The organism is Sphaerisporangium dianthi (assembly GCF_042654065.1).
GTDB lineage: Bacteria > Actinomycetota > Actinomycetes > Streptosporangiales > Streptosporangiaceae > Sphaerisporangium > Sphaerisporangium dianthi.
On the sequence record NZ_JBHSFP010000015.1, the window covers coordinates 113091 to 169990 of the forward strand.

Genomic DNA, 56900 nt, shown 5'->3' on the forward strand with positions numbered 1-56900 from the left:
GGGCCAGCAGGGCGCCGCAGCCGGCGGCGGCGAGCCCGGCCGCGACGCCGGCGGCGACGTTGACGGCGGCGAGCAGCCGGGCGCCGTTCTGGATCAGGCGGAGCGTCTCGTAGCCGAAGGTCGAGTACGTGCTCAGCGCGCCGCAGAACCCGCTGCCGAGAAAGGCCATCGCCCCGTCGCCCGCGGGCAGCGCGACGAGGAAGCCCAGCAGCGCCGACCCGGCGACGTTCACGACGAACGTCCCGAAGGGGAAGGCCGCGTCGTGCATGCCCTGCACGGCGCGGTCGGTCAGGTAGCGCAGCGGCGCGCCCAGCGCCGCGCCCGCGGCCACGAGCAGCACGTTCACGGTGCGGCCTCACCGCGCGGGGCGCCGTAGCGGATCACCTCGACCGGGTCCAGCACCACCAGCCCCTCGGTGACCAGCTCGTCGAGCTGGGGGAGGAAGGCACGGATCGGCTCCTCCGCGTCCACGATGACGATCACGACGGGGAGGTCCTCGGACAGCGACAGGATGCGGGAGGTGTGGATGCGCGAGGCGGCCCCGAAGCCCTCGATGCCGCGGACGACGCTGGCCCCGGCCAGCCCAGCCTCGCGGGCGCGGCGCACGATCTCGTGGTACAGCGGCCGATGGCGCCACTGGTCGGACTCACCGACGAAGATCGACAACCGGACGGCGGGACCCTCGATCTTCATCATGACCGCCTCGTGCGGATCAGGCGCAGCGCCGCGCGCGTGAGCACGGCTCCGGCGTACACCGCGGGCACGGCGCACAGCACCGTCCCGGCCAGGTAGGCGAGCGCGACGCCGGGCGCGCCGGCGGCGGCCGCGCCGCCGATGTCCACGATGTACCCGGAGAAGGTGGTGTACCCGCCGAGTACCCCGACGCCGAGGAAGGGGCGCAGCAGCCGGTGCACCTGGCCGGCCTCGCTGATCGTGGTCATCAGGACCCCGATCAGCAGGCAGCCGGTGACGTTGATGGCGAAGGTCGCCCACGGGAAGCCGCCCGGCGGGTGCGGGAAGGCCGCGCCGATCCCGTATCGGGCCAGGGTGCCGGCCACCCCGCCCGCGGAGATCACGCCGAGCGTGGCCCACGGAGCCGGCGACGCTTTCATGAACCGACCTTATCGGCGGGCGCCGGACGGACCGGTCGCCGGGTCGCCGAGGTGGCGCGCGGGACGCCGGGGCGTCAGTCGACCTCGGCGCTGCCGCTGACCCGCAGCTTGCGCCGGGCCCGCTCGTAGAAGGTGGTGGTGCCGAGCCGGACCACGCGGCCGGCGGAGCGCACGGCCGTCACGGTGAGCCGGTCGCCCGGCGCCAGGTGCCCGCCGACCGAGCCGTCCACCTCGACGGCGAGCTGCCCGCTGCTCGGCAGCAGCTCCAGCATGACCTCCTCGTCGGCCGACAGCACAAGGGCCCGGTTGAACGACGAGTGGGCCGCCGCCGGGACCACGAGGAACCCTTCGACCAGCGGGGAGACCAGCGGGCCGCCGGCCGAGAAGTTGTAGGCGGTCGAACCGGTGGCCGTGGCCACGATGACCGCGTCGGAGGCGTAGCGGACGAAAGGGTGGCCGGCCACCGAGATCGACACCGCCGACAGCCCTTCGCCGGGGATGCGCACCAGCGCGATGTCGTTGAAGGCGGTGATCACCTCGCCGTCCGGCATGTGGGCGCGCACCGCCATGCGGGGCTCGACGGTGAAACGGTGGTCGTCGATGGCCGAGAGCGCGGGCGGCAGCTCGTCGACGTCGATCTCGGCGAGGAAGCCGAGCTTGCCGAGGTTGACGCCGAGGACGGGGGTGGAGCGCCCGGAGGCCAGCCGCATGGTGCGCAGCATCGTGCCGTCGCCGCCCAGGCTCACCAGCAGGTCGGCGCGTTCGGCCAGGGTCGCGGCGTCCACGCGCACGGCGCTGCAGTCGATGCGGTCGACCTCCTCCGGCAGGCCGAGTACGGTGACGGCTCTGGTGCGGGCCCACTCGACGATCGTGTCGATGGCCTCCTTGGAGTCACGCTGAGGGTGCAGCACCAGCCCTACGGTCTTGACCATGCCCATGCGCGCAACTGTACGGGGACCCGCGGACCGCCGGACGCCGGTGTCCCGCGTCCGTGCGCGGGCCGCCGGTCCGAGAAAACGCGCCGGGTGAACGAGACCGGCGCGTTGTGCGGCGAGAAGGCGGCCGTCACATCGATTGTGTAGTCGACACCATCCGCGATCGCCTATTTAAGTGGTGCTGACACCAGTTTGGTCGTCGACGGACCACCGTTCGGCGCAGGTGACGCGCTGGTCGGCGCGGATAAACGGCGGTCGCGCCGAAACCTCGCTAACTTAGCCAAGAGGCGGCCAATGCGCAGCCCTGTTCCGCGCGTGGGAGGCCGCGGAAATCGGGTATATTCTTGAGGTGTTGAACTAAGCCCTGTGAAAGGAGTGGAAGATGGCGACACAGATCCAGACGCTTCTCATCGACGACCTGGAAGGCGGCGAAGCAAAAGAGACCGTGGTCTTCGCGATTGACGGCACCAGCTACGAGATCGATCTGAACGACAAAAACGCCAGGAATCTCCGCGAGGCTCTTTCGCCTTTCGTCTCCAGCGCTCGCCGGGCCGAGAGCGCCCCCGCGAGGGGGCGCAAGCGTGGCGGCTCCCAGCGTCCCTCTCGCGACAAAAGCTCCGAGATCCGCGCATGGGCCAAGGCGCATGGCCTGAACGTCAGCGAGCGGGGCCGCATCGCCTCGCACATCGTGGCACAGTACGAAGCGGCTCAGTGAATGATTAACCCGTACCGCCCGGTTTAGTCGCCCGGCGAGCGTGTGATCCGGCGTCTGGATCACCGCACGGGGACCGCTTTTGCGGCCGCCGTGCTCGCAGCGGGCCGAGGCCGTCCGAGTGGGGAGGACGGCCCCGCCCGACCTCCGCCGTCCATGGACGGTGGGGCTGACCTGCGGCTATCCAGCGTCCATGCGCGTCCGCGGGGCCGGCTGCTCCGCGCGGCCGCGGGCCGTCATTCGCCAGAGAGTAGTGCTGACTTCAGCGATTTTGTCACTATGAGCACTATTCCTTACCGTCGTTACGTGTTACCCGTGCCGCCGCCCGGCTCTGGAGGAGTTCCCGGAAATCAGGGCAGGCCGCACGCCGCCGGCAGGGCGGCTTTCCGCGCTTAACGGATGCCAGAGGACGTCGATCACCGCACAACAAGCGCTCCCGCGCCTTGGCGCCCCCGTGACGGCCGGGTATGCCGGTGCCGGCACCCATGCCAATCCGAACTCATCCGGCCGGCGCATGACGCTTGACGCGCCGGCCTTACCCCGGTCACCATCTTGTGATAGCGCTTCCGCCTCGGCCCTCTCGTGCGCGCCCGCCCGCCGGAGGCCGCCGAACCGGTCCGGCGAGGGCCGGCGCCGAACCCGCCCTGACCTCGCGGCCCCGTAATGGAATGACCGCGGCGGGCGAGAGATTGTCCCGGCATTTCCCTGGTCCGGTCAATCGGACCCGGCGTGGCGAGGAGGCCCGGCTGTCCGCTTCCGGACATTCGCCGTCACGGCCCCTGCCCAATCCGCCGTGTTACACGCCAGTGCGATAACGCAATGTCGCCCCACGGGTCTATTGACCGCCCGCCGCGCACGCGAATGCCCTCCCGTACCTTTGCGGCCGTGTGGTCCTGCGTATGGCGGTATGTCGCACCTTTCCACTCCTATAAGTCATAGGAGCATGCCCCCCGCGCCCGGGGGGCCGCGGCCGCCAGGGCCGGACGAGGGCATCACGCGGCCTGTGGTGGCCACGACGCGATCAGTGCGGCGTCAACTCCTCCTCAAGTGACCAGGGCATTGACGTAGCCCCGGGTCGGAACGGGTAGCCATCGAGCAGTTGTCCATCAAGGGGGAGAGGGCAATGAAACATGCTGTTCTGGGGGCGATGTCGCTTGGGGGCATCGGCCTGGGCGTGATGCGGTGGCTCTCGTCGCGCCGTACCAAGGCAAGGGCGCACCAGGCGGCGGGCCGCTGGCTGATGGTCACGGTCAACCGCCGTCCGGAGGAAGTGGTGGCCGAAGGGCGGCTCCCCGAGCCGTTGGCACGGCTGGGCGACACCATCGAGGTGCGGATCCGCGAGGCACCCGGCGGGCGCGGCACCGAACTCGGCGCCCGCCCGCTGGCGTCGACGCCCACGGGCGTCACGGAGGTGCTCGCCCGCCTCGGCGGCGAAGACCCGCGTCAGGCGGTGCGAAGGGCTCTGAGGGAGTCCAAGTGCATGATCGAGACCGGGGAGGTGCTGCGGCCGGAGGCGCCGGCGACCACGCGGCACACTCCCGCCGGTCGGATACTGGATCTCGCGGCGCAGCGCGCGGGCGGGGAGGGACGGCTGTGAGGGCACTGTGCTGGCAGGGTGTGAACGATCTGTCGGTGGAGCGCGTCCCCGATCCGCGGATCGTCAACGCCCAGGACGCCATCGTCAAGGTCGACCTCACCACGACCTGCGGATCCGACCTGCACCTGCTGGGAGGCTACATCCCGGCCATGAGGGCGGGCGACGTCATCGGGCACGAGTTCCTCGGCGAGATCGTCGAGGTCGGCACGGAGGTGCGCAGGCACAAGATCGGCGACCGCGTGGTCGTGGCCTCGATCATCGGCTGCGGACGCTGCTGGTACTGCGAGAACGACATGTGGTCCGCGTGCGACAACTCCAACACCGAGCCGGCGTTCACCGACATGATCTACGGGCAGACGATCAGCGGCATCTACGGCTACTCCCACATCACGGGCGGCTACAGGGGCAGCCACGCGCAGTACGTGCGGGTCCCGTTCGCGGACTTCGGCGCCTTCTCCGTGCCCGACGGGGTGAGCGACATGGACGCGCTGTTCTGCTCGGACGCGGCGCCGACCGGCTGGATGGGCGCCGACCTCGGCGGGGTCAAGCCCGGCGACGTGGTCGCGGTGTGGGGGTGCGGCGGGGTGGGCCAGATGGCGGCGCGCGCGGCGATGCTCCTCGGCGCCGAGCGCGTGATCGCCATCGACCGCTACCCCGAGCGCATGATGATGACCGAGCGCCACGTGGGAGCCGAGACGCTCGACTACACCCGCACCGACGTGGTGGCCGAGCTCAAGGAGCGCTCGGGCGGCCGGGGGCCGGACGTCTGCATCGAGGCGGTCGGGCTGGAGGCGCACAGCACCGGGCCGCAGCGCCTGTACGACAGGGCCAAGCAGCGGATGGGCCTGCAGCTCGACCGCCCGGCCGCGGTGCGCGAGGCCATCTACGCCTGCCGCAAGGGCGGATCGGTCTTCGTGCTGGGCGTCTTCGCCGGGCTGGTCGACAAGTTCCCGCTCGGCGCGATGATGAACAAGGGGCTGACCGTCAGGGGGGCACAGCAGCACGGGCAGCGCTACATACCGAAGCTGCTCGACCTGGTGCGCAAGGGAGAACTGCGCACGGCGCACATGGCGACGCACACGATGCCCCTGGAGCAGGCGCCGCGGGGCTACGACATGTTCAAGAACAAGAAGGACGGCTGCGTGCGCGCGGTCTTCCGGCCCTGGGCCTAACCGGCCCGCCTCGGACGGGCCGGTGCGCCGGGGCGGGCCGCCTCGCCCGGGCGCACCGGCCGCACGGCCGGGCCCGAGCGGGCGCGCACGCGGCCGACGGCGTCGTCGAGGCCGGCGACCGGCTCGGCTTCACGACCGGCGACGTGATCGGCGTGCCCCGCCGGGCCTCATGAGCCGCCCACCGCCGTCCTGCGGGGAGGGCGCGCGACACCGCGCCGCTTCGCCATGTGATGGTGGAGGTCCGAGGGAGGTGCGGTATGAGCGGACAGATCGTCGTCGGCGTCGACGGCTCCTCGTCGGCCGCGGCCGCGGTGGAGTGGGCGGCCGACGACGCGGTACGCAGGGGAGCGCGGCTCCGCATCGTGCACGTCCGCGAGCCGTGGACGCCGGACTACCCCTACAGGGCGGCGCCATGGTTCCGCGACGCCCTGCCGGCGTACTGGCGGGCGGTGCTCGCGGCCACCGTCGAATGGGTGCGCGGCTACGCGCCCGGCCTGGAGGTGAGCACGGCCGTGGTCACCGGCGCCGCCGCCGAGAGGCTGCGCACCGAGGCCGAGGACGCCGACGAGCTGATCCTCGGCAGCCGGGGGCTCGGCGGCTTCGCCGGGGTCGTGCTCGGCTCGGTCGGCCGTTCGGTCGCCTGGCACGCCGCCGCGCCGGTGGTCGTGGTCCGTCGTTCGCCGGCGGTCCGCCACGGTGAGATCGTCGTCGGCTACGACGGGTCCGCGGTGTCGGAGGCCGCCATGGACTACGCCCTGAGGCAGGCCTCACTGCGGGAGGCGCGCGTGCGCGTGCTGTACGCCTGGCGCACGCCGCCGTTCTCGCCGTACGCGACCGCCTGCGCCGGCGGCCTGGCCGAGGCCATGGGGGAGGTGACGAGGGAGGTGCGGCTGCGCCTTGAGATGTGGCGGCGGAGGTACCCCGGCGTCGAGGCCGGACTCCGTGCCGTGCGCGGGCATCCGGTCCCGATGCTGGCGGACGCCTCCAGGGAGGCCGATCTGGTGGTCGTCGGTTCCAGCCGGCACGGGGACGCGTCCGAGGCGGGCATCAGCGGGTCGGTCGGGTACGGGGTGCTGCTGCACGCCCGCTGCCCGGTCGCGGTCGTCCGTCCCCGGGAGGCGCCCGGTCCGGCCGTTTCCGATTACTAGGCAAATATCCCGAATATCCCATTTGGTCCGGATTCGTGAGAGTGGTTCGGTGGGGACACTCCCGTTATGGCGGATGTCCAACCGCGGTCGCTCATGCCGCACATGCGGCTGGACGAGGTGCTGTCGGAGCTGCGGGCCCGGCTGGACACCGTGCTCGCCACCCGGTACCGGGTCCACGCCCTGCTCGACGCGGTCGTCTCGGTCGGCGGCGACCTCGACCTGCAGACCGTCCTGCACCGCATCGTGGAGTCGGCCACCACCCTGGTGGGCGCCACCTACGGCGCGCTCGGCGTGATCGGCGAGGAGAACACGCTGGTGCAGTTCATCCCGGTGGGCCTGACCGAGGAGGAGATCGCCCGCATCGAGCACTGGCCGCACGGGGTGGGCCTGATCGGCCTGCTCATCAAGGAGCCCCGCACCCTGCGGCTGCACCGCATCGCCGGCCATCCCGATTCCTCCGGCTTCCCTCCCGGCCATCCGCCCATGGGCGGCTTCCTCGGCGTGCCGATCCGGGTGCGCGAGGAGGTCTTCGGCAACCTCTACCTGACCGAGAAGCGCGGCGGCGGCGACTTCGGCGAGGAGGACGAGGCCATGGTCGTCACCCTCGCCGCGGCCGCCGGCGTCGCCATCGAGAACGCCCGCATGTACGAGGAGGCCCGCAGGCGCGAGATCTGGCTCCAGGCGTCCTCCGAGGTCACCACCACGCTGCTGTCGGGCGCCGGCTCGCGGGAGGTGCTCGCGCTGGTCGCCCGCCGGGCGCGCGAGATGACCGGAGCCGACGTGGCGGTGGTGCTCCTGCCCTGCGCCGGCGGTGAGCGCCTGCGCGTCACGGTCGCCGACGGAGTGCCGGCCGAGCACGTCAGCCCGGCGGAGATCATGGTCGCCGGCTCGCTGCCCGGCCGGGCGTTCAGCGGCGGAGAGCCGGTCGTGGTGGCCGACCTGGCCAAGACGCCGATCCCCGCCCTGGTGTGCGAGCGCTCGCGCGCCGGGCCGGCCGTGGCGGTGCCGCTGGGCGCCGCCGGAGCGGTGCGCGGGGTGCTGTCGCTCGGCAAACGCCCCGGCCGGCCTCCCTTCGGCCGGCCGCACGTGCGGATGCTGCACTCCTTCGCGGGGCAGGCGTCGCTGGCGCTGGAACTGGCCGAGGCCCGCGCCGACGCCGAGCGGCTGCTCCTGCTGGAGGACCGCGACCGCATCGCCAAGGACCTGCACGACGTCGTCATCCAGCGGCTGTTCGGAGTGGCCATGACGCTGATGGGCGCGGTGCGGCTCGTCGACCGGCCCGAGGCCTCGGACCGGGTGCGGCACGCCATCGAGGAGCTGGACGGCACCATCAGGCGGATCCGCTCGACCATCTTCGCGCTCCAGAGCCCGCCCGCCCCGGGCATGGCCCCGCCGGGCGCCCGCCTGGCGTGGCGCCACGCCTGTCCGCCGCGGGCCCCCGAGACCGGGAGCGGCGGAGTCAGTCGCGGTGGCCGGCCTTGAGCTGGGCCGCCAGCGCCGCCGCCTGCGTGCGGCGCTGCATGTCCAGCTTGGCCAGCAGGTTGGAGACGTAGTTCTTGACGGTCTTCTCCGCCAGGAAGAGGCGTTCGCCGATCTGCCGGTTGGTCATCCCCTCGCCGATCAGCTCGAGGATGTGGCGCTCCTGGCCGGTGAGCGCCGCCAGCGGGTTCTTCTTGACGGCCTGGTCGCGCAGGCGCCGCAGCATCGACGCGGTGGTCTCAGGGTCCAGCAGCGACTGGCCGCCCGCCACCGTCCGCACCGCGCCGACCAGATCGGACCCGTGGATCTGCTTGAGCACGTAACCGGCGGCGCCGGCCATGACGGCGTCGAACAGGGCGTCGTCGTCGGCGAAGGAGGTCAGCATCAGGCAGGCCAGGCCGGGGGTCCTGGACCGGACCTCGCGGCACACCTCGACGCCGTTGCCGTCGGGCAGCCGCACGTCCAGCACCGCGACGTCGGGTTTGAGCGCGGGAATGCGCGCCACGGCCTGCTCGGCCGTGCCGGCCTCGCCGACGATCTCCATGTCGCCCTCGGACGACAGCAGGGCGGCCACGCCGCGGCGGACCACCTCGTGATCGTCCAGAAGGAACACGCGAATCATAAGGCGACCCTAACGACCGTTCTCGCGGATCTGGAAGGGACGAAGGTCCCAGGTCCCCGGCGGATGCCGGGAGCACGGCCGCGGGCCTCGAACAGGGCACGACGTTCGCCCCTCGGGGCGGCGGCCGCCGCCCCGCCGCCCCGCGGGCGGGCGGTCACACTCGCCTGGACTGGCCGGCCATCTGGGCGACGTCCTCGGCGGCGTCCTCGGTCAGCTTGGCGGCCAGGTCGGCGAGGGCCCGTCCCGCGGCCAGCTCGTCGCCGATCGCGGGGACGGGCCGGTCGATCGGATTGCGCCGGGCGTACCCGGCGCTCTCGTGGAGCGTGCCCGCGCGGTTGAGCAGGACGGCCCGTGCGACGGTGCGGTCGTCCTCGTCGTCCTCGGTTATGTAGATCTCCACGGTCCACTGCTTGACCTGCATGGGGGCCTCCTTCCGGTGTCCTCCCTCCACCATCTCTCACCGCCCGGCGGGCCCGGACGCCGCCCCGGGCGTGTCGGGCGACCCCCGGGGCGGCGCCGTTGTCTAAAATCCCCCGGGGGCGAGTTCGGGGGAGTGTGGGAACGCTTCATGCTGCACGGCATCGATGTGTCCAACTGGCAGGGCGCCGTCAACTGGGCCGGCCACGCCGGCGACGGCGTCGACTTCGGCTTCGCCAAGGCGACCGAGGGCACGCGCTTCACCGACAAGTGGTTCGCGCGCAACTGGGCGGCCATGCGCGAGAACTGGCTGGTCTGCGGCGCCTACCACTTCGCCCACCCCAAGGGCGATCCCGACGACCAGGTGCGCCACTTCCTGGACGTGGTCGACGCGGCGGGCGGGCTGCGGCGCGGCGACCTGATCGCCCTCGATCTGGAGCACTCCGGGCACCTGCCGCCCCACCGGGTGGCGGCGTTCGCCCGGCGCTGGTGCCACGTGGTCAACGTGGTCACCGGCGTGCGGCCGCTGGTCTACACCTTCCTGTCGTTCGCGAAGAAGGGCTACTGCGCGGGCCTCGACGACTATCCGCTGTGGATCGCCGCGCCCAGCCACCCCAAGGGCCACCCGGCGGTGCCGCCGCCCTGGGACCGCTGGGCGATCCACCAGTACGCGCACGGCCCCATCGACCGAAACGTCTTCAAGGGCACCCGCGCCCAGCTCACCGCGCTCGGGGCGCAGCCGGTCGAGGACCGCCGCAGCAAGGCGTAGGCGGCGCGATAAGACGAGGCGGTTTCCCGGTAGCATCGGGCACGACAAGCGGAGTGCCCGCGCCCACCCATTTCTTTTGGAGCAACCGTGTCTGCCGCCCTAGAGATACGCGTCACCCTCGCCGGAGCCGAGCGTGTGGTAGCGGGCGGTACGACGGCGGGCGAGGCGCTTTCCGCCGACGGCCGCTCGGTCGTCGCCGCGAAGATCAACGGGGAGCCGCGCGACCTGGCCGCCGTGGTGGCCGACGGCGACGTCGTCGAGCCCATCGCCATCGACAGCGATGAGGGCCGGGCCATCCTGCGCCACTCCACCGCGCACGTGATGGCCCAGGCCGTCCAGGAGATCTTCCCCGGCGCCCGGCTCGGCATCGGCCCGCCCGTCGAGAACGGCTTCTACTACGACTTCGACGTCGAGCAGCCGTTCACCCCCGAGGACCTCAAGCGCATCGAGAAGCGCATGCGCGAGATCGTCAAGCAGGGGCAGACCTTCGCCAGGCGGGCCGTCAGCGACGAGGCCGCGCGCGAAGAGCTCGCCGCCGAGCCCTACAAGCTCGAGCTCATCGGGCTCAAGGGCGGCGGCGCGGGCGAGGAGGAGAGCGTCGAGGTCGGCGGCGGCCAGCTCACCATCTACGACAACCTCGACCCCAAGACCGGCCGGCTGTGCTGGAAAGACCTGTGCCGCGGCCCGCACCTGCCCTCGACCCGGGCCGTCCCGGCGTTCAAGCTCATGCGGTCCGGCGGCGCCTACTGGCGGGGCAGTGAGAAGAACCCGCAGCTCCAGCGCATCTACGGCACCGCGTGGGAGTCGCGCGACAAGCAGGACGAATACCTCCACCTGCTGGAGGAGGCAGAGAAGCGCGACCACCGCAAGCTCGGCGCCGAGCTCGACCTGTTCTCCTTCCCCGGCGAGCTGGGCTCGGGCCTGCCGGTGTTCCATCCCAAGGGCGGGGTGATCCGCAAGATCATGGAGGACTACTCCCGCAAGCGGCACGAGGAGGCGGGCTACTCCTTCGTCAACACCCCGCACATCACCAAGGAGCACCTCTACCAGGTCTCCGGCCACCTCGACTGGTACGCCGACGGCATGTTCCCCCCCATGGAGCTCGAGGGGGCGCGCTACTACCTCAAGCCGATGAACTGCCCGATGCACAACCTGATCTTCAGGGCGCGCGGGCGGTCCTACCGTGAGCTGCCGCTGCGGCTGTTCGAGTTCGGCACGGTCTACCGCTACGAGAAGTCCGGCGTGGTGCACGGCCTCACCCGCGTGCGCGGCCTCACCCAGGACGACGCGCACATCTACTGCACCCGCGAGCAGATGCGCGACGAGCTGACCTCGCTGCTGCGCTTCGTGCTCGACCTGCTGCGCGACTACGGGCTCGACGACTTCTACCTCGAGCTGTCCACCAAGGACCCGGTCAAGTTCGTCGGCACCGACGAAGACTGGGAGGAGGCCACCGAGACGCTGCGCGAGGTCGCCGAGTCCGAGAAGCTCGAGCTCGTGCTCGACCCGGGCGGCGCCGCCTTCTACGGCCCCAAGATCTCGGTCCAGGCGCGGGACGCCATCGGCCGCACCTGGCAGATGTCCACCATCCAGCTCGACTTCAACCTGCCCGAGCGCTTCGAGCTGGAGTTCCAGGCGGCCGACGGGGCGCGTCAGCGCCCGGTCATGATCCACCGGGCGCTGTTCGGGTCGATCGAGCGGTTCTTCGGCGTCCTGGTGGAGCACTACGCCGGCGCGTTCCCTCCCTGGCTCGCGCCGGTGCAGGTGATCGGCATCCCGATCTCCGAGGCGCACGCGGACTACCTGTCGGAGGTCGCCGCGCGGCTGCGCGAGCGCGGCATCCGGGTCGAGGTCGACGCCTCGGCCGACCGCATGCAGAAGAAGATCCGCAACGCGCAGAAGTCCAAGGTGCCGTTCATGCTGCTGGCCGGCGACGACGACGTCGCGGCCGGCGCGGTGTCCTTCCGCTACCGCAGCGGCGAGCAGAACAACGGCGTCCCGGTGGACGACGCGATCGCCGAGATCGTCGACGCCGTGGAGCGCCGCGTCCAGGTCTGAGATTCGAGCACGGGGCGGCGGCGGTGCCCGGGAGGCGGAGCCGCCGCCCCGCGTCCTATGCTGCAAGGCATGCAGGAGCCGATTGAGCAGCCCGGTGCCGGAGATCCGGACAACTTCCAGCGTCTGTGGACCCCGCACCGCATGGCCTACATCAAGGGAGAGAACAAGCCGAGCGGCTCGGGCCCGGGTGACGGCTGCCCGTTCTGCGAGATCCCCAAGATGAGCGACCAGGACGGGCTCATCGTGGCCCGCGGCTCCTCGGTCTTCGCGGTGCTCAACCTCTACCCTTACAACTCCGGGCACATGATGGTGGTCCCCTACCGCCACGTGCCCGACTACGTCGACCTCGACGAGGGCGAGACCTCCGAAATGGGGGAGTTCACCAAGCGCGCGATGCTGTCGCTGAGGAAGGCGAGCGGCGCGCAGGGGTTCAACGTCGGCATGAACCTCGGCCACGTCGCCGGGGCGGGCATCGCCGCCCACCTGCACCAGCACGTCGTGCCGCGCTGGGGCGGCGACACCAACTTCATGCCGGTGGTCGGCCACACCAAGGTGCTGCCGCAGCTCCTCCAGGACACCCGCGACCTGCTCGCCGACGCCTGGCCCACCTGACTCCGCCACGGCGCCGCCTGACTCCGCCGCGGCTGCCGGAGATCGCCCGGCTGCGCCGTCCGGCTGTGGCGCGGCGCCGTCCGGCTCAGGTCGGCAGCGGGCTCAGCACCGGGGCGGGGCGGGGCGGCGCCCCGGGGGTCAGCGCCTGGATGCCCGCCGACAGCACCAGCGGCACGGCCAGCGCCAGCGCCATGGACAGCACGGCGGCGCCCGAGTCGTTGACCAGCATGCCGACCACGCCGCTGACCAGGGCGCCGATCAGCCCCGCGCGCAGCATCGGCGCCCGCTCGAAGGCCACCGGCAGCACCCCGGCGCTGGCGGTGCCCGGGCGCAGCAGCGCGAAGACCAGGAACGCGAAGGCCGCGATGACGATCGGCATCAGGTTCGGCGACAGCAGCGTGCTCAGCATGGCCCCGAGCTTGCGCCCGATCACCGGCAGGAACGTGCCGTCGATCACCTGGCCGGCGAACCGCCCGAGGTGGGTCTGCGCGGCGGGCGGCCGCAGGTGGTCCAGGTAGGCGATGCCCATCACGATGACCCCGCCCGCCGCGCAGAACGCGCCCAGCTTGACGATCGAGACCCGCTTGCCCGCCACCAGCAGGGCGGTGACCGCGATGCCCGGCACGAAGGCGATGACGCCGCCGAAGTCGCTGCCCACCCCGGGCCAGCCGTCCAGGATCATCGCGAAGCCGCCCAGCCCGGCCACCAGGACGACGGCGGCGCGGCGGCGCCCGGCCCGCACCAGCCCGTCGGCGACCGCCGTCGTCAGCAGCAGCACGGCGGTGGCCATCAGCGCGAAGGGGATGTTGCCCAGGCCGTAGTAGCGCGCGCCGACCACGCCGGTGTAGCCCATGATGCTGTTGAGCTGCAAAGGCGTGCCGCTGAGCAGGTCGCCCACGAGCACGGCGGCCGTGACCGCCGCGATCACCGACACCGGCCCGAGCACCCCGCCCGCGCCGGGACGCCCGCGCAGCCGCGCCCACGCGGCCGGCACGCCCAGCGCCAGCACGGTGAGGGCGGCGGCGCAGGCGAGCACCCCGGCCACCAGCGTGACCGCGGGCGCCGCCGCGCGCTCCCACGGGACGAGGTTCACCAGGTAGGTCGACGCCGGCAGCGAGGCCAGCGCGAGCGCCGCCACGCGCACCCCGGCGAGGGCCCTGCGGCGGCGCAGCAGCAGGAAGGCGGCCGCGTAGAACAGCACCTGCAGCACGGCCAGGCCGCTGAAGAACCCGCCGCCGACGGCGCGGATGGTCTGCCCGGCGATGTCGGCGTGCCGAAGGGCGGCCACGCCGTCCTCGGTGCCGGTCGCGCCCGAGGGGGCCCACGGCGCCCCGATGACGGTGCCGGGGACGGCCACCCCGGCCGCCTGCAGCACCGTCGCCGTCACGTCGGGCAGGATCACCATGTCGTCGCGATGGGTGGACCTTGCGCCGAGGAAGCGGTCTTCGGAGCCGGGCGCCCGCCACATCGCCACCCGCAGGTGCGGCTCGGAGCCGTGGTCGGACAGTCCGGTCAGCACGATGCGCGTGTCGGCGAGCATGTGCCCCACGACCTCGCCGACCTTGGCGTCGGCCTCGCCGAGCGCCGCCCGGCGCCGGGCGGGCGAGAGCTTCTCGGGGGTGTCGGCCAGCAGCTCGCCGTCGAAGTAGGGAGCGACCAGGTCGTCGATGTCGACGGCCAGCACCGGGCAGGCGTGCCAGTCGAGCCACTGCGACGTCGTCGAGTACAGGTCGACGGCGCCGGAGCGGTCGGCCAGCGCGAGCGCCGCTCCGGGGCCGACGGCCTGGGTGCACCGGCCGGCCGCGTGCAGGGCGGCGCCGAGCGAGCCGGCGTAGTCGGCGTCGCGGACGGTCCACAGCCAGTCGAAGCCGGGGATGACCGTCTTGCGGCCCCGCTCCTCCACCGCGGGCGGCGGCCCGCAGCGGGCGCCGACGGAGGAGCGCACGCCGGCCGAGATCGTCAGCCAGCCGTCGTAGGGGCAGGTGACCCGGCCGACGGTGCGCACCGACAGCGACCCGATCGCGCTCTGCGCGGCGAGCCGCCACAGGTTCGGGGTGTCGGTGGGATTCACGTCGTCCCAGCGCAGCCCGGGCACGCCGATCAGCGTCACCCGCCCGGGGGCGTCCGCCCGGCGCGGGACGTCCGCCCGCCCCGGGGACTGCGCCCACGCGGCGCCGGTCGTGATCAGGCACAGCATGATCACCGCCAATGCGCCCAGCGCGCGCCTCACCACTGACCGACCTCCCATGACGTCCACCTGCGAATCCCTGGAACCGTACGGGAAAGCGCGTCGCTCGGTCCAGGGGAACACGGTGAACATCACCCGGAGCCGGGCGCCGCTCCCGGCGCGTCCCGGCGCGGCGCCGCGCCGCCGCCGGGAGGTTCCCGCATCCGGGACCCTACTCGCCCGGACGGGCGTCCGGAGACGCCCGTGCGGGGGCGGGGCGGCACGGCCTGGCGGCGGCCCGAGGTCAGGGCAGCACGGCGGTGGCCGGGGCGCTCTCGTTGCCGAGGCGGTCGAGCGCGGTCACCAGGTAGGCGCCGCCGCCCGGGACGGCGTAGGACTGCCCGGCGGTCCCCGCGGCGGGGACCACGGCCAGCAGGTTGCGTCCGTCGGCGGTCGCGCACCCGTCCGGCTTGGCGCTCGCGACCCGGTACACGGCGTACGAGGCGGCCTCGGGGGAGGACTTCCAGCCGAGCGTGCCGCCGGCCAGGCCGAGGCCGGAGGGGACGGCCGGCGCGGCGCCGCCGCGGCCGGCGACCAGCGGCGGCAGCGCGGGGCGGGGATAGTGGTCCTTGACCAGCGCGTCGAGCACGCCCAGCGGGTTCTTGCCGAGCTGGGCCGCGCTGAAGTAGACGTCTCCCTGCACCTCGGGGTACTTGCGGTTGAGCGTCAGGTGGGCGGGCAGCTCGCCGGCCTTGGTCCAGGCCGCGACGTCCCTGGCACCCACCCGGTAGAGCGCCTGGCCGATGTAGAGGTGGACGCCGGTGCCCTTGACCTGGTTCGCCCACCACGGCACCAGCTTGGCGTAGTCGGCGGCGGCGAACCCGCGCGGCCAGTAGATCTGCGGCATGACGTAGTCGATCGAACCGGACTTGATCCACGCCCGGGCGTCGGCGTAGATCGCGTCGTAGGCCGACAGGCCCTTGGTGTCCGAGCCGGCGGGGTCGTTCGACTTGTTGCGCCAGATGCCGAACGGGCTGATGCCGAACTTGACGTACGGCTTGGCCTCGTGGACGGCCGCGCCGGCCTGGGCGACCAGCGTGTTGACGTTCTCGCGCCGCCACGCGGCGAGCGACATGCCCTTGCCGTACTTTGTAAAGGCAGCGGTGTCGGCGAACTTCGTGCCCTTGCCGGGATAGGGGTAGAAGTAGTCGTCGAAGTGGACGCCATCGATGTCGTACCGCTGCACCACGTCCTTGATCACCTTGACGGTGTGGGCGCGGACCTCGGGCAGGCCGGGGTTGTAGTACAGCCTGCCCTCGTGCTTGACGACCCATCCGGGGTGCAGGCGGGCCGGGTGGTTCGCGGGCAGCTTGGCCAGATTGTCCTTGTCGGCCGCGCGGTAGGGGTTGAACCAGGCGTGGAACTCGAGGCCGCGCTTGTGCGCCTCTGCGATCAGGAAGGGGAGGGGCTCCCAGCCGGGGTCGCGGCCGGCGGTGCCGGTGAGCCACTGCGACCAGGGCTCGTAGGGCGACTTGTAGATCGCGTCGGAGGCCGGGCGCACCTGGACGAAGACCGCGTTGAGGTTGCGCTTGACCGCGTTGTCCAGGATGCGGACGTACTCGGCCTGCTGCCGGGCCGCGTCCAGACCGGTCTTGGAAGGCCAGTCCACGTTGTGCACGGTGGCGATCCACACGCCGCGCAACTGCCGCTTGGGGTACTTGGGGCTCACCTCGCACGCCTCGGCGCCCGCGGCCCGCCCGCTCTTCGCGGCGGCGGGGTGCGCGGCGGCGGGCCTGCCCTCGCCGGTCGCGGCCTTGCCCTGGCCGGTCGCCGTCTTGGCCTGGCCGGTGGCGGGCCCGGCCGCGGCGGCCGCGCGCCCGGCCTCGCTGTCGGCGGGAGCAGCGCCAGGTCCGAAGAGGTAGGCGACGCCGGTGGTGACCACCGCCATGGTGGTGGCGGCGAGCAGAGGCCGATGTCCGTTTCGCATGGGACATGAGTCTGGCATCGGCAAAAGACCGCCAAGGCCCGATAAAAGAAATCGCATCGTGATGTCACGGTGACTACGGAGGCCTGTGAGGCCTGCGTGCCGCGAGGTGACGCGCGCGGCGGGGGGCCGCGCCCGCGCCGGACGGCGCCCGTCCCGGCGGGCACCTGCGCCTTCGCGTCCCGTCCCGCCGGGCGGTCCCGGCGCGGGCCGCGGGGACCGCTCCCGGCGGCCGGCGCGGGTGACAACTCCCTTACCTCCGCCATCGCCCCTCTCCCGCCGGAGGGTGAGGCCCCCGGCGCCCGGAGGTCCCCCCCGGCCCGGGGACCTGCGGTGGCGCGGGCGGCCCGCCGGGCCTAGTCGGCGGCGGACCTGAGTTTCTCCGCCAGGTGGGACGGCAGCGGCTCGTAGCGCAGGAAGGACCGCTGGAAGGCGCCCGTGCCGTGCGACATGGACCGGAGGTCGATCGCGTACCGGGTGATCTCCAGCTCGGGGACCTCCGCCTTGACCAGCGTGCGCCCCGTGCCGACCGCCTCGGTGCCGAGGACGCGGCCGCGGCGCGAGGACAGGTCGGACATCACGGCGCCGACGTGCTCGTCCTCGATCAGCACCGACAGCTCGTCCACCGGTTCGAGCAGCAGCGCGGGCACCTTGGCCGCCGCCTCCTTCAGGGCCAGCTGCCCGGCGATCTGGAAGGCCATGTCGGAGGAGTCCACCGAGTGGGCCTTGCCGTCGAAAAGGGTCACCCTGATGTCCACGACGGGGTAGCCGGCCAGCACGCCGCGCTCCATCTGGGCCCGCACGCCCTTCTCGACCGAGGGGATGAACTGCCTCGGCACCACGCCGCCCACGATCTTGTCGACGAACTCGAAGCCGCCGCCGGAGTCCAGGGGCTCGATCTCGACGTGGCAGATCGCGTACTGCCCGTGCCCGCCGGTCTGCTTGACGTTGCGCCCGGTTCCTTGGGCCTTGCCGCCGAAGGTCTCGCGCAGCGGCACCCGCAGCTCGACCCGCTCGACCTCCACGCCGTGGCGCTTGGCCAGGTGGTCGAGCAGCACGTCGGCGTGGGCCTCGCCCATGCACCACAGGACGAGCTGGCGCGTCTCGGCGTTGTTCTCCAGGCGCAGGGTCGGATCTTCGGCCACCAGGCGCCCGAGGGCCTGCGACAGCTTGTCCTCGTCGGCCTTGGACTTGGCGCGGATGGCGACCGGCAGCAGCGGCTCGGGCATCGTCCAGGAGGTCACCAGCAGCGGATTGTCCTTGTCGGACAGGGTGTCGCCCGTCTCTGCCCTGCTGAGCTTGGCGACGGCGCAGATGTCGCCGGCGACGCACTTGGTGGTGGTGCGCTGGTGCTTGCCCAGCGGCGAGGACAGCGCGCCGATGCGCTCGTCCAGGTCGTGGTCCTCGTGGCCGCGCTCGGCCAGGCCGTGCCCGGAGACGTGGACCACCATGTCGGGGCGGAGGGTGCCGGAGAAGACCCTGACCAGGCTGATGCGCCCGACGTAGGGGTCGCTGGTGGTCTTGACCACCTCGGCGACCAGGGGCCCGTCGGGGTCGCAGGCGAGGGCCGGCGCCGGCGTGCCGGCGATCGTGGTGATCTCGGGCAGGGGGTGCTCCATCGGGGAGGGGAACCCCTGCGTGATCACCTCCAGCAGCTCCCGCATGCCGACGACCGCGCAGGAGCCCTGCACGGCGCACGTGGCGAGCACCGGGTAGAAGCCGCCCCTGGCCACGGCCTTCTCCAGGTCGTCGATCAGCACCTTGGTGTCGATCTCCTCGCCGGCGAGGTAGCGGTCCATGAGGGACTCGTCCTCGCTCTCCTGGATGATCCCTTCGATCAGGGTGCCCCGGTACGCGTCGATCTGTTCCTGGTAGGCCGCTCCGGCCTGGTTCTCGGTGCGGGTGCCGGTCGCGTAGTTGAAGAACTTCTGCGACAGCAGGCCGATCAGCCCGTTCACATGGCCGTTGGTCACCACCGGCAGGTACAGGGGGGCCACGCCGTCGCCGAAGGTGTCCTGGCATGCGGCGACCACTTCGTCGAAGTCGGCCCGCTGGTGGTCGATCTTGGTGATGACGACCGCGCGGGGCATGCCGACCGAGGCGCACTCGTCCCAGAGCATGCGCGTCAGCCCGTCGATGCCCTCGGCCGCCGAGACCACGAACAGGGCCGCGTCCGCCGCGCGCAGGCCGGCCCGCAGGTCGCCCACGAAGTCGGCGTACCCGGGGGTGTCCAGCAGATTGATCTTGATGCCGTTGTACGTCACCGGTGCCAGGGAGAGGTTGACCGAACGCTGCTGGCGCACCTCGACCTCGTCGAAGTCGCTGACCGTCGCGCCGTCCTCGACCCGGCCGGGCCGCTGGATGGTGCCCGTCGCGGCGAGCAGGGCCTCCACGAGCGTTGTCTTCCCGGACCCGGAATGGCCGACCAGCACCACGTTTCGCACGGCATCCGGCCGGTCGGCCGAGGGTGCCCTGCCCGCGGCTCCCGCTGGTCCTCCCGCAGTTCTCTCTGGCATAACGCCTCCCGCGTCTCGCCGTGAGATGCGGCCGCGCGCGGTCGCATCGTCCGCCGCCGCGCCCGCCGCCCGAAAGAGCGCGGTGCATTCACCCTTCACCCGTCCGGCGCGGATCACAAGGGGCTAAAGGCAAAAGTGCTCGCGAGAAGACACCCGGACTTCCCCGCCCGTTCACCGGGCCGGGACGGCGCGAGGGCGGCTGACGGAGACGACGGCATCGGCCGGCGCGTCGTCCGCGTCCGCTCCGGCCCTCCCCGCGCCTCGTCCGCCCTCGCGCGCCGGCCGGATATCGGCGCAGGCGGCGGGCTTGATTCGAGGCTCGCCGCCGGTGTGGCTACGATCGGACGGCGATGTTGAAGCTCCTGCGTCCCGCCGCCACCCGTGTGCTGTCCCCGCTCGGCCGGGCGCTCGCCCGCCGGGGGATCAGCCCGAATGTCATCACCGTCCTCGGCACGCTGGGGGTCGCGGCGGGAGCCCTGGGCTTCTACCCGCGCGGCCAGCTGTTCCTCGGGTCGGTCGTCATCACCTTCTTCGTCCTCGCCGATCTGCTGGACGGCGTCCTGGCCCGCATGCTCGGCACCACCAGCACATTCGGAGCGTTCCTCGACTCGACGCTCGACCGCGTCGGCGACGCCGCCGTCTTCTCCGGGCTGATCTTGTGGTTCATGTCGACCGGCCAGGGCGTCCTGGCCGGGGTCGCGCTGTTCTGCCTGGTCGCCGGGGCGGTGGTGTCCTACGCCAAGGCGCGCGCCGAAGGGCTCGGCCTCACCTGCGAGGTCGGTCTGGCCGAGCGGTCCGAGCGCCTGGTGGTCGTGCTGGTCGCCGCCGGGCTCGGCGGGCTCGGCGTGCCCTACATCCTGGCCGCCGGCCTGTGGCTGCTCGCCGCCGCCAGCGCGTTCACCGCCGGGCAGCGGATCCTGCACGTTTACCGTCAGACGGTGCCAACATGAACTTACGGACTCACCGCACCGGCGATGATGTCCTGATTCTCCGACCGGCGATCCGCCTGGATCTCTGACCGACCTTTGGGGGTGAACCTCGCGTTGACTGATCGGCTCGTCACCTGGGCTTTCCACCTCGGCTGGGTGCTGGTGCCCAAGCTGCCCGAGCCGGTGGCCGCGTGGGCCTTCCGCCTCCTGGCCGACTTCATGTGGTGGCGTCACGGCAAGCTCGTCCGCCGTCTGGAGTCCAACCTGGCCAGGGTGACCGGCAAGGATGTCGCTGATCCGTCGATCCGCGACCTCAGCAGGGCCGGCATGCGGTCCTATTTCCGCTACTGGATGGAGGCGCTGCGCCTGCCGGTGATCGGCAAGGAGCGCATCCTGGCCGGCACGAACGCCATCCACGGTGACCGCATCTTCTCCACGCTGGAAAGCGGCCGGGGCATCGTGCTGGCCCTGCCGCACATGGGCAACTGGGACCTGTCCGGCGCGTGGCTCGTCCACAGCGGGCACACCTTCACCACCGTCATGGAGCGTCTCAAGCCCGAGTCGCTGTACGAGCGGTTCGTGGCGTTCCGCGAGAGCCTCGGCATGGAGGTGCTGCCGCTCACGGCCAAGGGCGGAGGCACCGCGCACGCCTTCGGCACCCTCGCCCAGCGGTTGCGCGCCGGGCGCGCGGTCTGCCTGCCCGCCGAGCGCGACCTCACCGAGAAGGGCATCGAGGTCGACTTCTTCGACGGCAGGACGCGCATGGTCGCCGGACCGGCGCTGCTGGCCGTCCAGACCGGGGCCGCGCTTCACCCGGCGACGATCTGGTTCGAGGGCGACGGCTGGGCGATCCACATCCACGAGGAGATCCCCGTCCCCGCCGAGGGCTCCCGCCAGGAGAAGGTCGCCGTCATGACGCAGAGCATGGCGCGCGTCTTCCAGGAGGGCATAGCCGAGCACCCGCAGGACTGGCACATGCTCCAGCGGCTCTGGCTCGACGACCTGGAGCCCCGGTGAGCGCGTCGTGAGGGTCGGCATGGTGTGCCCCTACACCTGGGACGTCCCGGGCGGGGTCATGGCCCACGTCCGCGACCTGGCCGAGGCGCTCATCGCCGACGGCCACCACGTGTCGGTGCTCGCCCCCGCCTCCGACGACGCGCCGCTGCCCTACTACGTGACCTCGGCGGGCCGGGCCGTCCCCGTGCCGTACAACGGCTCGGTGGCGCGCCTCGCCTTCGGCTTCCTGTCGGCGAACCGCGTGCGCAAGTGGCTGCGCGAGGGACGTTTCGACATCCTGCACGTCCACGAGCCGTCGGTGCCCTCGGTCGGCCTGCTGGCCTGCTGGGCGGCGAGAGGACCGATCGTGGCCACCTTCCACGCCTCCTACCAGCGCTCGCGGGCCGTCGCCGTCACCGCGCCGGTGCTGCACACCGCGCTGGAGAAGATCTCCGGCCGCATCGCCGTGTCCGACGCCGCGCGCAAGACCCTCGTCGAGCACATGGGCGGCGACGCCGTCCTCATCCCGAACGGCGTCACGGTGAGCCGGTACGAGCAGGCCGAGGCCCTGCCGGGCTGGGGCCCCGACGGCGGCGTGATCGGCTTCCTCGGCCGCATGGACGAGCCCCGCAAGGGCCTGCCGGTGCTGCTGGAGGCCTTCGCCCTGCTCGGCCCCGAGCGTCCCGGCCTGCGGCTGCTCGTCGCCGGGCCCGGCGACGCCGACGAGGTGCTGTCCAAGGTTCCCGCGGCGCTGCGCGACCGGGTCGGCATCCTCGGCATGGTCAGCGAGGACGACAAGGCCCGCGCCTACCACTCCGTCGACGTCTTCTGCGCCCCGAACACCCACGGCGAGAGCTTCGGCATTGTGCTCGCCGAGGCCATGGCGGCAGGGGCGACCGTGCTGGCCAGCGACATCCCCGCCTTCCGCAAGGTGCTCGGCGAGGGGCAGGCGGGCGCCCTGTTCACCGTCGGTGACGCCGCCTCCCTCGCCCGTGAGGCGGCCGCCCTGCTCGACGACGCCGACCGGCGCGCCGAGCTCTCCCACGAGGCGAGCGCGGCCGTCCGCCAGTACGACTGGTCGACCGTGGCCCGCGACGTGGTGCGCGTCTACGAGACGGTGACGGCGACCGCGAGCGGCGGCGTCGAAGAGGAACACCGCGGGGCGGTCCTGTGAGCGTCATGACCATCAGCCTGCTCGTCGGCGCGGTCGTCGTGCTGGCCGCCGTGTACATCTCCTGGCGGGCCGGACGGCTCGACCGCATGCACATCCGCCTGGAGACCGCGCGGGCCGCGCTGGACGCCGCGCTGATCAGCCGCGCCGCCGTCTGCCTGGAGCTGGCCGCCTCACATGTCCTCGACCCGGCCACCAGCCTGGTGCTGGCCGCGGCCACCCACGAGGCCCGCGCGGCGGGGCCCGAGGAGCGCGAGCACGCCGAGAGCGACCTGTCGCGCACGATCAGGGCCGTGATGGACCAGGAGCGCTTCAGAGAGCGCCTCGCCGAGACTCCGGAGGGCACCGCCCTGATGGGCGAGCTGGACACCGCGGTCACCAAGGTCATCTACTCGCGCCGCTTCTACAACAACGCCGTCGAGGTGACCCGGCGGGCCCAGCGCCGCTGGCTCGCCCGCACCCTCCGCCTGGCGGGCCACACCGACCCCCCGTCCTACTTCGAGATCGACGACGCCGAGCCCGCCTCCTTCGCCCTGCAGGCCTGAGGCTCACGGGCGGCAGACGGCAGACGGCAGACGGCGGGCAGCGGGCGGTAGGCAGTAGGTGGCGGGCGGCGGGCGCGGGTCGCGATGAGCCGCGCCGTTCGGTCACCGGCGGCGGGCCCGCTTCCGGCGGCGGGAACGCCGCTCAGGGCAGGAGGCGGGCGCGAGGGCGGGCGTGCCGCAGCAGAGGCGGGCAGGTCAGGCGGGTGCCGGATCGCGTGGGAAGCGCGAAGGCCACGGCCTTGGCGGGCTCGCCGCCCGCGAAGGCCGTCGTGACGTACGCGCGGCAGTGGCCCTGAGACAGCTCCCGGGTGAGCATCAGCCCTCGGCCGCCCTCGGCGAACAGGTCCGGCGCGGTCTGGCCGTGCGACCGCTCCAGGACGGCCGGGATCCAGCGCAGATCAGCGTCGCCGTCCACCACCTCGCACCAGGTCGGCACGCCGCCGAGCTCATAGACGCGCAGCTCGTAAGGAGCCCGGCCGTGCCGCTCGGCGTTGGCCACCAGCTCGGACACGATCGTCTCCGCGTCCATGACCTCCTCGCGCCCAAGACCCTCGCCCTGGAGCACCTCGCGGACGAGGGCACGGGCACGGCGGCACGCCGAACCAGGGCGCAGGACGGCTACGACAACGCTCACCAGCGCGAAAGGGGACTCCTCACCCGCTCCGCCGGTCGCGGCCGGGCGCACGTCCCCCTCGGAGTCCCGGCGGCGCGCGTCGTCCTCGCGAACGCGCTCGCGCCCGGGCGCTTCGCCCGCGGAGGCGACGGCCGAGGTCGGCCGGCCGGAGCGAGGACCTCCGTCCCCGCCGGCCATGAGGCCCTCAGAGGAGCGCCCGCCGGCGCCCGGGTCCCTCTGGGCGGGGATCTTCGGGCGTCCTTGGGGGACGCCGGGTGCGTCCGCTGACCAGTGGGGGATCGGCCGCATCTGGGCTGCTCCTTCTCGGCTCTCGGCGACGGTGCTCCAGCAGGAGACCTGACCGAACGCCCGCAGGACAGGTCCCCTCTCAGGCGTCGCCGTTCGCCGCGCCGTCCAAGCGTTCCGGAGTCCTATCCGTCGCCCGCCGCGCGCGTCTGCGCGCCGAGTGGTCGTTTCCCGGTCGTTTGGGACGGAGCGGCAGGTTTCCGTGCCGTCCCTATTGACAATGAGTCGCTGTCTGATTACGCGTTGTCGTGGAGGTGGCCGTGGGCGGAACGAAGCGTGGGGCGGGAAGGCCGGAGCTGGCGCGGGCGCGCAGGCGGTTGGGCATGAGCCAGGAGGAGATCGCCGAGGCGCTGTGGGTGTCGCCGACCACCTGGAGCCGGTGGGAGCGCGGCAGGCAGGCGATCCGGCCGGTGTACCGGGCGCGGATGGCCGAGGTGTTCGGAGCCGACCCGGCCGAGGTCGAGCGGTGGATCGAAGGCGGTGCCCCGGTCGATACGGAAGCCTGGCTCCGCCCGGACTTCAGCGACCTGTCGCTCGCGGCTACGGTCGAGGCCGCCGGACGCCTGTGGAGGTGCGACGTGGACCCCGATCGCCGTCATGTGCTCGCCGCGCTGCCCTTCGTGCCCGCCGCCCTCGGAAGCTGGCTGTCGGCCTGGAGCTACGGCGCTCCGGTCGCCTCGGCCGCCCACGAGGGCTCGGGACCGTCCGTGGGCCTGTCGGACGTCCAGCGGATCGACGAGGCGCGGCAGGCGTTCGGCGAGATGGACCACCGATTCGGCGCCGGACTGGTCCGCCCCGCCGTGGTCGACTACCTGAACACCGTCGTCGCGCCCCTGCTCAAAGGCCGCTACACCGACAAGGTCGGCTCCGCCCTGATGTCGGCCGCCGCCGGGCTCACGGGGATGGCGGGGTGGACCGCGTTCGACCTGCACCGTCATGGGCAGGCCCAGCAGTACTTCGGACAGGCGCTCAAACTGGCGAAACTGGGCAGCGACCCGATGATTGGCTCCCTGATCCTGGAGGGCATGACCCATCAGGCCTTGTACCTGCGACATTCGGCGCAGGCCGTCTGGTTGACCGGTGCGGCCGTGGAAGCCGCCCGGCGCGTGGACGCGCCACCATGGGTGACGGCGATGCTGCTGGTCGAGGAGGCTTGGGCGACGGCCCTGCGGACCCGGCCGGGCGAGAGCCGGGACGGGCATGGCGCACGGACCGTCCAGTTGCAACTCGCTGAGGCCGAGCGTGTCCACGCACGAGGCCGGACCGATCGCGACCCGGCCTGGGCCGCCTGGAACGACGAGCCGGAACTGATCGCCCGTGCGGGCATGTGCTGGGAACTGCTGGGGGAGCACGAGCGGGCCGCCGATTGCGCTGAAGCGGCGGTACGCGAGTTCACGGAGGCGCGGCCACGCTCAGCGCAGCTGAATCGGGTGAACGCGGCCGACGCCTACTTGAGCATGGGGGAGGTGGAGCGGGCCGTGGAACTGGCGCGGGAGGCGATTCCGGCGGCCCGGACGCTGACCTCGGCGCGGGCCGTCGAGCGCGTCAGGCAGTTCTCCGGCCGCCTCGGCCCCTACGCCGGCACCGTCCACGTCAAGGAGTTCCGCGCCCACCTGTCCGCCGAACTCGCCTCCTGATGGGAGTCGCCGGGTCGCCGAGCGGACGGTCACCCGGAGGCAGTCCCGAAGCGCGGAAGGGAAGGGCGGCGATCCAGGGCGTCCTGCCCCGGCGGACCCCCTCGTCGCCCGGCGATCATCGAGGTGGGCCGAGCAGGTCCCAGCGGTTCCCGGCTATGTCGAGGAACACGGCGACCTGCCCGTAGGGCTCCGTCCGCGGTGTGGTCACGAACTCGACGCCGGCCGCCGCCATTCGCTCGTAGGCGGCGCCGAAGTCGTCCACGCGCAGGAAGAACCCCACCCGCCCGGCGACCTGGCTCCCGACGACCCTGGCCTGCCGCTCTCCGTCCGCCTGGGCGATCAGGATGCCCGTCTCCGCGCCCGGCGGCCTGACGACGACCCATCGTTTCCGACGGCCATCGTTGGTCAGCGATGGCGAGTCCTCGACCAGTTCGAAGCCGAGAATCCCGCTGAAGAACTCGATGGCGCGGTCGTAGTCGTCCACGACGACCGTCACAAGATCAATTCGCACGCCCGGAGTATAGGGGTCTGTCCGGCGTGGCGTTCAGCCCCGACGATGCCCTGCCGGCCTCCGCGAGCTGGGACCGGATGGCGAACGTGCAACCCACCGGAAATGATGGGGTCGCTCGCGCCATGTACGGGTTGTCCGCGTCTGATACCGACAGAGGAGACGGCCATGGGGACGGCGTGTGGATGACGATGAGGTGGCCCGGTTCGAGGGCGTCTACAGGGAGACCTACGACCAGATCACGGCCTACGCGGCGCGCCGGTGCGACTCGCCGCAGGACGCGGCGGACGTCGTGGCGGAGACCTTCGCGATCGCCTGGCGCAAGCTCGCCGAACTCCCACCGGGACGCGAGGCCAGGCTCTGGCTCTACGGCGTGGCGCGCCGGGTGCTGGCCGACCACCGCCGCAAGACGGACCGGCGGCGCGTGCGCAACGTGGAGCTCGACGCCGAGATGGCCGATCTCTACAGTGACCCGCCTGACGGCGGGGTTGGGGTGAGCGCGGTGGCCGAGGTGTTCCGCGGTCTGTCCGACGACGATCGCGAGCTGCTGTCGCTGGTCGCCTGGGAAGGGCTGGGCCGCGACGAGATCGCCACGATGCTCGGACTGTCGCGCAACGCGGTGCGCATCAGACTGCACCGTGCCCGCAGGCGCTTTTCCGCCGCGCTCGACGCGGCCGAGATCCGGACGAGTACGCACGGCCGCATGATGCCGGCGGCGGGGAGGTCGTCGTGAGCGACGTCGACGAGGTCAGCGCGCTGCTGAGGCCGCTCGCGCGGGTGGCGCCCGGGCGGCGGGGGGACGGCGCGTCGGGCGCGGGGGCGCGGACGCTGCTGGCCTCCGTCACCGCCCAGAGACCGGACGCCGCCCTCGCCCGGCCGTCGGTCGGGCGCCGCCGACACGGGGTCTTCGGCCCGCGCCGTGTGGCGATGGGCATGGCCGCCGCCGCCGTGCTGGCCACGGGTGTCGTCGTGGGCCCGAGCCTGCTGCGCGACGGAGGCGGCGTGGCGCTCGGCTACGCCAACTCGGCGGTGGAGATCGTCCGCGAAGGCGACCAGTACGTCGCCCGGATCAAGGACCCGTTCGCCGAGCACGCCCTGTACACCGAGGCGTTCAAGGCGGTCGGGCTGCGCGTGGGGCTGCGCCCGGTGCCGGTGTCGCCCGGAGGAGTGGGGAAGATCTTGGGCATGGTGGTCACGGCCGGGGGGGCTCCCGAGCCGCGAGTGGCGCCGGATCCTTCCGGCCCCAGGATCGACGGTGTTCTGCTCACGATGGAGACCTCCCCCCAAGGCTGCGACCCCGGTCGGGACGACGGCTGCGTCATGGTGATGCGGGTGCCGGCCCGGTTCAGGGGTGTGGTGGACGTCAGGCTCGGACGCCAGGCCAGACCGGGGGAGGAGTACGCCGACTTCGACCGGGCCATGGCGCCGGGCGGGATGTTCGACGGGGTCCACCTGCGCGAGGGTCGCCCCGTGGCCGAGGTGCGCGCCGAGGCGCGCAGGCGTGACCTGGCGGTGGTGTTCAGCCTCATCCGGGTCGATCCGAAGAGCGGCGGCCTGTCCTTCGAGCCGCTGCCCGCCGGCCGGGTCGGGCGCGGCTGGACCGTGTGGAACGCCTGGCAGGTGAAGGCCGGGGTGATCCGGCTGCTCGTCACGCCCGGGCGACTGGCCGGAAATCCCTTCCACAACGGCAGCGCGCCGCCGCCCTCGCCCGGATGACGTCCGCGGCCCGGCCCCGGCCCCGGCCCCGGCCCCGGTCCTGGGGCGGGGGCTGTGGGCCTGGCGGAACGCGGGCTTCGATGGCGGTCGGCCGTCCGGCGGCGTGGCGATTCCCGCCCCGCGTGCCGTCCCGGGGACGCTGTGAGGTGCCGGCGGGCGCGGGACGGTGACACCGGGCGCGGGGCGGTGACGGCTGGTGCCGGTGGGAGAGGTGGGGATGAGTCGCCCGATCTTGCGTATCCGCATTGCATCCCATAGGTAAGCTTCGTGGCGTTTCCAGGCGAAATCGGGAGGAGCCACAGCTGTGCCAGTAAAACGGGTGGTAGGCATCGCGCTGGCGGGAACCGCCGTCCTAGCGCCCGCCGTGGCATGCTCGTCCTCCGGCGGCGGCGCGGCGCCCGCGTCGCAGGGCGTCCAGCCCGCGGCGTCGGCGCCGGCGACGCCGGCCCCGCCGCCTGAGCACCCCTTCACCGGGCAGCCGGTGGCGGGCCGCAGGCCGGTGCTCGCCGTGAAGATCGAGAACACCTCGTCGGGCAAGCCCCAGCTCGGCCTGCGCAGCGCCGACCTGGTGTTCGTCGAGCAGGTCGAGGGCGGCCTGACCCGCCTCATGGCGGTCTTCTCCTCCAAGATCCCCGCCAAGGTCGGGCCGGTCCGCAGCGCCCGCATCTCCGACCTGCACCTGCTGCCGATGTTCGGCAAGCCCGCTCTGGCCTATTCGGGCGTGCAGAGCAAGATGGTCCCGCTCGTCCAGCGGGCGTCGCTGTTCGACGTGTCCGACAGCGCCGCGCCGGGCGCGTACTTCCGCCAGCCGGGCCGCGTCGCCCCCTACAACCTGTTCGCGGACACGAGGAAACTCCTGGCGAAGGCGCCCAAGGCCACCAAGGCGCGCGACATCGGCCTCACCTTCGGCGACGCGCCGGAGGGCGGGACCCCCAAGAAGTCGTTCACCGTGAAGTACCCGGCCGCGACCTTCACCTTCGCCTGGTCGGCCGCGCAGAAGCGCTGGCTCGTGACGCAGGACGGCAGCAAGGACATGGCGGCCGAGGGCGGCCAGCTCGGCGCGCCCACCATCGTCGTCCAGTACGCCAAGACCACCCGCTCGGAGTTCCACGACTTCACCGGCAGCTACACGCCGCTGATCCACACCACCGGCACAGGCAAGGCGGTCGTGCTGCGCGACGGCAAGGCCTACAAGGCGGAATGGGCGCGCGCCTCGGAGAAGGAGGGCACGGTCTTCACCACCGAGGGCGGCGAGCCGATGAACTTCAGCCGCGGCCAGGTGTGGGTCGTCCTGGCCGCCCCCAAGCCCGTACAGCCCTGATCGCGGGGCGCGCGTCCGCCGCCACCCGTACAACTTGTCCAAAGTCCTCGTCGAGTTGTGACGATCCGGCCGTCAAGGGCGGGGCTGATCAGCGCCTAACATGGGAGGGGAACCCGTCGTCACGCTCGTGAGGTAAGACCGTGTCCAGCAGCACCCCCGAAGTCACCGAGACCACCGCCGTCACCGGCACCGCCCGCGTGAAGCGCGGCATGGCCGAGATGCTCAAGGGCGGTGTGATCATGGACGTCGTCACCCCGCAGCAAGCCAAGATCGCCGAGGACGCCGGCGCCGTCGCCGTCATGGCCCTTGAGCGCGTGCCCGCCGACATCCGGGCCGAGGGCGGCGTCTCGCGCATGAGCGACCCCGACATGATCGACGGCATCATCGCGGCCGTCTCGATCCCCGTCATGGCCAAGGCCCGCATCGGCCACCTCGTCGAGGCCCAGGTGCTCCAGGCCATCGGCGTCGACTACGTCGACGAGTCCGAGGTGCTCACCCCCGCCGACGAGGCCAACCACATCGACAAGTGGGCCTTCACCGTGCCCTTCGTCTGCGGGGCGACCAACCTCGGCGAGGCCCTGCGCCGCATCGCCGAGGGCGCCGCCATGATCCGCTCCAAGGGCGAGGCCGGCACCGGCAACGTCGTGGAGGCCACCCGCCACATGCGGCAGATCCGCGGCGACATCAAGCGCCTGGCCGCCCTCGACGAGGCCGAGCTCTACGCCGCCGCCAAGGAGCTGCGCGCGCCGTACGAGCTGGTCGCCGAGATCGCCAAGACCGGCAGGCTTCCCGTGGTGCTGTTCACCGCCGGCGGCATCGCCACCCCGGCGGACGCCGCGATGATGATGCAGCTCGGCGCCGAGGGCGTGTTCGTCGGCTCGGGCATCTTCAAGTCCGGCGACCCGGCCAAGCGCGCGGCGGCGATCGTCAAGGCCACCACCTTCTACGACGACCCCGATGTGATCGCCAAGGTCTCCCGCGGGCTGGGCGAGGCCATGGTCGGCATCAACCTCGCCACGGTTCCCGAGGCCGAGCGCCTGGCCACCCGGGGCTGGTAATCTTCCACGCCTTCCCGGCGTTCTGACGCGGCCGCTGGGAAGGCGTTATGTCAGTACGTGACGATTTGCCGTCCGGAATGCTGATATGTCGGTCGAGACCTTCGGCCCGACCGGCGGACGGTGCTGATCGTCCGGAAATATCCGCTCTGACCTGGGTGTGGCTATACCTGGCGTTTGCTGTGCATAGTTGATGATCGTCATGTGATCGACAGGCGATCGTTCCTCGTGATGGGGCTGATAGCGGGAGTGCCAGGGGTGCCACCTCTGAGCGCTCCCTACGGCGAGCCCTTCACGCTCGGAGTCGCCTGCGGCGATCCGTCGCCCGACGGCTTCGTCCTGTGGACCCGCCTCGCTCCCGTGCCGCTCGCCGAGGACGGCCACGGCGGCATGCCGCCGGTGCCCGTCCCGGTGTACTGGGAGGTCGCCACCGACCCCGCCTGCGCCCGCGTGGTCCGGCGCGGCAGCGAGGACGCCGTGCACGAATGGGCCCACACCGTGCACGCCGAGGTCGGCGGGCTGGAGCCGGGCCGCGAGTACTGGTACCGCTTCAAGGCCGGCCCCTACATCTCGCCCATCGGCCGCGCGGTGACCGCCCCCGCCCCCGGCTCGCCGGTCGCGGTGCTCACCCTCGCGGTGACCTCGTGCGCCAACTACCAGCACGGGCACTTCACCGCCTACACCAGGGTCGCGCAGGAGCACCCGCACCTGGTCCTGCACCTCGGCGACTACATCTACGAGCACGGCAAGGGAGAGGCGCCGTGCCCCGGCGGCAACGTGCGCGAGCACGAGGGCGCCGAGGCCACCAGCCTGACCGACTACCGGCGCAGGCACGCCCTCTACAAGACCGACCCCGACCTGCGCGCCGCCCACGCGGCGGCGCCCTGGGTGCCGATCATGGACGACCACGAGGTCCGCAACAACTGGACGAGCCTGCTGTCGGCCGCGAGGCGCGAAGCCGCGTTCCGCGCCTACTACGAGCACATGCCGCTGCGCCGCGCCTCCATCCCCAAGGGCCCGGTGATCCGCCTGTACCGCCGCCTGCGCTGGGGAAGCCTCGCCACCTTGCACCTGCTGGACACCCGCCAGTACCGCGACCGCCCCGTGTGCGGGACCGGCTTCAAGGAGTGCCCGGAGTCGGAGGCGCCCGACCGGACGATCACCGGAACCGAGCAGGAGCGGTGGCTGCTAGAGGGGTTCCGCGAGTCCAAGGCGCAGTGGGACATCATCGGCCAGCAGGTCTTCTTCGGCCAGCGGACCAAGTACCCGGGGCCGGAGAAGGTCGTGCGGCAGGACGCCTGGGACGGCTACTCGGGATCGCGCACCAGGGTCACCCGCGGCTGGCTCGACGCCGGCGTGCGCAACGCCATCGTCCTGACCGGCGACGTGCACTCTCACTGGGCCGGCGACCTGGCCCTGGACTACGACGACGAGGACTCACCCCTGGTCGGCACCGAACTGGCCGTGACCTCGGTCACCAGCGGCGGCGACGGCCACGACCACGACCACGCCAGGGACGCGCTGCTCGACACCAACCCCCACCTGCAGTTCCACCTGCGGCGGCGCGGCTACCTGCTGCTGAGGGTGGAGCCCACCTCGGTCAGGGCCGACTTCAAGATCTTGCGGCGCGTGAGCACCCCCGGCGCCCCCGCCCTGACCGCCGCCGGCTTCACCGTCGCCGACCGGCTCCCCGGCCTGGTCCGCCAGACCTGACCCGGCGGCCCCGCCCCGCCGCCCCCGCCGTGCCGCGCTCCGCTCCTGCGCCCGCTCCGCCGGGAAGTCCGGCCCCGTTTGGGACGTTGTTCCACTTGGCCGTACGCTTCGGCGGTCGGCAGTCGACATCAGAACGCCCAGCGGCGGACCAGGTGGGAGGAAGACCGGTGACCTCAGCGCCGAAGATCGGCGTGCTCGCCCTCCAGGGCGACGTGCGTGAACACGTCCGCGCCCTGGAAACGGCCGGCGCGAGGGCGGTGACCGTGCGCCGCCCGGCCGAACTGGAGGCGGTGGACGCGCTGGTCGTCCCCGGCGGCGAGTCCACGACCATGTGGAAGCTCGCCGAGGCGTTCGAACTGCTCGAACCATTGCGCATGCGCATCAAGTCCGGCATGCCGACCTACGGCTCCTGCGCCGGCATGATCATGCTGGCCGACCGCATCGAGGGCGGCATCGAGGGCCAGCAGACGATCGGCGGCATCGACATGGTGGTGCGTCGCAACGCCTTCGGCCGCCAGGTCGACTCCTTTGAGGCATCCTTGGACTTCGCGGGACGCGGTCTCATGCGCGCCGTCTTCATCCGGGCCCCCTGGGTCGAGTCGGTCGGCGCGGATGTCGAGGTGCTGGGACTGGCCGAGCCTGGGGATAGGATCGTCGCGGTCCGGCAGGGACCTCTGCTCGCGACGTCCTTCCATCCCGAGCTGACCGGGGACACGCGGGTTCATTCGTATTTTGTCGAGATGGTGAGGGAGCTCTAGCCGATGTCCGGCCACTCCAAATGGGCGACGACGAAGCACAAGAAGGCCGTGATCGACGCCAAGCGCGGCAAGCTCTTCGCGAAGCTCATCAAGAACATCGAGGTGGCGGCCCGTACCGGTGGTCCTGACCCGGACGGCAACCCGACGCTGTACGACGCCATCCAGAAGGCGCGCAAGAGCTCGGTGCCCGTCGACAACATCGAGCGCGCCCGCAAGCGCGGCGGCGGCCTCGAGGCGGGCGGCGCCGAGTACCAGACCATCATGTACGAGGGCTACGGGCCCAGCGGCGTCGCGGTGCTCGTCGAGTGCCTCACCGACAACCGCAACCGCGCCGCGTCGGAGGTCCGCGTCGCGATGACGCGCAACGGCGGCTCCATGGCCGACCCCGGCTCGGTGTCCTACATGTTCAACCGCAAGGGCGTCGTCATCGTCCCCAAGGGCGCTCTCACCGAGGACGACGTGCTGGTCGCCGTCCTGGAGGCCGGCGCCGAGGAGGTCAACGACCTCGGCGAGTCCTTCGAGGTCGTCTCCGAGGCGGGCGACCTCGTCCCGGTCCGCAAGGCCCTGCAGGACGCCGGCATCGACTACGACTCGGCCGAGAGCAGCTTCATGCCGACGCTCAGCGTCCCCCTCGAAGAGGACGCGGCCCGCAAGGTCTTCCGCCTCATCGACGCCCTGGAGGACAGCGACGACGTCCAGAACGTCTACGCCAACTTCGACGTCTCCGACGACGTCCTCGCCAAACTGGACTGATCACCTCGGGCCGGGATGTCCGGGCCCCGCGGCGTCGGCTTCGTCCTGCGGAGCCGAGCCGTCGCGGGGCGCGCGCGTGGCGTCGCCCGCCCTCTGGGGGCCCATGGGCGTCCTGCGGGCCGAAATGGTTCGACCTGGTCGAAGCGGGGCCATAGGTTGAGCGGTTGTGGAACTTCGTGATCTGACGGTGGGCGACCTCGACGCCGTGCTCGACAACCGCAAACGCGCGTTCGGCCCCATTCCGGCGAGCAGCGCCGAACAATGGCGCGCCATGGTGACCCCCTCGCTGGCCGAGGGGCGCTACCTCGGCGTCTTCGACGGCCGCCGGCTCATGGCCACCAGCCGGATCATCCGCTTCGACCAGTGGTGGCACGGCCGGCCCATCTCGATGGGCGGGGTCGCGAGCGTCACCGTCGCCCCCGAGGACCGCGGCCGCGGGGTGGGCCGCTCCCTCATGCAGGCCACCATCGAGCGCTGCGCCGACTTCGGCCACGCGATCTCGGCGCTCTATCCCGCCACCACGCCGCTGTACCGCGGCGCCGGCTACGAGCACGCCGGCGCCCGCAACCGCCTCACGGTGCCCACCGAGTCCCTCCGCGGGCTCGCCGCCCGCGACGGCGGCGTCAAGCTGCGCCGGATGGGCCCGGACGACGCCCCCGAACTGCTCGCCACGCTGGCGCGCGTCTACGCCGCGACGCGCGCCTCGGGGCCCTTGGGCTGGGAGGAGGCCGCTGCCCGGCGCTGGCTGGCCGACGACGACGACTTCGCCTACCTCGCCGACGACGGTTTCGTCCTCTACCGCTGGCACGACGGGAACATCGACGTGGACAACCTGGTGGCCGGGTCCGAGGCGACGGCCAGGGCGCTGTGGTCCCTGGTCGGCACGGCCTCGTCGGTCGCCACCACGGTGACGGCCAGCGTCGAGCCCGACGACCCGATGCTGTGGCTGCTGCGCGAGCGCTCCTCCGACGCCGTCAAGCAGAAGCGCTGGATGTTCCGCCTCATCGACCTGCCGGCGGCCGTCGCCGGCCGCGGCTACCCGGCCGGGGTCGACCTCGACACCGTCGTCGTGGTGGACGACCCGCGGCGCGCGGCCAACTCCGGGGGCTGGCGGCTGCGCGTCCGCGACGGCGCGGGCACGGCCACCGCCGTCCGGGGCCCCGCCGGGGACGCCGCGGCCCGCCTCACCATCGGCGGCATGTCCGCCCTGTTCGCCGGCGTCCAGACCAGCGCGCTGCGCCGCGCGGGGCTGCTCACCGGTGGCACTCCGGCCGGCGACGACCGGCTGGGCGCGGTCTTCGCGGCCAAGCCCTACATGATCGACTACTTCTGATCCCCTGACCCGGCCGGTGCGCCGGTGCGTGCGCGGCGCCCGCGATCCCGGTACAGTTCCCCCGAACAGGTGTTCGGCGATGTTGGAGGCATGCGGGTGCGGCTGCCGGAACTGCGGGTGCTGGGGGTCGATCCCGGGCTGACCCGCTGCGGCCTCGGCGCCGTCGAGGGGCGCGCGGGCGCCCCTCTGTCGCTGGTCAAGGTGGGCGTGGCGCGCACCCCGGCGCAGGACGACATCGGCGCCCGGCTGGTGGCCATCGAGGCCGAGATCGAGCGGTGGCTCGACGAGGTCCGGCCGGACGCCGTCGCGGTCGAGCGGGTCTTCAGCCAGAGCAACCTGCGCACCGTGATGGGCACCGCCCAGGCGTCGGCCGTGGCGATCGTCTGCGCCGCCCGCCGCGGGCTCCCCGTCGCCCTGCACACGCCCTCAGAGGTCAAGGCCGCCATCACCGGGTTCGGCAACGCCGACAAGGCCCAGGTCGGCGCCATGGTCACCCGACTGCTCCGCCTGGACGCCATGCCCAAGCCCGCGGACGCCGCGGACGCGCTCGCCCTGGCCATCTGCCACATCTGGCGCGGCGGCACCCAGAACCGCCTCGCCGAGGCGGTCGCCAAGGCCAGGGCCGGCGCCCGCCCGCCGGCGGCGAGCCCGCGCGGCGCCAGGGGCGCCGTGGCGCGGCCTCCGGTCCTCCCCGCGAAAGGAGCGGACACGTGATCGCCTCGGTCTCCGGTCGCGTCGCCGCGATCGCCCCCGACTCGGCCGTGGTCGAGGTGGGCGGTGTCGGCGTCCTGGTCTTCTGCACGCCGGGCACGCTCGCGGGGCTGCGGGCGGGTGAGCAGGCCCGGCTGGCCACCTCGCTGGTCGTCCGCGAAGAGTCGCTCACCCTCTACGGGTTCGCCTCCGACGACGAGCGCGTGGTCTTCGAGATGCTGCAGACCGCGTCGGGCGTCGGCCCCCGGCTCGCGCTGGCGATGCTGGCCGTCCACGCGCCGAACGTCCTGCGCGTCGCCGTGGCCTCGGCCGACGTCAAGGCGCTCACCATGGTGCCCGGCATCGGGCAGAAGGGCGCGCAGCGCATCATCCTTGAGCTCAAGGACAAGCTGGGCACTCCCGACGAGGCCGTCGCCGCCGCGCTCAACGGCAAGGCCGGACGGCCCGCCTGGCGCGAGCAGGTGCACTCGGGGCTGGTCGGGCTCGGCTACTCCGCCAAGGACGCCGACGAGGCGATCGCCGTGGTGTCTCCCGAGGCCGACGCCGACCTGGCCGCGGGCCGCACGCCCGCGGTCGCCGCCCTGCTGAAGGCCGCCCTGCGGGCATTGAGCGTCCGATGAGCCGCGACCATGTGACGGAGGCCGTTCGATGAGCATGGGGCGCGACCTGGTGTCGCCGGACGCCGAGGGAGACGAGCAGGCCATCGAGTCGGCGCTGCGGCCCAAGCGGCTCGGCGAGTTCATCGGCCAGGGGCGGGTGCGCGAGCAGCTCTCCTTGGTGCTCGAAGGCGCGCTGCGCCGCAACCGGCCGCCCGACCACGTCCTCATGAGCGGCTCGCCCGGCCTCGGCAAGACCACCCTCGCCATGATCATCGCGGCCGAGCTCGGCATGCCCCTGCGGCTGACCTCCGGGCCCGCCCTCGAGCGGGCCGGCGACCTCGCGGCGATCCTTTCCACCTTGTCCGAGGGCGAGGTGCTGTTCATCGACGAGATCCACCGCATGGCCCGCCCCGCCGAAGAGATGCTCTACCTGGCCATGGAGGACTTCCGGGTCGACATCGTGGTCGGCAAGGGGCCGGGGGCCACGGCCATCCCGCTGGAGATCGCGCCCTTCACGCTGGTGGGCGCCACGACGCGCGCGGGCCTGCTGCCCGCCCCCCTGCGCGACAGGTTCGGCTTCGTCGCCCACATGGACTTCTACGACGTGGCCGAGCTCGAGCAGGTGCTGCGCCGCTCCTCGCGCCTGCTCGCGCTGGACCTGCCCGACGAGGGCGCGCACGAGATCGCCCGCAGGTCCAGGGGCACGCCCCGCATCGCCAACCGCCTGCTGAGGCGGGTCCGCGACTTCGCCGAGGTCCGCACCGACGGCGTGATCACCAGGGACATCGCCTCGGCCGCGCTCAACCTGTACGAGGTCGACGCCGAAGGGCTCGACCGGCTCGACCGCGCCGTCCTCGGCGCGTTGCTGCGCAAGTTCGGCGGCGGTCCCGTTGGACTGTCGACGCTGGCCGTGTCGGTGGGGGAGGAGCCCGAGACCGTGGAGGTCGTCGCCGAGCCCTTCCTGGTGCGCCAGGGGCTCATCGCCCGCACGCCGCGCGGGCGGGTGGCCACGGCCTCCGCCTGGACGCACCTGGGGATGACCCCTCCGCCGGACGCGTTCGGCGCGGCGGCCCAGCGCGCCCTGTTCGACGACCCCGGCCGCACGCCCTGATCGGGCGGGCCCCGCCTCGACGTCCCGGCCGGCGTGCTCCACCTCGGCCTTCTCACCTGCGAGGCTTCGCGCGGATGCGGCTCGTGCCGCCTGCGGGGGGACCGGAGGGCCGCCGGGCCCGGCGTCTTGACCGGCGTCTTGACTGGGATCTTCGGCCCCTCGGGGAGATGTGCTGGTTTATGGGGTGGTCTGCCAGCTCGTCCGGGCCGCTCGCAGTGGCTGCGGGGCCAGGGGTGAAAGTTTCAAGCACGTCGTATCCGCCGGTCACAGATCGGTGACAACGGGAACTTTCCAGCGTGCCGGAGCGTGGGTTCGTTGCCGGGCTTTGACAAGCTCGCCTAAACTCCGTGGCTTGGCTGGCTGTGTACGCTGACATGATCAGTGTGGGCCGTGCCGATCGTCGCCAGACCTCCGGCGCCAGGCCGGTCAATCTTTAATCGGAAGGAAGCCCCGTGCAGGGCCTTGGATCGTTCGTGCCACTGATCTTGCTGGTCGTGGTGTTCTACTTCCTGCTCATCCGCCCGCAGCGCAAGCGGCAGCAGGAGCAGGCGCAAATGCAGAACAATGTGACGCCGGGCACCCGTGTGATGACCACGACCGGCCTGTTCGCGACCGTCATCGCCGTCGAGGACGACGACGTGGTCCTGGAGATCGCGCCCGGCGTCGAGACTCGCTGGGTCAAGGCCTCCATCGGCCGCGTGCTCGTCCCGGTCGAGGAGGAGACGGTGGACAATGGAGTCGGCGAGCCGGAGACCGTCACCGACGTGCAGCCGGCCGACGCCCCCGAGATCCGGGGGGACGAGGGCTCGACCGACAAGAAGTCCTGAGTAGGCTCACCGCAAACCCCTTGACGAAAGAACTGACCACCAGTGGCCCCAACGACCAGTAGCCAGAGTAAGCCGGGACGCGTGCTCCTGGCGCTCCTGGTACTCATCCTCGCCATGGGCGGGGTGATGGCCCTGCAGAAGGCATTCGTGCCCAAGTTCGGCCTCGACCTCGCCGGCGGCACCACGGTGACGCTGTCCCCGGTCACGGAGACGGGCGCGGCTCCCTCGCAAGAGAGCCTCGACCTGGCCGTCAACATCATCCGCGACCGGGTGAACGGCACGGGCATCTCCGACGCCGAGGTCGCCAAGTCGGGTGACAACATCATCATCTCCGTCCCCGGCGCCGGGCAGAAGGAGGTCGTCGGGCTTCTGGGCACCACGGCCGAGCTTCGCTTCCGTCAAGTGCTCGCGGTCGCCCCGGCGGTCATCCCGCCGAGCCCGCTGCCGACCGCGCCCGCGACGCCGGCGCCCTCCGGCACGGGCACTCCCAAGCCCGGCGAGAGCGGCAAGCCGTCCTCGACCGCCAAGCCCGCGTCCACGGCCAAGCCCGCGACGAGCGCCACGCCGGCCGGGCGCGCGCTGTCGTCGGCGCTGACCGCCCCGACCCCGGCTCCTTCCGCTTCCGGCACCGGCAAGGCCGAGTCGAGCGCCAAGGCGACTCCGGCCCCGAGCGCCTCGGCCCCTTCGGGCCAGCCGACCGCGCAGCCCCCCGACGACCCGATGGCGGGCGTCGACCTCACCGGCGTCGACCCGGCCGTGGCCGAGCAGTTCAAGAAGCTCGACTGCACCAAGAAGGACCGCGGCCAGGGCGTCCAGGACAACCCCGACAAGCAGCTCGCGGCCTGCAGCGCCGAGGGCGACGCGCGGTACGTCCTTGAGAAGGCGGCGGTGAAGGGCACCGAGGTGTCCGGCGCCACCTCCGGCGTCGACTCCACCACCGGCGAGTGGATCGTCTCGGTCAACTTCAAGAGCAAGGGCGCCAGCGAGTTCGCCAAGGTCACCGGCCAGATCACCAGCGCCCCGCAGCCGCGCAACCAGCTCGCCATGGTGCTGGACGGCCTGGTCATCTCGGCCCCGGTCATCGAAGAGCCCATCCCCGGCGGCCAGGCCCGCATCTCCGGCAGCTTCACCCAGAAGACCGCCACCGACCTGGCCAACCAGCTCAAGTACGGCGCGCTGCCGCTGAAGTTCAAGCAGAGCTCGATCGAGGAGGTCTCCGGCTCGCTCGGGGCCGACCAGCTCAGGGGCGGCCTGCTCGCGGGCGCCATCGGCCTGGTCCTCGTGGTGCTCTACTCGCTGCTGTACTACCGGGGCCTCGGCCTCGTCGCGGTGGCGAGCCTGGTGGTGGCGACCATCCTGACGTACTGCACCGTGGCCATCCTCGGCCACAACGCGAACTTCCGGCTGTCGCTCGCGCACGTCATCGGCCTCATCGTCTCGATCGGCATCACCGCCGACTCCTTCATCGTCTACTTCGAACGCATGCGGGACGAGATGAAGGAAGGCAGACGGTCGCTGCGGGTGGCGGTCGAGGTCGCCTGGGTCCGTGCCCGTCGCACGATCCTCATCGCCGACGCGGTGATGTTCATCGCCGCCGTGGTGCTGTTCTTCCTGGCGGTCGGCGGCGTCGCCGGGTTCGCCTTCGCGATGGGCCTGACCACGCTGATCGACATCGCCGTGGTCTTCCTGTTCACCAAGCCGTTCGTCGCCCTGCTGGCCAAGCTCCCGTTCTTCGCCAAGGGGCACAAGCTTTCGGGCCTCGACGCCGAGCGCATGAGCCGTGAGGCGCCTGCGGCCCGTACGACCGTTCCGCAGGAGGGCTGATGTCGACCATCGGTGCGCTCGGGCGCCGTCTGTACCGCGGCGAGGTCAACGTCGACTTCGTCGGCCGGTACAAGCTCTGGACGGCCCTTTCCGGGTTCCTTCTGCTGATCTCCATCCTCGGGCTGGTCCTTCAGGGGCTCAACCTCGGCATCGAGTTCAAGGGCGGCTCGGTGTTCAACTTCGACAAGACGGCCTCGTCGTCCATCGAGGTGGTCCGCGACACCGTCGAGGCCGCCGGCGGCCATCAGGTGATCGTGCAGGAGGCCGGCCCGCGCTGGCGCGTCACCACCCAGAGCCTTCCGGAAGCGGGCGTGACCAAGGTCGCGGACGCCATCTCCGCGAAGTTCGGCGTCTCGGACAGGCAGATCTCCAAGCAGATCATCGGCGCCACCTGGGGCGGCGAGGTGCTCAACAAGGCCATCATCGGCCTCGCGGTCTTCATGGTCGCGATCATCCTGTACCTCACGCTGGCCTTCGAGTGGAAGATGGCGCTGGCCGCCGTGGTCGCGCTGATCCACGACCTGGTCATCACGGCCGGCATCTACGCCTGGTCCGGCTTCGAGGTCACCCCGGCGACCATGCTGGGCTTCCTGACGATCCTCGGCTATTCGCTGTACGACGCGGTCGTGGTGTTCGACATGATCAAGGAGGTCACCGCCAAGCTCGGCACGACCGCCAAGATGACCTACACCGAGGCCGCCAACAACGCGCTCAACCACACGCTGATCCGCTCCCTGAACACCTCGCTGGTGGCCATCCTGCCGGTCGCCGCGATCCTGTTCATCGGCACCACGCTGTTCGGCGCGGGCACGTTGAAGGACCTGTCGCTGGCGCTGTTCGTCGGCATGATCGTCGGTACGTACTCCTCGCTGTGCGTGGCGACGCCGCTGCTGGCCAACCTCAAGGAGCGCGAGCCGAAGTACATGGCGCTCGCCAAGCGACTGGCCGCCAACCGGGCCGCCGCCGTGAAGGACGCCGCTCCCTCCGGCAAGGCCAAGGGCAAGGAGCCCGCGGCCGCGGCCTCCACCTCCACCGGCTCCGCGAACGGGGCGGTGACCGCGAGCAAGCGCAAGAAGCGCTAGTCCGCACCCGGCATTCCCTGGCGCCCCCGTGAGCCCTCACGGGGGCGCTCGGCTGCCGGTCGCTACTATCTGGGGGCGCGTCGCCGCCGTCCGGAAGGAACCCCCTATGAGCGACCTGACAACGACGATCCTCGACCGCATCAGGGACGTGCCCGACTACCCGCGGCCGGGCGTCATGTTCAAGGACATCACGCCGCTGCTCGGCGACCACGCGGCGTTCTCCTCGGTGATCGACGCGCTGGCCGACGGCCTCGCGGTCGACAAGATCGTCGGCATCGAGGCCCGCGGCTTCATCCTGGCGGCCCCGGTGGCCTACCGCGTCGGCGCGGGGTTTGTGCCTGTCCGGAAAAAGGGCAAACTCCCTGCCGAGGCGCTGGAAGCGTCCTACGATCTGGAGTACGGCTCCGCCGTCATCGAAGTGCACAGCGACGCCTTCAGCCCGGGCGACCGCGTGCTCATCGTCGATGACGTGCTCGCGACGGGCGGCACCGCCCAGGCGACGGTGGAGCTGATCAGCAGAGCAGGCGCCCAGGTCGTCGGCGTGTCCGTGCTGATGGAACTCGCCTTCCTCAACGGTCGTGACCGCCTGGCGGGCGTCGACCTGCGAGCCCTCGTGGTGGTCTGATCGGCTCCTCCGCGAGGCCGGCGTTCCCAGCGTGGATACACTGGAGGATCTGGACTCGACGTGAGGAGTCTGAGTGCCCCGTGATGTGGCCTTGCCCGAAGTGACCGACACCCCTGAGCCGGTTTCCGCGCCCGCGGACGATACGGGTTTAGCCACGTCCGCAGGCACGGACGACAAGCCGGCGCCTGCCGCGCGCCGCAGGCTTTCGCGGTTCGGGGGGCAATGGGGTGGCGCGATGAATCCGGTTCTGGAACCGCTGTTCAAGACGGTCCGCGCCACGCATCCGAAGGCGGACCTTCGCCTGATCGAGCGTGCCTACGATGTGGCCGCCTACCACCATCGTGATCAGAAACGCAAGAGCGGCGACCCCTACATCACCCACCCGCTGGCGGTGGCGACGATCCTGGCCGAGCTCGGCACCGACGACGAGACCCTGTGCGCGGCGCTGCTCCACGACACCGTGGAGGACACCGCCTACGGCCTGGACGAGCTGAGCGCCGACTTCGGCGAGAGCATCGCGCTGCTGGTCGACGGCGTCACCAAGCTCGACAAGGTCAAGTTCGGCGACGCCGCCCAGGCCGAGACCGTGCGCAAGATGGTCGTCGCGATGTCCCGCGACATCCGCGTGCTGGTCATCAAGCTCGCCGACCGCCTGCACAACATGCGCACCCTGCGCTACCTGCCCCGCCACAAGCAGGAGCAGAAGGCCCGCGAGACGCTGGAGATCTTCGCGCCGCTGGCCCACCGGCTCGGCATGAACACCATCAAGTGGGAGCTGGAGGATCTCGCGTTCGGCATGCTCTACCCCAAGCGGTACGACGAGATCGCCCGCATGGTGTCCGAGCGCGCTCCCCGTCGAGACCTGTTCCTGCAGGAGGTCATCGAGAAGGTCTCGGCCGACCTGCGAGAGGCCAAGATCCGCGCGGCGGTCAAGGGCAGGCCCAAGCACTACTACTCGATCTACCAGAAGATGATCGCGCGCGAGGTGGCGTTCGACGACATCTACGACCTGGTGGGCATCCGCGTGCTGGTGGACACGGTGCGTGACTGCTACGCCGCGCTCGGAACGATCCACGCGCGCTGGAACCCGGTCCCGGGCCGGTTCAAAGACTACATCGCGATGCCCAAGTTCAACATGTACCAGTCGCTGCACACGACGGTCATCGGGCCCGAGGGCAAGCCGGTCGAGCTGCAGATCCGCACCCGCGCGATGCACCACCGCGCCGAGTACGGCGTCGCGGCCCACTGGAAGTACAAAGAAGAGATGGGCGTCTCCGGCGCGGCCGGGGCGCGGGTCAAGCAGGCCGGTGACATGGCCTGGCTGCGGCAGCTCCTCGACTGGCAGAAGGAGACCTCCGACCCGGGCGAGTTCCTGGAGTCGCTGCGGTTCGACCTGTCGGTGTCGGAGGTGTTCGTCTTCACGCCGCGCGGCCAGGTGATCGCGCTGCCCGAAGGGGCCACGCCGGTCGACTTCGCCTACGCCGTGCACACCGAGGTGGGCCACCGCTGCATCGGCGCCCGGGTGAACGGCCGCCTGGTGCCGCTGGAATCGCGGCTGAGCAACGGCGACGCCGTCGAGATCTTCACATCGAAGTCCCCCGACGCCGGCCCGTCCCGCGACTGGCTGAAGTTCGTCAAGAGCGGCCGGGCGCGCAACAAGATCCGCCAGTGGTTCTCCAAGGAGCGCCGCGAGACGGCGATCGAGGCCGGCAAGGAGGCCATCGGCCGGGCCATGCGCAAGCAGGGCCTGCCGTTGCAGCGCCTGATGTCCGGAGAGAGCCTCCTGGCCCTCGCCAGGGACCTTCGCTACCCCGATGTCTCGGCGCTGTACGCGGCGGTCGGAGAAGGCCACACAGGCGCGCAGTCGGTGGTCGACAAGCTCGTCCAGGCCCTCGGGGGAGTGGACGCCGCCGAGGAGGACATCGCCGAGGCGGCCGTCCCCACGAAGATGCGGGGCCGCCCGCGCACCGGCACCAACGCCGGCGTCATCGTGGCGGGCGACTCCGACGTGTGGGTGCGGCTCTCACGCTGCTGCACGCCGGTGCCCGGCGACGACATCGTGGGCTTCGTGACCCGGGGGCACGGGGTGTCGGTGCACCGCACCAACTGCCCCAACATCGAGCAGCTGCGGACCGAGCCCGACCGGCTGGTCGAGGTGAGCTGGTCGCCCGGCGACGACTCGGTGTTCCTGGTGGCGATCCAGGTGGAGGCCCTGGACCGGCCGCGCCTGCTGTCGGACGTCACGCGCATGCTGTCCGACCAGCACGTCAACATCCTGTCGGCGTCGGTGACGACCTCGCGCGACCGCACCGCGGTCAGCAAGTTCACCTTCGAGATGGGCGACCCCAAGCACCTGGGCCACGTGCTGAAGGCCGTGCGCAACATCCAGGGCGTCTACGACGTCTACCGCGTCACCAACTGACGGTGCCCCCCGCCGCGCAACGCGCGCGGCAGGGGGCACCGGCCCGGCCCGCGAGAGCCGGCTCAGCGGAAGCGGCTCGCGAGAGCCGGTCGGGGGAATCGGCTCAGCGGAACCGGCTCAGGAGAACTCGGCGAGGGTGCGCTCGGCCTCCTCCAGCCACGAGCGGCGGGCGGCGATGGCCTCCTCGGCCTCCTTGACGTCCTTGTCCTTGCCCGCGGCGGACGCCTTGGCGAGGCGCCCTTCGAGCTGCTCGATGGACCTGCGGAGCTGGTCGACGGTGTTCTGCGCCCGTGCGCGCGCCTCGGGGTTGGACCGCTTCCACTCGGTCTCCTCGGCCTTGCGCACGGCCTCGTCGATGCGGCGCAGGCCGCCCTCGAGCTTGTCCCGCGACTCCCGTGGCACCGGGCCGACGGCCTCCCAGCGCTCCAGCACGGCGCGCAGCGCGCCGCGCGCGGCCCGGGCGTCGGTCACCGGCAGGATGCGCTCGGCGTCGGCGAGGATGCGCTCCTTGGCCTCGGCGTTCTCCCGGAGCGAGGCGTCGCGTTCGGCGAACACCGCCGAGCGGGCCTGGAAGAACTGGTCCTGGGCGCCCTTGAAGCGCGTCCACAGCTCGTCCTCGGCCTCGCGCGAGGCGCGGCCGGCGTTCTTCCACTGCCGCATGAGCTCGCGGTAGGCCGAGGCGGTCTCACCCCAGTCGGTCGAGGTGGCCAGCTGTTCGGCCTCGGCGACGATGCGATCTTTGATGCTGCGCACCGACTCGCGCTGCTCGTCCAGCCCGGCGAAGTAGGACTTGCGCCGCTTGGCGAACGCCGTGCGGGCGGCCGACAGCCGCTTCCACAGGGCCGCCTCGGTCACCCGGTCGATGCGCTCGGCGGCCTTCCACTCTTCGACGAGCTGGCGCAGCCGCTCACCGCCGGACTTCCAGTGAGTGGTGTCCTCGGCGATGCGCTCGGCCTCGGCGACGATGCGCTCTTTGATCTCCCGCGACTGGGCGCGTGCCTGGTCGCGGGCGGCCTTGACCTCCTCGCGGCGCTTGCCCACCAGCTCGCTCAGCGCGGCCAGGCGGCCCTCCAGGGCGCCGAGATCGCCGACCGCGTGCGCCTCCGCGATCGACTCGCGCAACTTGACGATCGTCGCCTCCGCTTGCGCGGGGGGCAGGTCGGTGCCGCGGAGCCGCTGCTCCAGCAGTTCCACCTGGGTCGCCAGCTCGTCGTATTTGCGATGGAAGTAGGCGAGGGCCTCTTCCGGTTCACCGGCCTGCCAGGACCCGACGGCCCGTTCTCCCTCGGCCGTACGAACGTAGACGGTGCCGTCGTCGTCTACCCGGCCCCACGGGTCGGTGCTCACCGTGTCCTCCCGCACTCGAATCAGCCTCCAGGACGCCGTGCGTCCTTGGTTGTATTACGTCAGCTCTTGCCAGAGATTGTCACGTGTTTGAATTCGACCGGGTCCTTCGGAGCTCCCGAGCCGTCGCCCATGCCTCCGGGCAGCACACCCTTCTTGCTCACATCGTCGAGGATTTCGAGCCCCTTTGTGACGGTACCGAATGGTGTGTACTCCGCGGGGAGCTGCAGGTCACCGAGGATGATGAAGAACTGGCTGCCCGTGCTGCCGGGCGCCTGGCTCTTGGCCATGGCGACCACCCCGCGGGTGTACTTGGCGCCGGAGAGGTTCTCCTCGGCCAGGCGGTAGCCCGGCCCGCCCTGGCCGTCGGTCTGGCTCTTGCCGTCGGCCTTGGCCAGCGGGTCGCCGCACTGCAGCATCGGGAAGCTCGCCGGCCCCATGCGGTGGCACTTCGAGCCGTCGAAGTACTTCTTCTTGGCCAGGAACGCCATGGAGTTGACCGTGCAGGGCGCCTTGTCGGTGGCGAGGGCCACCACGAGGTCGCCGTGGTTGGTGCTGATGGTCATCGTCTTGGCGGACTTGTCCGGCTTGGCCGGCGGCATGCCGACGTTCTTCGCCGGGGCGCCGTTGGTGTCGGCGACGTAGTCACAGGTGTTGGTGGCCGCGTCGTAAGGCTTGGGCCCCGCCGCCGCCGCGGAGGGCGCCGCGGAGGGCGCGGCCGAAGGGGTCGCCGTCGCTGCCTGAGGGTCGGGGCCGGAGCCTCCGACCAGCGCGACGGCCGCGAAGATGCCGCCGACCACCAAGAGAACGCCCACGCTGGTGGCGATGATCGCCAGCTGCTTCTGCTTGGCCTGCCGCTTGGCGCGCCGCTCGACCTGCCGTTGGTAATGCTCTCGTGCCAGCTGCTTTTGACGTTCCTTGCCGGTCGCCACCGCTGTGCCCTCCCGACTGTCCGAGTTGATCCTGTTTGGTCGCCTCACTGGACGACCGCCACCTTTATGGAGTGGGCGAATCGTATCGGCCCACGGGTAATGGTTCGCAGCCCGGCGACCCGCACCGGTACCCTTCGGTTACATTCCCATCCGCTTTCCTTGACGAGATCGATCACACCGAGGACCGCTTCCGTGCTCATCGACGGCTTTCCCGCAGGCTCCTTCCAGGCCAACTGCTACGTGGTCGCGCCCGCCGCGGGAGAGGAGTGCGTGATCGTCGACCCAGGTCAGGACGTTGTCGAAGGCCTGGACGACATGCTGCGCGAGCACCGGCTCAAGCCGGTCGCCGTGCTGCTGACGCACGGTCACATCGATCACGTGTGGTCGGTCGCGCCGGTCTGCGGAGCGAAGGACGTGCCCGCCTGGATCCACCCCGAAGATCGTGAAATGCTGACCGATCCGGGCAAGGGTCTCTCGCTCATGGCCCGCCAGCAGCTCTTCGGCGGGCTGCGGTTCACCGAGCCCGACGACGTGCGCGAGCTGTCGGACGGCGCGGTGCTCGAGATCGCCGGCATGGCCATCACCGTCGACCACGCGCCCGGGCATACCAGGGGGTCGGTGACGTTCAGGCTTCCGGATGAGCGTGTGATGTTCTCAGGAGACCTGTTGTTCGCCGGCTCCATCGGGCGCACCGACCTCCCGGGCGGCGACTACCCGACCATCTTGCGCAGTCTTGGCGGCGTCTGCCTGACGCTGCCGGACGACACGACGGTGCTGCCCGGTCACGGACCAAAGACGACGATCGGCCGCGAACGCGCGACGAACCCGTACCTCGCCGAGGCGGCGCCGTTCGCGGGCCCAACCAGGGGACTGTAGATGAGCTTTCAGGCGCCCAAGGGCGTACCAGAATATCTTCCGCCGCGTTCGGCGACCTTCCTCGCGGCCCGCGCGGCCTTCGCCGCGGCCGCCGAGAACGCCGGCTACTCCTACATCGAGGTGCCGGTCTTCGAGGACACCGAGCTGTTCGCGCGGGGCGTCGGCGAGTCCACCGACGTCGTGAGCAAAGAGATGTACACCTTCGCCGACCGGGGCGGCCGCTCGGTGACGCTGCGGCCCGAGTTCACCGCCGGGGTGATGCGCTCGACGCTGGAGCACGGCCTGCACACCGGCCAGCTGCCGGTCAAGCTGTGGACCACCGGCCCGGCCTTCCGTTACGAGCGCCCGCAGGCGGGCCGCTACCGCCAGCTCCAGCAGTTCGACGTGGAGGCCATCGGCACGGAGGACCCCGCCGTCGACGCCGAGACCATCGCCATCGCCTGGGCCGGCTACCAGGCCCTCGGCCTGCGGCAGGTGCGGCTGCTGCTGAACACCCTGGGCTGCAAGCAGTGCCGCCCGGCCTACCGCGCCGCCCTGCAGGACTTCCTCCGCGGGCTCGACCTGGACGAGGCCACCCGGGCGCGCATCGAGGTCAACCCGCTGCGGGTGCTCGACGACAAGCGTCCCGAGGTCAGGGCCCAGGTCGAGAACGCCCCGCTGATCACCGACCACCTGTGCGCGTCCTGCAAGGCCCACCACGACCGCGTGCGCTCCCTGCTGGAGGACCTCGGCATCCCCTTCGAGGACACCCCGCGGCTGGTGCGCGGCCTGGACTACTACACTCGCACCACCTACGAGTTCGACCACCCGCTGCTCGGCGCCCAGTCGGGCATCGGCGGCGGCGGCCGTTACGACGGCCTCTCGGAGGACATCGGCGGCCCGCCGCTGCCCGGCATCGGCTTCGCCGTGGGCGTCGACCGCATCATCATGGCGGTGGAGGCCGAGGGTCTCGCCCAGCAGGCGCCCGCCCGCGTCGCGGTGTTCGGCGTCCCGCTCGGCGAGGAGGCCGCGCGGCGGATGTTCACGCTCGTCAACGGGCTGCGGGCGGCGGGCGTCGCCGCTGACATGGCCTTCGACGGCAAGGGGCTCAAGGGCGCGATGAAGGGCGCCGACCGCTCCGGGGCCACGTACGCGGTGATCCTCGGCGAGCGAGATATCGCCGCCGGGTCCGCGCAGGTGAAGGACCTGGCAAGCGGCGACCAGACCGCCGTGCCACTCGCCGAGATCGTCACGACCTTGAAGGAGAAACTGACCAAATGATCCGCACGCACACCGCCGGATCGCTGCGCAAGGAGCACGCCGGCCAGCAGGTGACGCTGGCCGGCTGGGTGGCACGCCGCCGTGACCACGGCGGCGTGGTCTTCATCGACCTGCGCGACGCGTCCGGCTCGGCGCAGGTGGTCTTCCGTGAGGAGGACCACGCGCACGACCTCCGCTCGGAGTACTGCGTCAGGATCGCCGGAGTGGTCCGCGCCCGCCCCGAGGGCAACGAGAACCCCGAGCTGCCGACCGGCGAGATCGAGGTCGTGGCCTCGGAGGTCGAGGTGCTCAGCGAGTCCGCGCCGCTGCCGTTCCCGATCGAGGGCGTCACGGGCATCTCCGAGGAGGCGCGGCTGAAGTACCGCTACCTCGACATGCGCCGCCAGCAGGTCGCGAACGCGCTGCGCGTCCGTTCCGCGGCCACCTACCTGGCCCACGAGGTCATGCGCGAGCACGGCTTCCTGTACGTCGAGACCCCCGACCTCACCCGCTCCACCCCTGAGGGCGCCCGCGACTTCCTGGTGCCGGTGCGGCTCCAGCCGGGCAGCTGGTACGCGCTGCCGCAGTCGCCGCAGCTGTTCAAGCAGCTGCTGATGGTCGGCGGGCTCGAGCGCTACTACCAGCTCGCCCGCTGCTTCCGCGACGAAGACCTGCGCGCCGACCGGCAGCCGGAGTTCACCCAGATCGACGTCGAGATGTCGTTCGTGGACCAGGACGACGTCATCGCCCTCGGCGAGGCGCTGATCGGGCGCATCTGGAAGGAGACGGTCGGCTACGAGCTGCCCACGCCGCTTCCCCGGCTGAGCTACGCCGAGGCGATGGCCCGCTTCGGCTCCGACAAGCCCGACCTGCGGTTCGGCTGCGAGCTGGTCGAGATGACCGGCTACTTCGCCGACACCACCTTCCGCGTCTTCCAGGCGCCCTACGTCGGCGCCGTCGTCATGCCCGGGGGCGCCTCCCAGACCCGCAAGGAGCTGGACGCCTGGCAGGACTGGGCCAAGGCGCGCGGGGCCAGGGGGCTCGCGTACGTGCTGGTGCAGGCGGACGGCCAGCTCGGCGGGCCGGTCGCCAAGAACCTCTCCGAGCAAGAGCGCGCGGGCCTCGCCGAGGCCGTCGGCGCCTCCGTGGGCGACGCGGTCTTCTTCGCCGCCGGCCCTCAAGGCCCCTCGCGCGACCTGCTGGGTGCGGCCCGCCTGGAGATCGGGCGGCGCTGCGGCCTGATCGACGAGTCGCAGTGGAGCTTCCTGTGGGTCGTCGACGCGCCGATGTTCGAGCCGGTGCTCGACGAGGTGGGCCGCCAGACGGGCTGGACGGCCGTGCACCACCCCTTCACCGGTCCGAAGCCCGAGTGGGCCGACACCTTCCAGGAGCGGCCGGGCGAGGCCCTGGCGTACGCCTACGACATGGTGTGCAACGGCATGGAGATCGGCGGCGGCTCGATCCGTATCCACCGGGCCGAGATGCAGCAGCGGGTGTTCGAGGTGCTCGGCATCTCCAAGGAGGAGGCCGAGAGCAAGTTCGGCTTCCTGCTTGAGGCGTTCAAGTACGGCCCGCCTCCGCACGGCGGCATCGCCTACGGCTGGGACCGCGTCTGCATGCTGCTGTCGGGAGGCGACTCCATCCGCGACGTGATCGCGTTCCCGAAGACCGCCTCCGGGTTCGACCCGCTGACGGCCGCTCCGACGCCGATCACCCCCGCGCAGCGCAAGGAGGCCGGGGTGGACGCCGGGCGGGCTCCTGCGGCCCCCACGGAGGCGCGCAAGGCCACCGGGTGACCGCCCGCGGGTGCTGACGCATCGAGCCCCGGCGCGCATGGCGCGCCGGGGCTCGTTCGTCTCCGGGTCCCTACCGGGTGATCTTCATATCCTTGATGATCACCGGGAGCTTGGGGGCGTTGGAGCCCTCGCCGCGCACGTCGGCCATGGGGTCGTCGTTGAAGGGGATGATGCCGCCCTTGGCGATCTTGTCGATGACGTTCATGCCCTGCTTGACCACGCCGAACGGGGTGAAGGCGGCGCCGGAGGCGGTCAGCTGGGTGTTCTCGTCCGAGAAGGAGATGAAGAACTGGCTGCCGTTGGAGTTGGCGTCCTCTGAGGCCTGCGCCATCGCGACCGTTCCCCTGCCGAGCGGGATGCCGCCGAGGTTCTCGTCGCCGAAGAGGTATCCCGGGCCGCCTGAGCCGTCGGTGGCGTGCTTGCCGTCGGCCTTGGCCAGCGGGTCGCCGCACTGCAGCATGCCCAGGCCCACGGTGTCCACCGTCGCGAGGCGGTGGCAGCGCGTGTTGTCGAAGAAGTTCTTCTTGGCGAGGAACTCGAAGGAGTTCACCGTGCACGGCGTCTGCGCGGTGGCGAGCTCGATGACGATCGTCCCCTGGTTCGTGGTGATCACCATGTTCCTGCCCCGGGTGTCCGGCTTGGACGGCGGCGTGCCGACCTTCTTGGCCGGCGCTCCGGAGTCGTCCTTGCGGTACTCGCAGGTCGTGCCGGCGGGGGCGGCGCTCGTGCTGGGCAGGGCGACCGGTGCGGAGGCTCCCGGCGAGGCCGCGGAGGAGGCGGAGGCGGAGCCGGTGGGATCGGCGGCCGTCGGCTTGCCGTCTCGGTCGTTCCCCATGAGCGTGGTCGCGGCGAAGATGCCGCCGCCCACGACCACCACGCCGAGGACGGCGCCGATGACCGTGTTCCGCCTGGACTTGCCGGTGTCCTGGGTGCGCTGTTGCTGTCGCTCGCGGTGCTCCCGTGCCAGCTGGGTCTGGCGATCCACGTCGGTCACGGTATGCCTTCCATTTGCCGATAGATGACTTGATGTGCTCGGGAATCGTACCGGCCTTTACGTCGAGCCCGTATAAAACGCCCAGTTCGGTAGGCCGGTCGATCGTCCCCCGCCGGCCACCGCGTGCTGTGGTTGCATCGAGGAAGGTTGCCGAGAGGAATTTCTTATGGCGGTTTGACGCCGGACCCGCCACCATGGGGGCGCGGTGGAGGGGGACCGCGCCGTCCGGCCCACATCGGAACCTCGCCCCGGCGGGATCCGTACAGGGGACGAGCCACTGACAGGAGCCATGATGTTCGACCAGATTCTCGGCCTGCCCGCCCACCCCCTGATCATCCATGCCGCCGTGATCCTCATCCCGCTGCTCGCCGTGGGGTCGGTGGTGTACGGCGCGGTGCCCCGTGTGCGTCCCTCCATCGGCTGGGCGGTCGTCCTGCTCGCGATCGCCGCCCCGGCCGCCGCCTTCGCGGCCAAGGAGAGCGGCGAGGCGTTCTTCGACGGCATGTTCGCGGGCGGCCTGCCCGAGGGCGCGCTCGGGGCGCGCATCACCGAGCACCAGAGCTACGCCAACCCCCTGCTGCTCAGCGCGGTGGGCCTGGGCGTCTCCTCTCTCCTGCTGGTCTACTCGGCCCGCAAGCTCGGCAGGATCACCACCGTGGTCCTGACCGTGGTCACCGTGCTGCTCGCCCTCGCGGCCGGCTTCTACGTCCTGCGGGCCGGCCACACCGGGGCGACGGCGGTCTGGGCCCGCTGACACCGCTTGCGGCGCGGCCGTGAGCCGCGCCGCGCCGGCGGTAGTGTCGACGCGTGGAGAGTTTGTTCGATTCGGCGGCGGAGGAGGCCCACAGGGGCCAGGAGCCGCTGGCGGTGCGCATGCGGCCCCGCACCCTCGACGAGGTGATCGGCCAGCGCCACCTGCTCGGCCAGGGCACCCCGCTGCGCCGGCTGGTCGAGAGCGAGGCCCCCATGTCGCTGTTCCTGTGGGGTCCTCCCGGCACCGGCAAGACCACCCTGGCCTACGTCGTCGCCGGTGTGACCAAGCGCCGCTTCATCGAGGTGTCGGCCGTCTCGGCGGGGGTCAAGGAGGTCAGGGCGGCCATCGACCAGGCCAAACGCGAGCTCGGCATGACCGGCCGCCAGACGGTCCTGTTCGTCGATGAGGTGCACCGCTTCAACAAGGCACAGCAGGACGCACTGCTGCCGGCCGTGGAGAACCGCTGGGTCACCTTCATCGGCGCCACCACCGAGAATCCCTTCTTCTCGGTCATCTCCCCGCTGCTGTCGCGCTCGCTGCTGCTGACGCTGGAGTCGCTGTCCGAGGCCGACGTCCGGGACGTCCTGGACCGGGCGCTGACCGACCCGCGCGGCCTGTCCGGCGAGGTCACCCTCGCGCCCGAGGCCATGGAGCACCTGGTGCGCCTGGCCGGGGGAGACGCCCGCCGCTCGCTCACCTACCTGGAGGCCGCGGCGCTGCTCGTCCCCCGGGGCGAGATCACGGTGGAGACCGTCGAGAAGGCCGTCGACAAGGCCGCCGTGCGCTACGACCGGCAGGGCGACCAGCACTACGACGTCATCAGCGCCTTCATCAAGAGCATGCGCGGCTCGGACGCCGACGCGGCCCTGCACTACCTCGCCCGCATGATCGAGGCGGGCGAGGACCCCCGGTTCCTGGCCCGCCGCATCATGATCTTCGCCTCGGAGGACGTCGGGATGGCCGATCCCGCCTGCCTGCAGGTCGCGGTCGCCGCCGCCCAGGCCGTGCAGATGATCGGCCTGCCCGAAGGCCGCATCAACCTGGCCCAGGCGGTCATCCACTGCGCGCTGGCCCCCAAGTCCAACGCCGTCGTCACGGCGATCGGCGCCGCCTCCGACGACGTGCGCAAAGGGCTGATCGGCCAGGTGCCCGGTCACCTGCGCGACGCCCACTACCCCGGCGCGGCCAAGCTCGGGCACGGCAAGGGCTACCAATACCCGCACGACTTCGAGCACGGCCTGGTCAGGCAGGACTACGCGCCCGAGGAGGTCCGCGCCCGCCGGTACTACGAGCCGACCCGCCACGGCGCCGAGGCGCACTTCGCCGACCGGTGGGCGAAGATCCGCGAGTTCCTGCGCGGCGCGCGGTGACCGCCCCGCCGTCCACAGACGGGCGCGCTCAGCGCGGGCGCCGGGCCCGGGCGCGATAGGGTCTCCCCATTCCATCGCCCCGGCCGGGTCGGACATCCGCAGGCCACCTACGAGGGGACGCATCGACATGCTTACCGCGGGAGAGGTCGCAGGCCTCATCGTCGCCATGTTCTGGGCGATATTGGTGTGCTTCATGGCCGTGGTGCTGGTGCGGCTGGCCCGGCTGCTCACCGAGACCGCCAAGATGGTCGCCGACCTCAGCGAGCGCGTCATCCCGCTGCTGGACGACGTCAGCGTCACGGTCACAGAGACCAACCGCCAGCTGGTCGCCGTCGAGGCGATCGCGGTCGACATGAAGCAGGTCAGCGGCAACATGGTCAGGGTCACCGGCATCGCCTCCACGCTGCTGGCCAGGCCGCTGATCAAAATCGCGTCGTTCCTGCACGCCCTGCGCGCCGCGCTCACCGGCCGGCGCCGGCACGCCGCCCTCACCTCCGGCGGCAGGCGGGGGCGCTCGTGATCCGCCGGCTGTTCTACATGGCCCTGGGCGCGTACATCGCGGTCTGGGTGATGCGTAAGCTGCAAACGTTGAAGCCCGACCATCTCGCGCGCCGCACGGCCGGCCACGCCATGGACCTCGCCGCCGAGGCGCGCCTGTTCGCCGCCGAGGTCCGGCACCTGTCGGCAGGCAGGGAAACCGAGTTGCGAGCGCGGTTCGGCATCGACAGTGTTGAAGAAACCCACGACAACGACGTAAAGGATGGCCGCTGAGATGGAGTCGGCAGAGATCGCCCGCCGCTTCCTGCGCTTCTTCGAGGAGCGCGGTCACACTGTCGTGCCCTCGGCCAGCCTTGTCGCCGAGGACCCGACGCTGCTGCTGGTCAACGCGGGCATGGTGCCCTTCAAGCCCTACTTCCTCGGGCAGAAGAAGCCGCCGTTCCCGCGGGCGGCCAGCGCCCAGAAGGTCGTGCGCACGCTCGACATCGACGAGGTGGGCAAGACCACCCGGCACGCCAGCTTCTTCCAGATGCTCGGCAACTTCTCCTTCGGCGACTACTTCAAGGAGCAGGCGCTCCCGTACGCCTGGGAGCTGCTGACCAGGTCCGAGTCCGAGGGCGGCTTCGGTTTCCCCGAGGGCCTTCTCTGGGTCACCGTCTACCACGACGACGACGAGGCCTTCGACATCTGGCACAACAAGGTCGGCATCCCCGCAGAGCGCATCCAGCGCCGCGGGCTGGCCGACAACTACTGGCACATGGGCGTGCCCGGCCCCGGCGGCCCCTGCTCCGAGATCTACTACGACCGCGGCGTCGACTACGGCAAGGAAGGCGGGCCGGTCGCCGACGAGAACCGCTACCTGGAGGTCTGGAACAACGTCTTCATGCAGTTCCAGCTCAGCGCGGTTCGCAGCAAGGTCGACTTCGACGTCTCCGGCGAGCTGCCGGCCAAGAGCGTGGACACCGGCATGGGCCTCGAGCGCATGGCGGCCATCCTGCAGGGCGTCGACAACATCTACGAGATCGACACCACCTACAAGATCCTCGACAAGGCGGCCGAGCTCACCAAGACCCGCTACGGCAGGAACGCCCGCGCCGACGTCTCGCTGCGCGTCGTCGCCGACCACCTGCGCGCCGGCGTCATGCTCGTGGGCGACGGGGTGACGCCCACCAACGAGGGCCGCGGGTACGTCCTGCGCCGCATGCTGCGCCGGGCCATCCGCAACCTGCGCCTGCTCGGCGCGGGCGAAGAGCGCTACATGCACGAGCTCGCCTCGACCACGATCGAGGCGATGGGCCAGCAGTACCCCGAGCTCAAGAGCGACGCCGCGCACATCCACACCGTGATCGACGCCGAAGAGACCTCCTTCCTCGGCACTCTGCGCACCGGCACCGCCATCTTCGACGCCGCGGTCGAGGAGACCAAGCGCAAGGGCGCCGCGACGCTCGCGGGCGGCCAGGCGTTCCAGCTGCACGACACCTACGGCTTCCCCATCGACCTGACGCTGGAGATGGCGTCCGAGCAGGGCCTGCAGGTCGACGAGGACGGCTTCCGCCGCCTGATGAACGAGCAGCGCGACCGCGCCAAGGCCGACTCCGCGGCCAAGAAGACCGGCAACGCCGACATCTCCGTGCTCGGCGAGCTGCTCGACCGGGCCGGCAAGGTCGACTTCCTCGGCTACGACCTCACCACCGCCGAGGCGAACGTCATCGGCCTGCTCGTCGACGGCGCCTCGGCGCAGGCGGCCGGCGCGGGCAGCACGGTCGAGGTCGTCCTCGACCGCACGCCGTTCTACGCCGAGGGCGGCGGCCAGCTCTCCGACCAGGGCGTGATCAGCACCGGCGGCGCGCACGTGGACATCGTCGACGTGCAGTCCCCGTTCGCCGGGCTGGTGGTGCACCGCGGCAAGGTCCGCGACGGCGAGATCCGCGTGGGCGACCAGGTCCAGGCCGAGATCGACATCGAGCGGCGCCGGGCCATCTCCCGCAGCCACACCGCCACCCACCTGGTCCACCGCGGGTTCCGCAACGCGCTCGGCGAGAGCGCGGCGCAGGCCGGCTCGGAGAACTCCCCGGGACGCTTCCGCTTCGACTTCACCGCGGCCGGCGCCGTCCCGCCGAGCCTGCTGCGCGACGTCGAGGACGAGGTCAACGCCATCCTGATCAACGACCTGAAGGTCCACGCCTACCACACCTCCCTCAGCGAGGCCCGTTCCATGGGCGCCCTGGCGCTGTTCGGCGAGAAGTACGGCGACGAGGTCCGTATCGTCGAGGTCGGCGACTACTCCCGCGAGCTGTGCGGCGGCACCCACGTCGCGAGCTCCGGCCAGCTCGGCCTGGTCAAGGTGCTCGGCGAGGCCTCGATCGGCGCCGGCGTGCGCCGGGTCGAGGCACTGGTCGGCATCGACGCCTTCCGCTTCCTGGCCCGCGAGAGCGTCCTTGTCGCCCAGATCAGCGAGCAGCTCAAGGCGCGCCGCGAAGAGCTGCCCGAGCGCGTCGAGGGCATCGTCACCCGCCTGCGCACCGCCGAGCGCGAGCTCGAGAAGCTCCGTTCGGCCCAGGTGCTCGCGGTGGCAGGCGAGCTGGCCGCCTCCGCCCGCGACATCGAGGGCGCGTCGGTGGTGACTCACCGCGCGCCTGACGGCACTTCGGCCGATGACCTGCGTAAACTCGCCCTAGACGTGCGTGGCCGGTTCCCCGGTGACCGCGCTGCGATGATCGTGATCGCCGGTGTTCCCGCCGACCGGCCGGTCGTGGTCGCCGCTGTGAACGATGCGGGGCGCGCCCGGGGACTCAAGGCCGGGAGACTGGTCGGCGTCGCCGCCAAGGCACTTGGGGGTGGCGGTGGCGGTAAGGATGACGTCGCGCAGGGCGGGGGCGCCCGTCCGGAGGCGATCGGTGACGCGCTCGGCGCCGTCGAGCACGCGGTCCGCGAGGCCCTGTCCTGAGCATGGAGGTCTCGCCCGCGTCCATCGGCGGCGGCTCGGAGCATCGCGGGGCGGCCACGCCGCCCCGCCGAGGGCCGCGGCGGGGGCACGGTGCCCGCGGGCCGGGCGCGGGAGCCCCGCCATGAGGCAGGGCGTCCGCCTCGGGGTCGATGTGGGGTCGGTCCGCGTCGGCGTGGCCCGCAGCGATCCTTCCGGGCTGCTGGCCACCCCGGTCGAGACCGTCCGCCGAGGCCGGGGCGATCTCGACCGCATCGCCGCGATCGCGGGCGAGCACGAGGCGATCGAGGTCGTCGTC

At 71.7% G+C, this 56900-nt stretch carries 52 protein-coding genes (2 of these 52 cut by a window edge); 38 read left to right on the top strand and 14 right to left on the bottom strand.

The window, feature by feature from the left end; all coding sequences use genetic code 11:
- The 4 genes from ACFO60_RS21805 to ACFO60_RS21820 all read right to left on the bottom strand — a co-directional run.
- Window positions 1-346 carry the 5' portion of a fluoride efflux transporter FluC gene (locus ACFO60_RS21805; protein ID WP_380842863.1) on the bottom strand. It extends 17 nt beyond the left edge of the window, so only the first 346 of its 363 coding nucleotides appear in the window; it begins with the start codon at window positions 344-346; its stop codon lies beyond the left edge, outside the window.
- On the bottom strand, window positions 343-696 hold the full coding sequence (locus tag ACFO60_RS21810) for a DUF190 domain-containing protein (protein WP_380842865.1): 354 nt from the start codon (window positions 694-696) through the stop codon (window positions 343-345). The genes ACFO60_RS21805 and ACFO60_RS21810 overlap by 4 nt, the downstream gene beginning before the upstream one ends.
- Window positions 693-1112, bottom strand: a complete 420-nt coding sequence (locus tag ACFO60_RS21815) for a fluoride efflux transporter FluC (protein WP_380842867.1) — start codon at window positions 1110-1112, stop codon at window positions 693-695. The genes ACFO60_RS21810 and ACFO60_RS21815 overlap by 4 nt, the downstream gene beginning before the upstream one ends.
- A gap of 74 nt (window positions 1113-1186) precedes the next feature.
- Window positions 1187-2050 (bottom strand): NAD(+)/NADH kinase, encoded by an 864-nt coding sequence (locus ACFO60_RS21820; RefSeq protein WP_380842869.1) that lies wholly within the window; start codon window positions 2048-2050, stop codon window positions 1187-1189.
- A gap of 379 nt (window positions 2051-2429) precedes the next feature.
- Between ACFO60_RS21820 and ACFO60_RS21825 the strand changes: the two genes are divergently transcribed.
- The 5 genes from ACFO60_RS21825 (at window position 2430) to ACFO60_RS21845 (ending at window position 8158) form a co-directional block, all read left to right on the top strand.
- Window positions 2430-2762, top strand: a complete 333-nt coding sequence (locus ACFO60_RS21825) for a histone-like nucleoid-structuring protein Lsr2 (RefSeq protein ID WP_380842871.1) — start codon at window positions 2430-2432, stop codon at window positions 2760-2762.
- Between the two features lie 1120 nt (window positions 2763-3882).
- A complete protein-coding gene (locus ACFO60_RS21830) occupies window positions 3883-4356 on the top strand; it encodes a hypothetical protein (protein ID WP_380842873.1) in 474 nt (157 codons plus the stop codon).
- Window positions 4353-5528, top strand: a complete 1176-nt coding sequence (locus ACFO60_RS21835) for a zinc-dependent alcohol dehydrogenase (RefSeq protein ID WP_380842875.1) — start codon at window positions 4353-4355, stop codon at window positions 5526-5528. Before ACFO60_RS21830 ends, ACFO60_RS21835 begins: the two co-directional genes overlap by 4 nt.
- A 257-nt stretch (window positions 5529-5785) precedes the next feature.
- Window positions 5786-6676 carry a universal stress protein gene (locus ACFO60_RS21840; RefSeq protein WP_380842877.1) on the top strand — a complete coding sequence of 297 codons (891 nt, stop codon included), beginning with the start codon at window positions 5786-5788 and terminating at the stop codon, window positions 6674-6676.
- 66 nt (window positions 6677-6742) lie between these two features.
- Window positions 6743-8158 (top strand): GAF domain-containing protein, encoded by a 1416-nt coding sequence (locus tag ACFO60_RS21845; RefSeq protein WP_380842879.1) that lies wholly within the window; start codon window positions 6743-6745, stop codon window positions 8156-8158.
- On the opposite strand, the gene ACFO60_RS21850 is transcribed toward ACFO60_RS21845, so the two are convergent.
- Both ACFO60_RS21850 and ACFO60_RS21855 read right to left on the bottom strand, forming a co-directional pair.
- Window positions 8136-8777 carry a response regulator transcription factor gene (locus ACFO60_RS21850; RefSeq protein WP_380842881.1) on the bottom strand — a complete coding sequence of 214 codons (642 nt, stop codon included), beginning with the start codon at window positions 8775-8777 and terminating at the stop codon, window positions 8136-8138. The genes ACFO60_RS21845 and ACFO60_RS21850 overlap by 23 nt on opposite strands.
- Window positions 8778-8931: 154 nt before the next feature.
- Window positions 8932-9198 (bottom strand): dsRBD fold-containing protein, encoded by a 267-nt coding sequence (locus ACFO60_RS21855; RefSeq protein WP_380842883.1) that lies wholly within the window; start codon window positions 9196-9198, stop codon window positions 8932-8934.
- Between the two features lie 147 nt (window positions 9199-9345).
- Here ACFO60_RS21855 and ACFO60_RS21860 point away from each other — a divergent pair, with 147 nt between their 5' ends.
- The 3 genes from ACFO60_RS21860 (at window position 9346) to ACFO60_RS21870 (ending at window position 12633) form a co-directional block, all read left to right on the top strand.
- Window positions 9346-9963, top strand: coding sequence for a glycoside hydrolase family 25 protein (locus ACFO60_RS21860; protein WP_380842885.1), 618 nt, complete (start codon window positions 9346-9348; stop codon window positions 9961-9963).
- A gap of 87 nt (window positions 9964-10050) precedes the next feature.
- On the top strand, window positions 10051-12021 hold the full coding sequence (gene thrS, locus ACFO60_RS21865) for a threonine--tRNA ligase (RefSeq protein ID WP_380842887.1): 1971 nt from the start codon (window positions 10051-10053) through the stop codon (window positions 12019-12021).
- 69 nt (window positions 12022-12090) lie between these two features.
- Window positions 12091-12633, top strand: a complete 543-nt coding sequence (locus ACFO60_RS21870) for an HIT family protein (protein WP_380842889.1) — start codon at window positions 12091-12093, stop codon at window positions 12631-12633.
- Window positions 12634-12718: 85 nt separating this feature from the next.
- Here the strand turns inward: ACFO60_RS21870 and ACFO60_RS21875 are convergent, their stop codons facing one another.
- The 3 genes from ACFO60_RS21875 to ACFO60_RS21885 all read right to left on the bottom strand — a co-directional run bounded on the left by ACFO60_RS21875 (window position 12719) and on the right by ACFO60_RS21885 (window position 19300).
- Window positions 12719-14881, bottom strand: a complete 2163-nt coding sequence (locus ACFO60_RS21875) for a hypothetical protein (protein WP_380842891.1) — start codon at window positions 14879-14881, stop codon at window positions 12719-12721.
- A 223-nt stretch (window positions 14882-15104) separates the two neighbouring features.
- The gene (locus ACFO60_RS21880; RefSeq protein ID WP_380842893.1) at window positions 15105-16787 is read right to left on the bottom strand and encodes a glycoside hydrolase family 10-like protein; all 1683 of its coding nucleotides are present in this window, start codon (window positions 16785-16787) and stop codon (window positions 15105-15107) included.
- A 353-nt stretch (window positions 16788-17140) separates the two neighbouring features.
- The gene (locus ACFO60_RS21885) at window positions 17141-19300 is read right to left on the bottom strand and encodes an elongation factor G-like protein EF-G2 (RefSeq protein WP_380842895.1); all 2160 of its coding nucleotides are present in this window, start codon (window positions 19298-19300) and stop codon (window positions 17141-17143) included.
- Window positions 19301-19650: 350 nt separating this feature from the next.
- Between ACFO60_RS21885 and pgsA the strand changes: the two genes are divergently transcribed.
- The 4 genes from pgsA (at window position 19651) to ACFO60_RS21905 (ending at window position 22941) form a co-directional block, all read left to right on the top strand.
- A complete protein-coding gene (gene pgsA, locus ACFO60_RS21890) occupies window positions 19651-20250 on the top strand; it encodes a phosphatidylinositol phosphate synthase (RefSeq protein WP_380842897.1) in 600 nt (199 codons plus the stop codon).
- Window positions 20251-20343: 93 nt separating this feature from the next.
- The gene (locus ACFO60_RS21895) at window positions 20344-21246 is read left to right on the top strand and encodes a phosphatidylinositol mannoside acyltransferase (protein WP_380842899.1); all 903 of its coding nucleotides are present in this window, start codon (window positions 20344-20346) and stop codon (window positions 21244-21246) included.
- Window positions 21247-21253: 7 nt separating this feature from the next.
- Window positions 21254-22399: a glycosyltransferase family 4 protein gene (locus tag ACFO60_RS21900; RefSeq protein ID WP_380842901.1), complete on the top strand. Its 1146-nt coding sequence runs from the start codon at window positions 21254-21256 to the stop codon at window positions 22397-22399.
- 5 nt (window positions 22400-22404) lie between these two features.
- Entirely contained in the window at window positions 22405-22941 is a 537-nt protein-coding gene (locus ACFO60_RS21905; protein WP_380842903.1) for a hypothetical protein, read from the top strand.
- Window positions 22942-23083: 142 nt separating this feature from the next.
- Here the strand turns inward: ACFO60_RS21905 and ACFO60_RS21910 are convergent, their stop codons facing one another.
- A complete protein-coding gene (locus ACFO60_RS21910) occupies window positions 23084-23863 on the bottom strand; it encodes an ATP-binding protein (RefSeq protein ID WP_380842905.1) in 780 nt (259 codons plus the stop codon).
- Between the two features lie 257 nt (window positions 23864-24120).
- Between ACFO60_RS21910 and ACFO60_RS21915 the strand changes: the two genes are divergently transcribed.
- Window positions 24121-25497 (top strand): helix-turn-helix domain-containing protein, encoded by a 1377-nt coding sequence (locus ACFO60_RS21915; RefSeq protein WP_380842907.1) that lies wholly within the window; start codon window positions 24121-24123, stop codon window positions 25495-25497.
- Between the two features lie 115 nt (window positions 25498-25612).
- Here ACFO60_RS21915 and ACFO60_RS21920 read toward each other — a convergent pair whose 3' ends face one another.
- On the bottom strand, window positions 25613-26008 hold the full coding sequence (locus tag ACFO60_RS21920; RefSeq protein WP_380842909.1) for a VOC family protein: 396 nt from the start codon (window positions 26006-26008) through the stop codon (window positions 25613-25615).
- Window positions 26009-26186: 178 nt separating this feature from the next.
- Between ACFO60_RS21920 and ACFO60_RS21925 the strand changes: the two genes are divergently transcribed.
- The 16 genes from ACFO60_RS21925 (at window position 26187) to ACFO60_RS22000 (ending at window position 43855) form a co-directional block, all read left to right on the top strand.
- The gene (locus ACFO60_RS21925; protein ID WP_380842911.1) at window positions 26187-26738 is read left to right on the top strand and encodes an RNA polymerase sigma factor; all 552 of its coding nucleotides are present in this window, start codon (window positions 26187-26189) and stop codon (window positions 26736-26738) included.
- Window positions 26735-27721 (top strand): hypothetical protein, encoded by a 987-nt coding sequence (locus ACFO60_RS21930; RefSeq protein WP_380842913.1) that lies wholly within the window; start codon window positions 26735-26737, stop codon window positions 27719-27721. The genes ACFO60_RS21925 and ACFO60_RS21930 overlap by 4 nt, the downstream gene beginning before the upstream one ends.
- A 304-nt stretch (window positions 27722-28025) precedes the next feature.
- On the top strand, window positions 28026-29042 hold the full coding sequence (locus ACFO60_RS21935) for a DUF3048 domain-containing protein (protein ID WP_380842915.1): 1017 nt from the start codon (window positions 28026-28028) through the stop codon (window positions 29040-29042).
- Between the two features lie 140 nt (window positions 29043-29182).
- The gene (gene pdxS, locus ACFO60_RS21940) at window positions 29183-30100 is read left to right on the top strand and encodes a pyridoxal 5'-phosphate synthase lyase subunit PdxS (RefSeq protein WP_380842917.1); all 918 of its coding nucleotides are present in this window, start codon (window positions 29183-29185) and stop codon (window positions 30098-30100) included.
- 201 nt (window positions 30101-30301) lie between these two features.
- Window positions 30302-31810, top strand: coding sequence for an alkaline phosphatase D family protein (locus tag ACFO60_RS21945; RefSeq protein ID WP_380842919.1), 1509 nt, complete (start codon window positions 30302-30304; stop codon window positions 31808-31810).
- 167 nt (window positions 31811-31977) lie between these two features.
- Window positions 31978-32568 (top strand): pyridoxal 5'-phosphate synthase glutaminase subunit PdxT, encoded by a 591-nt coding sequence (gene pdxT / locus ACFO60_RS21950; protein WP_380842921.1) that lies wholly within the window; start codon window positions 31978-31980, stop codon window positions 32566-32568.
- Window positions 32569-32571: 3 nt separating this feature from the next.
- A complete protein-coding gene (locus ACFO60_RS21955; protein WP_380842923.1) occupies window positions 32572-33321 on the top strand; it encodes a YebC/PmpR family DNA-binding transcriptional regulator in 750 nt (249 codons plus the stop codon).
- A gap of 166 nt (window positions 33322-33487) precedes the next feature.
- Window positions 33488-34654, top strand: coding sequence for a GNAT family N-acetyltransferase (locus ACFO60_RS21960; protein WP_380842925.1), 1167 nt, complete (start codon window positions 33488-33490; stop codon window positions 34652-34654).
- A gap of 111 nt (window positions 34655-34765) precedes the next feature.
- Entirely contained in the window at window positions 34766-35368 is a 603-nt protein-coding gene (gene ruvC / locus ACFO60_RS21965) for a crossover junction endodeoxyribonuclease RuvC (protein WP_380843002.1), read from the top strand.
- Window positions 35365-35985 (top strand): Holliday junction branch migration protein RuvA, encoded by a 621-nt coding sequence (ruvA, locus tag ACFO60_RS21970; protein WP_380842927.1) that lies wholly within the window; start codon window positions 35365-35367, stop codon window positions 35983-35985. The genes ruvC and ruvA overlap by 4 nt, the downstream gene beginning before the upstream one ends.
- 28 nt (window positions 35986-36013) lie before the next feature.
- On the top strand, window positions 36014-37075 hold the full coding sequence (gene ruvB / locus ACFO60_RS21975; protein WP_380842929.1) for a Holliday junction branch migration DNA helicase RuvB: 1062 nt from the start codon (window positions 36014-36016) through the stop codon (window positions 37073-37075).
- Window positions 37076-37548: 473 nt separating this feature from the next.
- Window positions 37549-37902: a preprotein translocase subunit YajC gene (yajC, locus tag ACFO60_RS21980; protein ID WP_380842931.1), complete on the top strand. Its 354-nt coding sequence runs from the start codon at window positions 37549-37551 to the stop codon at window positions 37900-37902.
- 81 nt (window positions 37903-37983) lie between these two features.
- Complete coding sequence (gene secD, locus ACFO60_RS21985; RefSeq protein WP_380842932.1) at window positions 37984-39726, top strand: protein translocase subunit SecD; 1743 nt, start codon at window positions 37984-37986, stop codon at window positions 39724-39726.
- A complete protein-coding gene (secF, locus tag ACFO60_RS21990; RefSeq protein ID WP_380842934.1) occupies window positions 39726-40808 on the top strand; it encodes a protein translocase subunit SecF in 1083 nt (360 codons plus the stop codon). The genes secD and secF overlap by 1 nt, the downstream gene beginning before the upstream one ends.
- Window positions 40809-40914: 106 nt before the next feature.
- The gene (locus ACFO60_RS21995; protein WP_380842936.1) at window positions 40915-41433 is read left to right on the top strand and encodes an adenine phosphoribosyltransferase; all 519 of its coding nucleotides are present in this window, start codon (window positions 40915-40917) and stop codon (window positions 41431-41433) included.
- Window positions 41434-41668: 235 nt separating this feature from the next.
- The gene (locus ACFO60_RS22000) at window positions 41669-43855 is read left to right on the top strand and encodes a RelA/SpoT family protein (protein ID WP_380842938.1); all 2187 of its coding nucleotides are present in this window, start codon (window positions 41669-41671) and stop codon (window positions 43853-43855) included.
- Between the two features lie 117 nt (window positions 43856-43972).
- Here ACFO60_RS22000 and ACFO60_RS22005 read toward each other — a convergent pair whose 3' ends face one another.
- Entirely contained in the window at window positions 43973-45202 is a 1230-nt protein-coding gene (locus ACFO60_RS22005; RefSeq protein WP_380842940.1) for a DUF349 domain-containing protein, read from the bottom strand.
- A gap of 59 nt (window positions 45203-45261) precedes the next feature.
- Window positions 45262-46131 carry a peptidylprolyl isomerase gene (locus ACFO60_RS22010; protein WP_380842942.1) on the bottom strand — a complete coding sequence of 290 codons (870 nt, stop codon included), beginning with the start codon at window positions 46129-46131 and terminating at the stop codon, window positions 45262-45264.
- Between the two features lie 192 nt (window positions 46132-46323).
- Between ACFO60_RS22010 and ACFO60_RS22015 the strand changes: the two genes are divergently transcribed.
- The 3 genes from ACFO60_RS22015 to aspS are packed head-to-tail and all read left to right on the top strand — an operon-like array spanning window position 46324 to window position 50042.
- The gene (locus ACFO60_RS22015; RefSeq protein ID WP_380842944.1) at window positions 46324-47007 is read left to right on the top strand and encodes an MBL fold metallo-hydrolase; all 684 of its coding nucleotides are present in this window, start codon (window positions 46324-46326) and stop codon (window positions 47005-47007) included.
- Window positions 47008-48267: a histidine--tRNA ligase gene (hisS, locus tag ACFO60_RS22020; protein ID WP_380842946.1), complete on the top strand. Its 1260-nt coding sequence runs from the start codon at window positions 47008-47010 to the stop codon at window positions 48265-48267.
- Window positions 48264-50042 carry an aspartate--tRNA ligase gene (gene aspS, locus ACFO60_RS22025; RefSeq protein WP_380842948.1) on the top strand — a complete coding sequence of 593 codons (1779 nt, stop codon included), beginning with the start codon at window positions 48264-48266 and terminating at the stop codon, window positions 50040-50042. The genes hisS and aspS overlap by 4 nt, the downstream gene beginning before the upstream one ends.
- A 70-nt stretch (window positions 50043-50112) precedes the next feature.
- Here aspS and ACFO60_RS22030 read toward each other — a convergent pair whose 3' ends face one another.
- A complete protein-coding gene (locus ACFO60_RS22030; protein WP_380842950.1) occupies window positions 50113-51036 on the bottom strand; it encodes a peptidylprolyl isomerase in 924 nt (307 codons plus the stop codon).
- A gap of 289 nt (window positions 51037-51325) precedes the next feature.
- On the opposite strand from ACFO60_RS22030, the gene ACFO60_RS22035 reads away from it, so the two are divergent.
- The 6 genes from ACFO60_RS22035 to ruvX all read left to right on the top strand — a co-directional run.
- Window positions 51326-51790, top strand: coding sequence for a hypothetical protein (locus ACFO60_RS22035; protein WP_380842952.1), 465 nt, complete (start codon window positions 51326-51328; stop codon window positions 51788-51790).
- A 53-nt stretch (window positions 51791-51843) separates the two neighbouring features.
- Window positions 51844-53160 carry a replication-associated recombination protein A gene (locus tag ACFO60_RS22040; protein ID WP_380842954.1) on the top strand — a complete coding sequence of 439 codons (1317 nt, stop codon included), beginning with the start codon at window positions 51844-51846 and terminating at the stop codon, window positions 53158-53160.
- A gap of 127 nt (window positions 53161-53287) precedes the next feature.
- Window positions 53288-53680 carry a DUF948 domain-containing protein gene (locus ACFO60_RS22045; RefSeq protein ID WP_380842956.1) on the top strand — a complete coding sequence of 131 codons (393 nt, stop codon included), beginning with the start codon at window positions 53288-53290 and terminating at the stop codon, window positions 53678-53680.
- Complete coding sequence (locus ACFO60_RS22050) at window positions 53677-53931, top strand: hypothetical protein (protein ID WP_380842958.1); 255 nt, start codon at window positions 53677-53679, stop codon at window positions 53929-53931. Before ACFO60_RS22045 ends, ACFO60_RS22050 begins: the two co-directional genes overlap by 4 nt.
- A gap of 1 nt (window position 53932) precedes the next feature.
- Entirely contained in the window at window positions 53933-56605 is a 2673-nt protein-coding gene (gene alaS / locus ACFO60_RS22055; RefSeq protein ID WP_380842960.1) for an alanine--tRNA ligase, read from the top strand.
- A 121-nt stretch (window positions 56606-56726) separates the two neighbouring features.
- A protein-coding gene (gene ruvX, locus ACFO60_RS22060) for a Holliday junction resolvase RuvX (RefSeq protein WP_380842962.1) crosses the window boundary here: on the top strand, window positions 56727-56900 show its 5' end (the start). 324 nt of this gene lie beyond the right edge of the window; 174 of the gene's 498 nt are visible here — the first part of the coding sequence; the start codon lies at window positions 56727-56729; the stop codon falls past the right edge of the window.

Excerpts from the sequence above, each read along its gene's own strand:
- ACFO60_RS21810 (WP_380842865.1), bottom strand. The coding sequence starts at position 696 with ATGATGAAGATCGAGGGTCCCGCCGTCCGGTTGTCGATCTTCGTCGGT.
- ACFO60_RS21815 (WP_380842867.1), bottom strand. The coding sequence starts at position 1,112 with ATGAAAGCGTCGCCGGCTCCGTGGGCCACGCTCGGCGTGATCTCCGCG.
- ACFO60_RS21820 (WP_380842869.1), bottom strand. The coding sequence starts at position 2,050 with ATGGGCATGGTCAAGACCGTAGGGCTGGTGCTGCACCCTCAGCGTGAC.
- ACFO60_RS21825 (WP_380842871.1), top strand. The coding sequence starts at position 2,430 with ATGGCGACACAGATCCAGACGCTTCTCATCGACGACCTGGAAGGCGGC.
- ACFO60_RS21830 (WP_380842873.1), top strand. The coding sequence starts at position 3,883 with ATGAAACATGCTGTTCTGGGGGCGATGTCGCTTGGGGGCATCGGCCTG.
- ACFO60_RS21840 (WP_380842877.1), top strand. The coding sequence starts at position 5,786 with ATGAGCGGACAGATCGTCGTCGGCGTCGACGGCTCCTCGTCGGCCGCG.
- ACFO60_RS21845 (WP_380842879.1), top strand. The coding sequence starts at position 6,743 with ATGGCGGATGTCCAACCGCGGTCGCTCATGCCGCACATGCGGCTGGAC.
- ACFO60_RS21850 (WP_380842881.1), bottom strand. The coding sequence starts at position 8,777 with ATGATTCGCGTGTTCCTTCTGGACGATCACGAGGTGGTCCGCCGCGGC.
- ACFO60_RS21855 (WP_380842883.1), bottom strand. The coding sequence starts at position 9,198 with ATGCAGGTCAAGCAGTGGACCGTGGAGATCTACATAACCGAGGACGAC.
- ACFO60_RS21860 (WP_380842885.1), top strand. The coding sequence starts at position 9,346 with ATGCTGCACGGCATCGATGTGTCCAACTGGCAGGGCGCCGTCAACTGG.
- ACFO60_RS21870 (WP_380842889.1), top strand. The coding sequence starts at position 12,091 with ATGCAGGAGCCGATTGAGCAGCCCGGTGCCGGAGATCCGGACAACTTC.
- ACFO60_RS21875 (WP_380842891.1), bottom strand. The coding sequence starts at position 14,881 with ATGGGAGGTCGGTCAGTGGTGAGGCGCGCGCTGGGCGCATTGGCGGTG.
- ACFO60_RS21880 (WP_380842893.1), bottom strand. The coding sequence starts at position 16,787 with ATGCGAAACGGACATCGGCCTCTGCTCGCCGCCACCACCATGGCGGTG.
- ACFO60_RS21885 (WP_380842895.1), bottom strand. The coding sequence starts at position 19,300 with ATGCCAGAGAGAACTGCGGGAGGACCAGCGGGAGCCGCGGGCAGGGCA.
- pgsA (WP_380842897.1), top strand. The coding sequence starts at position 19,651 with ATGTTGAAGCTCCTGCGTCCCGCCGCCACCCGTGTGCTGTCCCCGCTC.
- ACFO60_RS21905 (WP_380842903.1), top strand. The coding sequence starts at position 22,405 with ATGACCATCAGCCTGCTCGTCGGCGCGGTCGTCGTGCTGGCCGCCGTG.
- ACFO60_RS21910 (WP_380842905.1), bottom strand. The coding sequence starts at position 23,863 with ATGCGGCCGATCCCCCACTGGTCAGCGGACGCACCCGGCGTCCCCCAA.
- ACFO60_RS21955 (WP_380842923.1), top strand. The coding sequence starts at position 32,572 with ATGTCCGGCCACTCCAAATGGGCGACGACGAAGCACAAGAAGGCCGTG.
- ruvB (WP_380842929.1), top strand. The coding sequence starts at position 36,014 with ATGAGCATGGGGCGCGACCTGGTGTCGCCGGACGCCGAGGGAGACGAG.
- secF (WP_380842934.1), top strand. The coding sequence starts at position 39,726 with ATGTCGACCATCGGTGCGCTCGGGCGCCGTCTGTACCGCGGCGAGGTC.
- ACFO60_RS21995 (WP_380842936.1), top strand. The coding sequence starts at position 40,915 with ATGAGCGACCTGACAACGACGATCCTCGACCGCATCAGGGACGTGCCC.
- ACFO60_RS22000 (WP_380842938.1), top strand. The coding sequence starts at position 41,669 with ATGAATCCGGTTCTGGAACCGCTGTTCAAGACGGTCCGCGCCACGCAT.
- hisS (WP_380842946.1), top strand. The coding sequence starts at position 47,008 with ATGAGCTTTCAGGCGCCCAAGGGCGTACCAGAATATCTTCCGCCGCGT.
- aspS (WP_380842948.1), top strand. The coding sequence starts at position 48,264 with ATGATCCGCACGCACACCGCCGGATCGCTGCGCAAGGAGCACGCCGGC.
- ACFO60_RS22035 (WP_380842952.1), top strand. The coding sequence starts at position 51,326 with ATGATGTTCGACCAGATTCTCGGCCTGCCCGCCCACCCCCTGATCATC.
- ACFO60_RS22045 (WP_380842956.1), top strand. The coding sequence starts at position 53,288 with ATGCTTACCGCGGGAGAGGTCGCAGGCCTCATCGTCGCCATGTTCTGG.
- alaS (WP_380842960.1), top strand. The coding sequence starts at position 53,933 with ATGGAGTCGGCAGAGATCGCCCGCCGCTTCCTGCGCTTCTTCGAGGAG.